This is a genomic window from Plasticicumulans lactativorans (genome assembly GCF_004341245.1).
In the GTDB taxonomy this organism is placed as follows: domain Bacteria; phylum Pseudomonadota; class Gammaproteobacteria; order Competibacterales; family Competibacteraceae; genus Plasticicumulans_A; species Plasticicumulans_A lactativorans.
The window spans coordinates 1-57671 of the sequence record NZ_SLWY01000013.1; the positions used below are offsets into that span (position 1 = coordinate 1).

Below are 57671 nucleotides of genomic sequence, written 5' to 3' on the forward strand. Positions count from 1 at the left end.
CAAATCCATCCGCTGTCTGCGATGACATGGCTATCAACCTCCGGCGGTTCTTTTGATAACCATAGTTTATTAAAAAGCTAAGCAGAGATCAGTAACGCGCACAACGCGTTTAACAATTTCTACAACGAACCAGCCCACGCCAGAGCCCTAGCCTCTTATATATCATCGGCAGGGCAAATTCCTGATGCCGTTCGCAAGTCATACGTAAAAACCATCGTAATGACCAAGATCGGTAATGGATACGGCATTTCAGGAATGGCTGAACCGTATTACGATTCGTTGATTGAGAAGTTTGGTGAAAGCGAAATCAAGGAATTTGTGCAGCTATTACTCGACAGAGAGTTCTCCTCTCGTGTTGCCTTGCGTTCATGTGCGCCAAATTTCAAGAATCTTGCGAACTATCTTTCCGGAAGAACAACAAATCAGATATCCCTGCAGGCTCTGCAAAAAATCGTTGGCTCAACTGATGCACAAATTCCAGGCCTCGGAAAAGACTCAGCGTACAAACGAGTCATTGATTCATATTGACAACGATATAACAATTCGTTCCAGCGGACCGTCAAAAGCTGCGCTTTTGCCGTCCGCTGAACTCAAACGTTAGCACTCAAAATCGAGCCTTGGGAAATGACCGGAATTATGGACAAAGTTATCGACAAGCTGTCAGCTTACAACATCTTTACGAACCTCTTTCCTGGGGTGGTGTACTGCTTTGTTGCTACCAAGCTTTTCGGCCTATCCCTGGTCCCAGAAGACCTGGTTGTTGCCGCTTTCCTTTACTACTTTTGTGGGATGGTGATCTCAAGGGTCAGTTCCGTTGTAGTCGAGCCGCTGATGTCAAAATCAGGATTTGTTACCTACGCGGACTACGGTGACTACGTCGCCGCGTCCAATACCGACAAGTTCATCGGGCAATTGTTGGAGACAAGCAACTCCTACAGAAGCGTTGTTGCTTTGGTGATATGTCTTCTCGGCACAGGTGCTTGGACAGAGGCGGTCACGCGATGGTCAGCATTCGGGGCTGTTAGCCACTACGTACTTTTGGCCGCACTTCTTGTTTTGTTTAGCTTTGCCTTTCGCAAACAGACTCAATACATCACGAAGAGAGTCGCTCTAAACAAGCAAGGCGGAGATGCTGAATCATGACCATTCAGTCTGTGAGAACCAGGTTTCGCGCCTATCAACTAGATGCCGCGGGTTCTTCTTTTTCTTACGCCAGCGGGAGTCGTTTCGTTCTGATCGAAGGCCGGTATTGCGATGGAAACGAAGACAGCATCAAGCAAGAGTTGAGGATTTGTGGGCTGGATCAGATTACGACCCTGCATATCACCTCTTGGGATCAAGACCACTGTTCGCCTAAACAGCTAGAAAAGATACTTGAGGAATTTAATCCGCAAAAAGTAGAGCATCCAGGCTATGCCCCGCACACGGACTGCGGCAAAGAAAGCTTGGGAATCATCGAAAGCTTCAAAAAGAACAGGGCTAGAGCAAAGATTGTAGCGGTAACTCCTGAGTACATTGAAAGTCTCGATGCGGCGTCTAACTACGGCTATAACAACATCATCTACTGGCCGAAGGAAATAGACTCCGATAACGCCAACAACAATTCGACGGTAAAACAATTTCGGAGCGGTAGCTTCAATGTGCTGAGCTTGGGCGACGTTGAATCGACGCAAATATCGTCATATCTGAGAAGGGCCCGCACGATCAACTCTGAAGTTGATGTGATGATCATGGCCCATCATGGTGCGGACAATGGCTTCACGACATCTGCTTTTCTGAAAGCAGTAAGACCTACGCTAGCAATAGCAACGTCAAATTACGGAAACCAATTCAATCACCCGAAGCCAGAAATGCGCGAGCTACTTGACAAGCATGATGTCAAGTTATTCACGACCAAGACTGGAGATGTGATCGTCAACTCGCTTGATAGGCACACGGGCCGGTTTGAGGTAGTGAATCTCAAGGCTGGTAGCACAGAGGTATCAAGTCACTACGTTGGGCATGCCCGTAAGAGCCGTTACTTGCAAAATAATGCGGATACGCTGAGGGATCGTAGAACAAAGCACAATAGAGGGCCGAGGCATTGAGTGCTAACAAATCGCTGCAGGTGACGTTTGATCCGCCGCCGATTTTTGCTACCGCAAAAACCGTCGTCGCCTCAAACGCACCTGAGCTCAAATGTTAGCCACCTGAGTAACTCGCATGTCTGAGCTCGACGAACTTCCCGCCGTCTTTGTTAGACACGCCGCAGCCATCCTAGGCGACACAAGCAAGGGCATTAGCGGCGGTGAGATAGTGCGCGTTTGTTCCGCCTATGCCATAGATGCGAATGTCGATATCCCATACGCGTCTTATCCCTTCACAGGCCGTATGGGCATCAACAAGCGCACCGCCCTCTACGAAAGCATAATGGCATTCCCGTCAAAGTGGCGGTACAAGATCATTCGGGAGTTATGCGATCACAAGGTAATTCAGCAGTTCAACGCTGCCGAGGCGAACAAACTCAAAGTGCAGTTGTTCACTCGCTATGGGCGCTTTAGTGGCGACGCATCGGCATCCGATATCAACCATGCCCTGATTGAAGAAACCCGTCACTGGCTAAGTGCATTCCCAAAGTCACTTGATCTATACAACGGCGCACAGCAGAAACGTGAGCACGGCGTCTTCGACAGAAACGTCCTAGACGATCTACGCCTCGCCCTGGAAACGTTGCTTCACGATCTCCTTGGAAACCATAAGTCCTTGGAAAACCAACTTCAGCCGTTGGGCGCGTTCATCAAGGACAAAGAGGGCTCGCCAGAATTGGCAAACATGTTTGTGAAGCTGATCGAGTATTACGCCAAGTACCAGAACACATACGTCAAACATGATGCCGCCGTTGTAGAGCAAGAGGTGGATTTCGTCTTCGAGATTACTTCCTGCTTTATGCGCCACCTCGTTCGTATCTTCGGGAACTCGTAGGTTGGGCTGAGCCTGCGAAGCCCAACGTTTTATTTACCGCTCACGTTCGCACTCGGCAAAACTGCCAGTGAAGCAACCGATGACGCCAACGGCATCAAAATAGCGCATCGGTTTACGATCTTCCGGCGTGGCCGCGGTAAACGTTGGGCTTCATTTCATTCAGCCCAACCTACAGTGGTTGCGCTCGTGATCGGCGTCGCGCCCGCGCTTGTTCTCACCAGCACCCCCTCGCCGCAACCTGCGCGGGCACTCCACGACGCCGAATGGCCCCCACCCCCGAACCCAAACCCTGATCTCGATCACGCTGCCCGGCCGGAGGCTGCCCAGGATTGGCGCAGGTCCATCGCAGCTTCGCTGCAATCAGGCATGCCCAACGACGTGAGGGTGTCTTCCCCGTACCTGTCTGCAAATGCGGTCCGCACCGCATACGCCGGGACTCCCCGGCGCAGCCTTGTCAAATCACTGATCAGATTCTAGTTTTTGGGTGCTTGAGCGGGCGTTGCAGGTGTGTTCGGGAGGGCCGACAGAGCGTCGGCTCGGGGTTTGGCGACGATCCCGTATCTTCCAGGCATGAATGCCGGATACGGAAAGGAGAGGCGCCATGGCAAAGGGTGGGATTCGCAAGCTGACCGATTTCTCCGTGCCGATCGCCGAGACGGCACGCGATGCCGCGTCCAAGGGGCTCCTGAGCCCCGACGCGGCGGAACGCTGGATCCTGGCGGACGAGTACGTCCAGCGGCACCGGGCCGACCTGACGAGGGTTCACCCGGGCAAGGCGATCGCCGTGGCCATGGACGAAGGCCAGGCCAGCGGCTTCGCCACCTACGCCGCCGACGCCGATGGCGAGGCGGTGGCGCAGGCCGTGCAGTTCAGCCCGGACAGCCCGTTCGTGCTGATTCCCGTCGGGCAGATCCCGATCGACTCCAACATCGCCCTGCAGGACGAGGAGGAACCGCAGTTGCCGGTCCTCGTGCTGCCGGTCACGCAGGACGATGCGAAGAAGCTGGTGGACAGCGACGGGAAGACCTATCTGGGCCGGTCAGGTAATCCCTTCACCACCGGTGCCTTCGTGACCAGCGACGGCAAGGCCCTGGAGAAAAAGGAATACCTGATCGACACGGGGGCCTCGCTGTCCGCGATCTCGGAGGAAAACCTGGAAAAGATGACCAAGGCGGGGGCCAAGCTGGAACCGGCCGGGGACATCGACGCGCAGACGGGCAAGGGCAAGGCGAAGATCAAGATGGTCAAGGGCGGCGCCATGGTGTTCAAGCGCACCACGGAGGACGGCAAGGGCACCGAATCGGTCACCTGCGACCTCGCGGTGATGGTGATCCCGAAGATCGACATCCTCGGCGTCGACCAGTTGAAGAAGACGGGCACCAAGCTCGACTTCGACCCCGCGAGCGGAACCGCTGAACTGAAGGCCCGGCCCACGCCCAAGGCGCCGGGGAAGTGAGGGCGGGCACGGGCAGGCGCCCGCCGGCTGCCAGGGAAAAGGCCGGGATGCCCGGCAGCCGGCCCGATGTACGAGCGGCGTAAGGGAAGGCCGTTTCCTGAAAACGCCGCTCGCCGGGCCGAACGAGGTGAAACCCGGCACGCATCACCCCCGCGCGGGACGCTCGTGAGCCGGTGCCTTTCGACAGGCGCTGCGTCGAAACGATGCGAAACGCCTCATCGCGCTGACGCTGCCATTGCCTGGCGCTGCAAGCCCTGTCCCGCGGGGAGGGGGCGGGGGCTCCATTACCCGGTTCATTACCCGGCGGCATCCTCGAAGGGCGTCGGCATCAGCGCCTGTTCGATCCTGGCGACCACGTCCTTCATCGCCGGCAGGTAGCGCTGGGCGGCCACCTCGACGGGCATCGCCTTGGCGATGTAGACGAGATTCAGGCAGGCGATGACGCTTTGCCCGCGCCGCACCGGCAGCGCGATTGCGCCGATCTTTTTCTCGGGCTCCCAATCGCCGTAATTGAAGCCGTAGCCGAGGTGGCGCACTTTCCGCAACAGGTTGTCGACGAGCGGGGCATCGCGCGCCATTCGCGCCTGTTCGTCGTCCCTGGTCGCCAGCAGGCGGAGTATCTGCTGCCGTTCCTGTTCCTCGCAGTTGGCGAGATAGGCGCGCCCGGTCGCCGTGAACAGCATTGGCAGGCGTCGACCCACCATCGAGCGATGGAAGGACAAACGGCTGAAGCGGTGCGTGGTTTCGCGAATCACCATCGCGTCGACATCCAGGGTGCAGAGGTCCGTCGGCCACACGACCTTTTGCAGCAAATCGCCGAGCAGGGGCGCCACCAGTTGCGAAATCCATTGCTCGTCCTTGAAGCCTTCGCTGAGTTCGCGGACTTTGATGCAGAGCCGGTAACTGTCATCGGAATCGCTGCGCCGCACGTAGCCTTCGCTCTGCAGTGATTCCAGCAGTCGGCGAATGGTGGTGCGATGCAGTCCCGTCTTCTCGCTGATGTAAGCGATCGAGGCGCCACCGCCGTCGCTGCGGTTGAGCGTTTGCAGAACATCCAGGCCGCGAATCAATCCCCGGACCATTTTGTATTCGGCGCCAGGTTCATTCTTCATTGCGCGTCCTCCGCCGCCGGGCACATCAACGCATCACTCGGTCAGAGCCTGCTTCAGATTCGTGTCATGTAAATAAATTTTAGTAAAAACAAAGGTGTGCACCAAGTGCACACCTCGAAGGGTTTCCTTTGCCGGTTCCATGGGTGGCTACCTAGTATAGCCGCACACCAAAACCAGTGGAGGAACGAACAATGGCGACAACGGTTTCAAACATGACCTCTTCCGATCACCACGCTGATGTCGTGATTCTCGGCGCCGGTCCCGTCGGGCTGACCATTGCCAATTATCTGGGGCAGTGCGGTGTCGACGTACTGGTGATCGAGAAACTGGATCAGTTGATCGATTACCCCCGTGCCATCGGCATCGACGACGAATCCCTGCGCGTGCTGCAGTCCGTCGGCCTCATCGACAAGGTGCTGCCCCATACCACGCCGAATCACTGGATGCGTTTCCTGACGCCGAAAGGCCGCTGCTTCGCGTCGATCGAGCCGAAGACCGATGAATTCGGCTGGGCGCGGCGCAATGCCTTCATTCAGCCGCAGGTCGACCGCGTGCTGTTCGAGGGGCTGCAGCGTTTCGACAACGTCCGCGTGCTGTTCTCCCGCGAAGTCACGGATTTCAGCCAGGAGCCGTCCGGCGTCGTGCTGCACATGAAAAAGGGCGATGCGCCGGTCGAAACCGTCCGCTCGCGTTACCTGGTGGCCTGCGACGGCGGCAACAGCTTCGTGCGCCGCACGCTGGACGTGCCGTTCGACGGCAAGACCGCGCCGAACCAGTGGATCGTCATCGACATCGCCAACGACCCGCTCGGCACGCCGAACATCTACATGTGCTGCGACCCGGTGCGCCCCTACGTTTCCGCGGCGCTGCCCCACGGCATCCGCCGTTTCGAGTTCATGGTGATGCCGGGCGAGACCGAGGCGGAACTGAGCAAGCCCGAGAACATGCGCAAGCTGCTCGCCAAGGTGCTGCCGAACCCCGATCGCGTCGAGCTGATCCGCCAGCGCGTCTACACCCACAACGCCCGCCTGGCCGGCCGCTTCCGCGTCGACAACATCCTGCTGGCCGGCGACGCCGCCCATATCATGCCGGTGTGGCAGGGGCAGGGTTACAACAGCGGCATCCGTGACGCCAACAACCTGGCCTGGAAGCTGGCGATGGTGGTCAAGGGCCTGGCGGATCCGTCGCTGCTGGATACCTACGAGCTGGAGCGCCGCGACCACGCCAGGGCGATGATCGACCTGTCGGTGACGGCCGGCCACGTGCTGGCGCCGCCGAAGCGCTGGATGGGCACGGTGCGCGACGGCATCTCCTGGCTGCTCAACTACGTGCCGCCGGTCAAGCGCTACTTCCTGGAGATGCGCTTCAAGCCGATGCCGCAGTACACCCGGGGCGCCCTGGTGGCGGCGGAGCCTGCGCTCAAGCGCTCGCCGGTGGGCCGGATGTTCATCCAGCCGAAGGTGCTGACCGAGGACGGCCGCAAGGTCCTGCTCGACGACGCCATCGGCAACCGCTTCGCCGTCATCGCCTGGGGCACCGATCCGACCTGGGGCCTGAGTGCCGAACAGGTGGCGACGTGGAAGGCGCTGGGTGCCTGCTTCATCCAGGCGCTGCCGTCGGTGCAGCTCGACGCCGGCACGGTCGCGCCGGACGGCGTGATCCGCATCGGCGATGCCGACGGCCGCCTGAAGGAGTGGTTCGGCAACCATCCGGCCTCGGTCGTCATCCTGCGTCCGGACCGCTTCGTCGCCGCCCTGGCGATCCCGCAGACCCTGGGTGCCGTCTGCGGCCAGCTCGGCAAGGTGCTCGGTGCGCGCGGGTCGGCGGCCGGCGGTCGCGTGTCCACCGTGGGCGAGGCGGCCTGAGATGAGCGCGCTGCTGCAGTGCCTTTCCCATACGCCGCTGGTCGGCGAGGTCGATCCCGAGCAGGCGGTGCTGTCCGCAGTGGACGGCGCCATCGCCGCGGCCCGGGCGCGCATCGAGCGCTTCGACCCGGAGCTGGTGATCCTGTTCGCGCCGGATCATTACAACGGCTTCTTCTACGACGTCATGCCGTCCTTCTGCATCGGCACCGCGGCCCATGCGATCGGCGACTTCGGCACCCAGGCCGGTGACCTGGACGTGCCGGAAGCACTGGCCGAGGCCTGTGCCGGGAGCGTGCTGGCGTCGGGCGTCGACGTGGCGGTGTCGTACGCGATGCAGGTCGATCACGGCTTCGCCCAGCCGCTCGAGTACCTGCTCGGCGGCATCGACCGCAAGCCGGTGATCCCGGTGTTCGTCAACGGCGTCGCCAGGCCGTTGCCGAGCTTCCAGCGGGCGCGCCTGCTCGGCGAGGCGGTCGGGCGCTTCGCCCGCGGCCTCGACCAGCGCGTGCTGCTGATCGGCTCCGGCGGCCTGTCGCACCAGCCGCCGGTGCCGGAACTGGCCACTGCCAACGCGCACATGGCCGACCGCCTCAAGGGCAGCGGCCGCCACCTGCCGCCGGACGAGCGTGCCGCCCGTACCCGCCGCGTCATCGACGCCGCCCGCGTCTTCGTCGAGGACCCGCACTCGCTGCACCCGCTCAACCCCGAGTGGGATCGCCGGTTCATGGCGACGCTGGCGGAAGGGCGCCTGCAGGACCTCGACGCCATCGGCAACGACGAACTGTCGGCACTGGCCGGCAAGTCGACCCACGAGGTCAAGACCTGGGTGGCGGCCTTCGCGGCGCTCTCGGCCTTCGGCCCCTATCGGGCGTGCGACGGCTTTTACCGGCCGATTCCGGAGTGGATCTGCGGCTTCGGCAGCCTCGCCGCCGAGCCGGCGACGGCCGCCTGAAACGATCACAAAACTCAATCTGCGCAGGAATCATTCCATGACCGCCCCGACCATTACCGAAGCCTCGACCAGCCAGTTCGCCCGCATCAACGCAGGCGAGCTCGACCTGCTGATTCACTACAACGACTGCGGCCAGGGCGATGAAACCGTCGTGATGCTGCACGGCTCCGGCCCCGGCGCCAGCGGCTGGGCCAACTTCAACCGCAACATCGAGCCGCTGGTCGCAGCGGGCTTCCGCGTCATCCTGATGGACTGCCCGGGCTGGAGCAAAAGCGATTCGATCGTCTGCGACGGCTCGCGCTCCGATCTCAATGCCATCGTGCTCAAGGGCCTGCTCGATGCGCTCGGTATCGAGAAGGCGCACATCCTCGGTAATTCGATGGGGGGCCACAGCGCCGTCGCCTTCGCGCTGCGCTATCCGCAGCGGGTCGGCAAGCTGGTGCTGATGGGCGGCGGTACCGGTGGCGCCAGCCTGTTCACGCCGATGCCGACCGAGGGCATCAAGCGCCTGCAGGGGCTCTACCGCGAGCCGACCATCGAGAACCTCAAGGCGATGATGGAGATCTTCGTCTTCGATACCGGCGACCTGACCGAAGAGCTGTTCCAGGCGCGCCTGGACAACATGCTGGCGCGTCGCGATCACCTGGAGAACTTCGTCAAAAGCCTCCAGGCGAACCCGAAGCAGTTCCCGGACTTCAGCCCGCGCCTGGGCGAAATCAATGCCGAGACGCTGGTGATCTGGGGGCGTCAGGACCGCTTCGTGCCGATGGATACCGGCCTGCGGCTGGTCGCGGGACTTCCGAACTCCGAGCTGCACGTCTTCAACCGCTGCGGTCACTGGGCGCAGTGGGAACACGCCGACAAGTTCAACCGCATGGTGCTGGATTTCCTCACGCACTGAGCCCGGCGAGGGGGCGTATCCCTCGCGCTCAACCAGAACGCCTGATCGCGCCATGCCCGGGCGGAGCGCCGGCTCCGCCTGCCCGGACGGCGCGTGCCCAAACCAAGAGTCGTTTCCCGACCGCAGGAGAGAGCACCTTGAACGCACACGAGAACCTTCAGACGATCGCCCTCAGGCTGCGCGAAGCCGCGGCGACCGGTGTCCCCATCGACCCCGTCCGCGAATGGCTGGCCGGCGCGGGTCCCGACGCCGCCTATGCGGTGCAGAAGCTCAACGTCGAGCACCGGCGCCACCAGGGCCACCGGGTGGTCGGTCGCAAGATCGGCCTGACCAGCACGGCGGTGCAGCGCCAGCTCGGCGTGGACCAGCCCGATTTCGGCACCCTGTTCGCCGACATGTGCTTCGGCGACGGCGAGGAGATTCCGGCCGGGCGGCTGATCCAGCCCAAGGTCGAGGCCGAGGTCGCCCTGGTGCTGGAGCGGGATCTCGACCGGCCCGATTGCACGCTGGCCGACGTGGTGCGCGCCACCGCCTACGCGCTGCCCGCACTGGAGATCGTCGACAGCCGGATCCGCGACTGGGACATCCGCTTCACCGACACCGTCGCCGACAACGCCTCCAGCGGGCTGTTCGTGCTGGGCGGGACGCCGCGGCGCCTTAACGGCCTGGACCTGAAGGACTGCGAGATGGGGCTGCAGCGCGCCGGCGAAACCGTCTCCAGCGGTCGCGGCCGCGCCTGCCTGGGGCACCCCCTGAACGCCGCGGTCTGGCTGGCCCGGCGCATGGCGAGCCTGGAGGACCCGCTGCGCGCCGGCGACGTGGTGCTCACCGGCGCACTCGGCCCGATGGTCGCCGTCCGCCCCGGCGACACCTTCGAGGCCCGCATCGCCGGCCTCGGCACCGTCGCGGCGGTGTTCGGCGCCGCCGCCTAGCGGGCGCCGTTTTCGATCCGACCCCATCCATCAGGCGCTCGAACGCCAATTGCAAATCAAAACCGGAGGAGACCGAAAATGGACGTCCGTGAGGCGATACATACCCAGCCGATGAAGGCATTCCAGATCGTTGCCATCGCGATCTGCCTGATCATCACGATGATCGACGGCTACGAAATCCTGGTGGTGGCCTTCGTCGCGCCCTACCTGTCGAAGGACTGGAACATCGGGCCCGTGGAGATCGGCTACCTGCTCAGCGCCGGCGTCTTCGGCATGGCGGCGGGGGCGATCTTCATCTCGCCGTTCGCCGACCGCATCGGGCGGCGCAAGCACATCCTGATCTGCCTGGTGCTGATCGTCGTCGGCATGTGCCTGGCCGGGATGGCGCAGAGCGTGCCGCAGATGATGGCGCTGCGGGCTTTCTCCGGGCTGTGGATGGGCGGGATCGTGGCGAGCCTGAACGTCATCGTCGCCGAACTCAGCTCCGACCAGCGGCGCGGCACCGTCATGGGCATCTACGGCATCGGCTTCCCGGCCGGGGTGGCGCTGGGCGGCGCCGTGACCGGGCTGCTGATCGCCGAATGGGGCTGGCGCGCGCCGTTCTTCTTCGGCGGCATCTGCACCGCGATCATGGCCGTGGTGGCGCTGGTCGCCCTGCCCGAGTCGATCGAGTACCTGGTCGAACGGCGGCCGCGCGGGGCGCTCGAGGCGTACAACCGCATCGCGGCGAAGCTTGGCTATGCGCCGGCAGCGGAGTTGCCGCAGCCGCGGAGCGCGGCCATCGCCAAGGCCGGCGCGCGGGCCATCTTCAGCGGTGCCCTGCTGCGGCGCACCGTGTTCCTGTGGATCGGTTTCGCCTTCCTGATCGTGTCGTTCTACTTCGCCAACACCTGGACGCCGAAGCTGATCGCCGACGCGACCGGTAATGCCGGGCTCGGTGTCCGGGCGGGGGTGCTGATCGCGGTCGGCGGCGTGCTCGGGGCGCTGGCCTTCGCGGCGCTGTGCCTGCGGTTCCGGCCGCGCCTGGTGACGGTGCTGTTGATGTTCTGCGGCGCGGTGTCGTTCACCCTGTTCGCCAACAACTTCGCGAATGCGGGGCTGGGGCTGGTACTGGCGGTGGCCGTGGGCATGTTCGCCAACGGCGGCCTCGCGGCCTTCTACGCGATCAGCCCGACGATCTACCCGGCCGCGGTGCGCGGCACCGGCGTCGGGCTGATGATCGGCTTCGGCAGGGCGGCCGCGATCATCGCGCCGATCTTCACCGGCTACCTGCTGAAGGCCGGCTGGGCGCCCGACACCGTCTACCAGTTCTTCGCCGGACTGCTGATCGTCGCCGGTATCGCGACCCTGCTGCTCGACGGGTCCTACCGCGGTTACAGCGAGGACCCGGAAGCGGCTGCAGACGGCCTGCCGTCCAGTGGAACGGCCGGAACGGCATGATGCGGCGACGGGACGCACCCGCCGAATCGCAGAACCGATGACGCTACAGGTCGGCGCGGTGAGGCCTGATGACCACCCCTTGCCTGCGATGCTCCGCTCATCGCAGGCAAAGCGGGTGAGGCGATGGGGGAGGCCGGATAGCGATCGAGAATCGCCCCCCATCGACCTGCTGCATCGGCCATTACGGCGCCCATGGCATGACCCTTGATCTTGGAGACCGAATCCCGTGGACCCGCGACTGCACAACCCTTTCAAAGAAGCCCTGCTGGCCGGGCAGACCCAGCTCGGGCTCTGGCTGTCCATGGCCAACCCCTACAGTGCCGAGATCGCCGCCACGGCCGGCTACGACTGGCTGCTGATCGACGGCGAGCACGCACCCAACGACGTCCCGACCATCCTCGCCCAGTTGCAGGCGGTCGCGGCCTACCCGTGCCATCCGGTGGTCCGGCCGGTGAACGACGACCCCGCGCTGATCAAGCAGTTGCTCGACATCGGCGCCCGGACCCTGCTGGTGCCGATGGTGGATACGGCGGAGCAGGCCCGCGACATCGTCCGTGCGATGCGCTATCCGCCCAACGGTATCCGCGGCGTCGGCGCCATGATCGCCCGGGCTTCGCGCTGGGGACAGATCCCGAACTACGAGCACGACGCCGAAGCCGGCCTCTGCCTGCTGGTGCAGGTCGAAACCCGCCGGGGACTGGAAAACCTGGACGAGATCACCCGGGTGGACGGTGTCGACGGGGTCTTCATCGGGGCCGCCGATCTGTCGGCTTCCCTGGGGTACCCGGGGAATGCGGGGCATCCCGAGGTGCGCGACGCCGTGAGCCGCGCCATCAGGCGCATTCGCGAACTCGGCAAGGCGGCCGGCATGCTGGCGACGCATGAGTCCTTCGCCCGCCCCTACATGGACTGCGGCGCCAACTTCGCCGCCGTGGCCGTGGACACCGTGCTGCTCTGCCGGGCCATGGCGGACAACCTGGCCTTGTACCGGGGCGGCCCCGAGGCGCTCCCGCCGAGCGGCGCCTACTGACGAACCCCTCGTTCGTGGACGGGCAGGCGGTGGCCGCCCAAGCGCCTCCGCCGCCGGTCCGCCATCCCTGCCGGGCATCCCGGCCATGCGGTGTCACGGCCTGTTCGACGGCCCCGGTGCGCCCCGCGCATCGGGGCCGCTGCGTCAATGCACGGCCTCCACGGGCTGCGTGAAGACGTAGCCGGCGCCGCGTTCGGTGCGGATGAGCGGCACGGGGGCCGGGCCGAAGACGAGTTTCCTGCGCAGGCGCCCGACCTGGGTGTCGATCGAGCGGTCGTAGACCTCGTCGTCGTGCAGGCGCGACATCTGCAGCAACTGGTCGCGTGACAGCACGCGCTGCGGGGCGGCGAGGAAGGCGACCAGCAGGTTGAACTGGCTGTTGGTCAGCTCGACGGTCTCGCCGCCGGGGTTCTTCAGCCGGCGCAGGCGGGCGTTGAGTTCCCAGCCGCAGAAGCGGTAGGCGCGAATCTTCGCCAGGCCCTCGGCCACCGTCGCGTGCGTGCGCGAGCGGCGCAGCAGCGCCCGGATGCGCGCCAGCAGTTCGCGCGGCGAGAAGGGCTTGGTCAGGTAGTCGTCGGCGCCGAGTTCGAGGCCCATCACGCGGTCGGCCTCGTCCTTGCGCGCGGTCAGGATGATGATCGGCAGGTCGGAATCCTCGCGCAGCCGGCGCGCGATCTGCAGGCCGTCCTCGCCGGGCAGGCGCAGGTCGAGGACGAGCAGGTCGATCGTCTCGCGCGACAGCACCTGGGCGATCTCGCGCCCCGTCGCGAGGGCGGTCACCTGCAACTCGTTGTCGCTGAGGTAGTCGGCGACCATCTGGCGGATCGAGGGGTCGTCGTCGACGACGAGGATGTGTGCCGTCGACGCCACCGGCATCGGCAGGCTGTGGCTCGTTTCCATGAGGAGGCTCCGGGAAGGCGTTTCGTCGAGCGACGCTAGCACGCGCCGGTGTCGGGTGAATGTCGCAGCCGACGCCCGGCGTGTGTCGATTGCCACATGCGCGCGGTCGGCCGCCGCGGCCGGAATCACCGCCAGGGGGCGATCGGCGCGGGCCGCCTGTCGCCCGGGGCGTGCGGCCGAGGCGGGCGGGGCCCTATCCTCGCCCGGGAGGGCGGCGCGGTCGTCGCATCGGCCCCACACGGGAGGTACGCGAGGTGCTGCCAAGACCCTTCACGCGCGTGATGCCGCCGGCGGTGCCCGCCGGTGCGCCGGGCCGCGCATCGTGAACACGCCGGACCCCTCCCCGGAGGCCGGCGTTCCCGGCGTCGCGGACCCGGCGGGTGATGGCTGGCGGGTGCTGCGGCGCGACGGCGACGGCGTGCTGTCGCGCCGCCACGCCGGGCGCGCGCTGCTGTGGCTCGCACCGGCCGGAGACCCGCCGTCCGCCGAGAGCCTCGCGCGGCTCGCGCGCGAGTACGCGCTGCGCGACCTGCTGGCGCCGGAGTGGGCGGCGTGCCCGCTGTGGCTCGCGCCGGACGACCGGCCGCGCGGACTGCTGCTCGCCGACCCCGGCGGCGAGCCGCTCGCGGGGCTCGTCGGGCAACCCTGGACGATCGGGGCCTTCCTGCGCGTCGCCGTCGGCCTGGCGGGGGCGCTCGCCCGCGTGCACGAGCGCGGGCTCGTCCACCTCGACGTGCGCCCGGCCAACGTGCTCGTCGACGTGGGCACCGGGGCCGCCTGGCTCACCGGCTTCGGCCTCGCGCTCCGCCTGCCGCGCGCGCCCGACGCGCCGCCGCCCGCCGCCCTGGCGGGCAGCTTCGCCTACATGGCGCCGGAGCAGACCGGGCGCCTCAACCGCCTGCCCGATGCGCGCAGCGATCTGTACGCGCTCGGCGTGACGCTCTACCAACTGCTCACCGGCGTGCTGCCGTTCACCGCCGCCGACCCGATCGAGTGGGTCCACTGCCACCTCGCGCAGCAGCCGCTGCTGCCCGACGAGCGCACCGCCGGGGTGCCGGCGCCGCTCGCGGCGATCGTCATGAAGCTGCTCGCCAAGGATGCGGAGCGGCGCTACCGCAGCGCCGCGGGGGTCGAGGCCGATCTCAGGACCTGCCAGGCGGGCTGGGAGGCGCAGCGGCGGATCGGCGCCTTCGAGCTCGCCCGGCACGACCGGCCGGAGCGCCTGGCGATCCCCGACCGGCTGTACGGGCGCGACGAGGTGCTGGGCGAGCTGGTCGCGGCGTTCGGGCGCGTCGCCGCCGCGGGCCGGCCGGAACTCGTGCTGCTGTCGGGGTATTCGGGCATCGGCAAGTCGTGCCTGATCGAGGCGCTGCACCGGGCGCTCGCCGCGCGCGCGCAGGTCGCGGGCGGCAAGTTCGACCAGTTCAGGCGCGACATTCCCTACGCGACGCCGGCGCAGGCCTTCCAGGCGCTGGTGCGCACGCTGCTCGGCTACCCCGAGGCGGAGCTCGCCCGCTGGCGCGAGGCCATCGCGCAGGCACTGGGCGCGCACGGCCGGCTGCTGACGGAGCTGGTGCCGGAGCTCGAACTGATCATCGGCGCGCAGCCGCCGGTGCCCGAGCTGCCGGCGCACGAGGCGCAGCACCGCCTGCACATGGTCGTCACCCGCTTCCTCGGCGTGTTCACGCGCCCCGGGCGCCCGCTGGTGCTGTTCCTCGACGACCTGCAGTGGCTCGACCGCGCGACCCTCGACCTGCTCGAGCACCTCGCCGGCGAGCCGGCCGCCGGGCACCTGCTGCTGCTCGCCGCGTACCGCGACAACGAGGTGGGGCCGGCGCATCCGCTGCGGGCGACGCTCGGCCGGCTGCGCGACGGCGGCGCGCCGGTGCGCGAGATCGCGCTGACGCCGCTCGGCACCGCCGAGCTCGCCGCGCTCGCGGCCGATGCGCTGCGCGCCGACGTCCGCCAGGTCGGCGCGCTGGCGCGCCTGCTGCGCGAGCGCACCGGCGGCAACCCCTTCTTCACGACGCAGTTCCTCACCGCGCTGGCCGACGAGCGCCTGCTCACCTTCGACCCGGCGACGGCGGCGTGGCGCTGGGACCTGCGGCGCATCCGCGCCAAGGGCTGCACCGACAACGTCATCGAACTGGTGGTCGGGCGCCTCAAGGGGCTGCCGGCGGCGACGCAGGCGCTGCTGCAGCGCTTCGCCTGCCTGGGCGGGCGGGTGCGGGTGGCGACACTCGCCGTCGCGCACGACGCCACCGAGGCCGGGGTCCACGCCGCGCTGTGGCCGGCGGTGCGCGCCGGGCTCGTCCACCGCGAGGACGGCGGCGGCTACGGCTTCGTCCACGACCGCGTCCAGGAGGCGGCCTACGCGCTGATCCCGGCGGCGCAGCGCCCGGCCGAGCACCTGCGCATCGGCCGCCGGCTGCTCGCGCGCACCGCGCCCGAGGCCGTCGACGACGCGGTGTTCGAGATCGTCAACCAGTTCGGCCGCGGCGCCGGGTTGATCCGCAGGCGCGCCGAGCGCCTCGCGGTCGCCGGGCTCGACCTCGCCGCGGGGCGGCGCGCACGCGCGGCGACGGCCTACGCCTCGGCGCTGAACTACCTCGCCGCCGGCCGGGCGCTGCTCGACGAGGCAAGCTGGCGCGATCACTACCCGCTGGCGTTCGCGCTCGAATTCCTGCTCGCCGAGTGCGAGTACCTGACCGGCGCGCTGGCCGCCGCCGAGGCGCGCCTGGCGTGGCTCGCGCCGCGCGCCGCGGACGCGGTCGACCGCGCCGCGGTGGCCTGCCTGCAGACCAGCGTGTACACCAGCCTGCGGCGCAGCGACCGCGCGGTGGAGGTCTGCCTCGCCTACCTGCGCGGCCTCGGCATCGACTGGTCGCCGCACCCGACGCCGGCCGAGGCCGCCGCCGAGTTCGCGCTGCTGTGGCGCCAGCTCGGCGAGCGTGCGATCGAGGACCTGATCGACCTGCCACCGCTCGCCGACCCGGTGTGGCGGGCGACGCTCGACGTGCTGACGACGATGCAGCCGCCGGCGCTGTTCACCGACGAGCACCTGCACAGCCTGGTGGTCGGCCGCATGGCGAACCTGAGCCTGCAGCACGGCAACAGCGACGGCTCGACCTACGCCTACGCGGTGCTCGGCGTGGTGCTCGGGGCGACCTTCGGCGACTACGCGGCGGCGCTGCGCTTCGGCCGGCTCGGCTTCGAGCTGGTCGAGCAGCGCGGGCTGACGCGCTTTCGCGCGCGCACCTACCTGTCCTTCGGCGCGCACGTGAGCGCGTGGGCGCGGCCGCTGCGCGACTGCCTGGCGCTGGTGCGGCGGGCCTCGGCCGCCGCGCTGGAGAGCGGTGATCTCAGCTACGCCGCGTACAGCTGCGAGACGCTGATCACCTTCCTGCTCGCCGCCGGGGAGCCGCTGGACGCGGTCGAGCGCGAGGCGGAAGCGGGGCTCGCGTTCGCGCGCCGCATCCACTTCGGCCTGGTCGCCGACATCCTCACCGGGCAGCTCGGGCTGATCCGCACGCTGCGCGGCCGCACCGCACGCTTCGGCCGCTTCGACGACGAGGGCTTCGACGCCGCCGCCTTCGAGCGGCACCTGGAGGACGACCCGCAGCTCGCGTTCGCCACCTGCTGGTACTGGATCCGCGCGCTGCAGGCGCGCGTCCTCGCCGCCGACGTCGACGGCGCGCTGGCGGCGGCCGCGCGCGCCGGGCGCCTGCTGTGGACCTCGCCCGGGCACTTCGAGGTTGCCGAATACCACTTCTACGCCGCGCTGGCGCACGCCGCGGCCGCCGACGCCGCGCGCGACGGGCACCGCGACCGGCTCGCCGCGCACCTCGGGCAGATCGAGCGCTGGGCGCAGAGCTGCCCGGAGACCTTCGCCACGCGCGCCGCGCTGGTCGGCGCCGAGCTCGCCCGGCTCGACGGCCGCGACGCCGAGGCCGGGCGCCTCTACGAGGCGGCGCTGCGCGAGGCGCGCACGCACGGGCTGGTGCACAACGAGGCGCTGGCGGCCGAACGGGCCGCGCGCTTCCACGCCGCGCGGGGCCTCGACGTCGCCGCCGAGGCCTACGCGCGCATCGCCCGCGAGGCCTACCGGCGCTGGGGGGCCGAGGGCAGGGTCGCGCAGCTCGAACACGCCCGCCCGCACCCGGGCGACGCGGACGGGTTCGTGCCGCTGCACCCCGGCGCGCCGCCCGACCCGATCGACCTCGCCGGCGTGGTGCGCCTGTCGCAGGCGGTGTCCGGGGAGATCGACCTCGACGGCCTGCTCCGGACGCTGATGACGGTCGTGCTCGAACACGCCGGGGCGCAGCGCGGGCTGCTGATCTTCGTCGACGAGGCCGAGCCGCGCATCGAGGCCGCGGGGGTGGCCGCGCGCGGCGGCATCACGGTCGACCTGCGGCCGGCGCGCGTGACCGCCGACGCCCTGCCGGAGGCGATCCTCCACTACGTGTGCCGCACGCACGAGGCCGTGCTGCTCGACGACGCCGCCGCGGCCCACCCGTTCCCGCACGATCCCTACCTCGCGCGCAGCGCCGCACGCTCGGTGCTGTGCCTGCCGCTGGTCAGGCAGGTCCGGCTGCTCGCCGTGCTGTACCTCGAAAACGCCCTGGCGCCGCACGTGTTCACGCCGGCGCGGACCGGGGCGCTGAAGCTGCTGGCCTCGCAGGCGGCGATCTCGCTGGAGAACGCGCGCCTGTACGCCGCGCTGAAGCGCAGCCAGACCTACCTGGAGCAGGCCCAGCGGCTGAGCCGCACCGGCAGCTTCGGCTGGCACGTCGCCAGCGGGCGGCTGGTGTGGTCGGAGGAGACCTTCCGCCTCGTCGGCTACCGGCCGGACGTCACGCCGACGCTGGAGCGGGTGTTCGAGCACGGCCACCCGGATGACCTGCCCGCGATGCGGCGGACGCTCGACGGCGCGGTGGCGGCGGCGGCGGATCTCGACTTCGAACACCGCCTGCGGCTGCCGGACGGCGCGGTCAAGCACGTCCACGTCGTCGCGCGGGCGCTGCAAGACGCCGCCGGCGAGCTCGAGTACGTCGGCGCGGTGATGGACGTGAGCGCCGCGAAGCAGGCGCGGCGCGACCTGGAGGACGCCGTCCGCGCCCTGCAGGGCCTGAAGGACGAGTTCCAGCTCGCGATCGACACCATCCCCGGCCTGGTGTGGAGTTCGCGGGCGGACGGCCACGTCGACTTCCTCAACCAGCGCTGGCGCGACTACACCGGCCTCACGCTGGCGCAGGCGAGCGGCTGGGGCTGGCGGGCGGCGATCCACCCGGACGACCTGCCGCGCCTGGAGCGCGACTGGCGCTCGCGGCTGGCCTCGGCGCAGCCGGGCGAGGTGGAGGCGCGGCTGCGCCGCCACGACGGCGCCTACCGCTGGTTCCTGCTGCGCGCCGTGCCGCTCTGCGACGCCGCCGGCACGGTCCTCAAGTGGTACGGGACCACCACCGACATCGAGGACCGCAAGTGGGCCGAGGCGCTGCTCGCCGGCGAGAAGCGCCTGCTCGAACGGATCGCCCGCGGCGATGCGCTGCCGGTGGTGCTCGACGCGCTGAGCCGGCTGGTCGAGGAGATCGCCACCGGGGCGCTGTGCTCGATCCTGCTGGTGGACCCCGACGGGCGCCGCCTGCGCCACGGCGCGGCACCGAGCCTGCCGTGCCGCTACACGCAGGCGATCGACGAACTGGCCGACATCGCCGAGGGGATCGGCCCGTGCGCGTCGGCGGCCTACCGCAGGCAGCCGGTGATCGCCGCCGATTTCACCACCGACACGCGCTGGCCGGAGGCTTACCGCGCGCAGGCGCTGGCGTACGGCCTGCGCGCGTGCTGGTCGACGCCGATGCTGTCGCGCGACGGCCAGGTGCTCGGGACCTTCGCGCTCTACTTCCGCGAGCCGGGCAGCCCGGGTGCGGCGCAGCGCGGGGTGATCGAGCAGTTCACGCACCTCGCCGGCATCGCCGTCGAGCGCGCACAGGCCGAAGACGCGCTCAGGCACTCCGAGGAGCGCTACGCGCTGGCGATGGCGGCGACCGGCGAGGGCTACTGGGACTGGATCATCCCGAGCGACCGCTTCTTCGCCTCGCCGCGCCTGCTGGAGATGTACGGCTTCGCGCCCGGCACGGTGTTCGCCGGCCGCGCGGCGTTCCTCGCCCGCTTTCCCTTCCACCCCGAGGACCGGCCGCGCTGGGAGGCGGCGATCGCCCGGCACTTCGCCGGCGAGAGCGAGCGCTTCGACCTGGAGATGCGCCTGCTCCCCCACGGGCGCCTGCGCTGGGTCCACCTCACCGGGATGTGCGTGCGTGACGCCACCGGCACGCCGGTGCGCTGGACCGGGGCGGTGTCGGACATCACCGAGCGCAAGCTCGCCGAGCTCGCGCTGCGGCGCTCGGAGGAGCGCTACGCGCTCGCGGTGGAGGCGGCCGGCGACGGCCACACCGACTGGATCGTCGCCAGCGGCGAGTTCTACGCCTCGCCGCGCTTCCTCGACCTCTGCGGGCTGCCCGCCGACACCGTGTTCGCGAGCCCCGCGGACTTCGCCGCGCGCCTGCCGCTGAAGGGCGACGACCGCGACAAGGTCGCGCGGGCGCTGGCGGCGCATTTCGCCGGTGCGATCGTGCGCCTCGACCTGGAGATGCGCCTGCGGGTGCGCGGCGAGACGCGCTGGGTGCACGTCACCGGGCTGTGCTCGCGCGACGCCGCGGGCGCGCTGGTGCGCTGCAACGGCGCGTGGACCGACGTCACCGAGCGCAAGCGCGCCGAGCAGCTCGAACGCCAGCTGCGCCAGTCGCAGCGGCTGGAGGCGATGGGCACGCTCGCCGGCGGCATCGCCCACGACTTCAACAACATCCTCGGCGCCATCCTCGGCTTCGGCGAGATGGCGCAGCGCGACGCGCCGCGCGGCAGCCGCCTGCGGCGCGACATCGACGGCATCGTCACCGCGGGCGAGCGCGGCCGTGCGCTGGTCGACCGCATCCTCGCCTTCAGCCGCAGCGGCACCGGCGAGCGCGTGCCGGTGCACGTCGAGCAGGTGGTGCACGAGGCGCTCGAGCTGCTGGCGGCGAAGCTGCCGCCGCAGGTGACGATCGACGCGCGCCTGCGGGCCGGGCGCGCCGCGCTGCTCGGCGACGCGACCCAGGTGCACCAGGTGCTGAGCAACCTGGTCACCAACGCGGTCCACGCGATGGCCGCGGGCGGCGTGCTGCGGGTGGCGCTCGACACCGTGCGCCTCGACACCGCGCACATCGCGACCACCGCGACCGTGTCGGCGGGCGAGTACGTGGTGCTGGAGGTGGCCGACGGCGGCAGCGGCATCCCGCGCGACATCCTCGAGCAGATCTTCGACCCCTTCTTCACCACCCGGGAGGTCGGCGTCGGCACCGGGCTCGGGCTGTCGCTGGTGCACGGCATCGTCACCGACCTCGGCGGCGCGGTCGACGTGGCGAGCACGCCGGGCGTCGGCAGCACCTTCACCGTGTACCTGCCGCGTGCGGGCGACGCCGACGAACCCGGCGAGGACACCGCCCCCGCGCTGCCGCGGGGGCGCGGCGAGCGGGTGCTGGTCGTCGACGACGAGGACGCGCTGGTCAGGCTCGCCACCGAGACGCTCGCCGGACTCGGCTACGTGCCGGTCGGCTTCACCTCGAGCGTCGCGGCGCTGGCGGCGTTCCGCGCGCATCCCGGGCGCTTCGACGCGGTGATCACCGACGAGCGCATGCCGGGGCTGTCCGGCGTGCAGCTGATCCACGAGATCCGCGGCATCCGCGCCGCGGTGCCGGTGCTGCTGGTGAGCGGCTACCTCGGCGCGGCGCTCGTGCAGCGCGCCCGCGACGCCGGCGCCGACGCGGTGCTGAACAAGCCGCTGTCGGCGCGCGAACTGGCGACCGGGCTCGCCTGCGTGTTGCAGCGGTCCTGAGCTTCGCGACAGCCGACACACGCCGGGCGCGGCGCGACAAACGCCGGACGCGCACACCGCGCAGCCTGTGAGCATCGACGCCGACCCCCGCCCGCGACGGCCTTCCCGGTCCGGGGCGCGCCGATGGCGAAGCGGTTCCCGCGGCCTCGTGCCAGCCCCCCGGCACGCCCGCCGCCCGGACCCGATCCCCCTGCGATCCCCCCGGCGGCGCGCGCCGCCGGACGACGGCATGTCATGCGAGGACTTCCGATGAGCACGATCACGACGAAGGACGGCACGCAGATCTACTTCAAGGACTGGGGCTCGGGGCAGCCGGTGGTGTTCAGCCACGGCTGGCCCCTCACCGCCGATGCCTGGGAGGACCAGATGGTGTTCCTCGCCGCCCGCGGCTACCGCTGCATCGCCCATGACCGCCGCGGCCACGGGCGCTCCAGCCAGCCGTGGGACGGCAACGACATGGACACCTACGCCGACGACCTCGCCACGCTGGTCGAGAGCCTGAACCTGAAGAACGTCATCCACGTCGGCCACTCCACCGGCGGCGGCGAGGTGGCCCGCTACATCGGCCGCCACGGCACCCGGCGCGTGGCCATGGCGGTGCTGATCGGCGCCGTGCCGCCGCTGATGCTGCGCACCGACGCCAACCCCGAGGGGCTGCCGCTGGAGGTGTTCGACGGCATCCGCGCCAGCGTGCTGGGCGACCGCTCGCAGTTCTTCATGGACCTGCCGACGCCGTTCTACGGCGGCAACCGGCCCGGCGCGACGCTCTCCGAGGGGCTGCGCTACAGCTTCTGGCGCCAGGGCATGCAGGCCGGCTTCAAGAGCGCGCTGGACTGCATCAGGGCGTTCTCGGAAACCGACTTCACCGAGGACCTCAAGCGCATCGACGTGCCCACGCTGCTGCTGCACGGCGACGACGACCAGATCGTCCCGATCGGCGCCTCGGCCTACCAGGCCGCCAGGCTGGTGCGCAACGCCGAACTGAAGGTCTACCCCGGCGGCTCGCACGGTCTCTGCTCGACGCAGAAGGACGAGGTCAACGCCGACCTGCTCGCCTTCTTCCAGCGCTGAAACGACGAGGGACTGATGCCATGAAGACCGCAGAATCCGCCACCGGCGCGCTCCACGCGCCGAACCGCTTCGTCGACGTCGGCAACCGCCGGCTCGCCTATCGCTCGATCGGGGCCGGCAAGCCCATCGTGCTGTGCAACCGCTTCCGCGGCAACCTCGACGCCTGGGATCCGGCCTTCCTCGACGCGCTGGCGGCGAATGACTTCCGGGTGATCACCTTCGACTACCGCGGGCTCGGCCTGTCCACCGGGGAGAAGACCTACGACCCCTTCGCCCTGGCCGAGGACGCCCGGGACCTGATCGACGCACTCGACCTGCAGGGCGCGGTGATCGGCGGCTGGTCGGTCGGCGGGATGGCCGCGCAGGTGGTGGTGGCGCTGTACCCGCAGAAGGTCAGCCACGCGGTGCTGATCGGCACCACGCCGCCGGGCCCGAACGTCAAGCCGGCGGAGCAGCTCTTCTACGACACCGCCGCGATCCCGGATTACGGCTTCGAGCACGAAGTGATCCTGTTCTTCGAGCCGCGCTCGGCGCGCAGCCGCGAGGCGGCGCGCCGCTCGGCCGAGCGCATCGCGCAGCGCACCGAGGCGCGCAGCGTGCCGGTTCCGGCCGACTGGGCGGCATCCATCCTCGGCACCCGGCCGAAGAGCCCGCTGTTCCCGGCCGATGCGCTGCTCGAAGCGCTCAAGGTCACCGACATCCCGCTCCTGCACGTGGGCGGCGACCACGACATCATCTTCCCGGTCGAGAACTGGTACGCGCTGAACCAGCAACTGCCGACGCTGCAGCTCCTCACCTTCCCGCGGGCCGGGCACGGGCCGCAGCACGAGCACCCCGAAGCCTGCGCCGCGCACATCGCGACCTTCGTGCGCACGACCGCGTGATCGAGGGGAGACCTGCCATGTTCGGATTGACACCGCTCGGTCTGCTGCACACCGCGATCAGCCTGATCGCGGTCGTCGCCGGGCTGATCCTCCTCGTGCGCGACCACGGCATCTCGCCGCGCCGCCCCCTCGGCCGGCTCTACGTCGTCACCACGGTCATCACCTGCGTCACCGGCTTCGGCATCTTCCAGCACGGCGGCTTCGGCAAGCCGCACGCGCTGGGGATCCTGACGCTGGTGGTGCTGGCGGTCGCGGCCCTGGCGGAACGCGGCCGCGGCTTCGGGCGCGCTTCGCCCTACGTCGAGACCGTCGCCTACTCGGCGACGCTCTTCTTCCACCTGATCCCCGGCTTCACCGAAACCCTCACCCGCCTGCCGCCGGCGGCACCGGTGTTCGCCAGCCCCGAGGCCCCGGGCCTGCAGGCACTCGCCGCCGTGCTGCTCGTGCTGTTCACGGTCGGCGCCTACGCGCAGGTCCGCCGCCTGCGCGCGGCCGCGGGCACGCCGCCGCTACGCCGGTGACGCCGCCGCGGAGGTCGGCACCCTGCGATGGGCGAGGGCGGGGAGGAGGGGGGGCCTGCAGGCGTTTCCCGGTCGGGAAAGAACCTGAAGGACGGTGAACCCGGGATTGGTACTGACTGCCTTGCTGGTTGTAGCGATGACGGGATGAGCGCGTGTGTACGTAGTTTGCACACGTAAGCGAGGAACTGCATGTCACCTTGTCGAGTGGCTTGGTGGCCGCTACTTTTCCGAGAGTCTGCTGCAACCACTGAAGTGTTTATGCGATCGATAGATTATTTATACTATAATGTGATTTGATAGTCGAATATAATGAACCTTTATTACATACACTTAAAGATCCTCGTCACTCCATTGACCAGCTTTTTTACATTAGCAAAGGAACTGGCAACAGAGCATGGGAGCATACGCTAAGAGTTGATCACAAATAAAAGGGGGACACGGTAGCGCTTGAGCAGATCACGGACAAAACGGAGGCTCACGGCAAAGCGTCTGGCCAGCGCCCGTTTCGAACCCTCTTGGTGCAGATACGCCGTCAGCACTTTGCGTCGCAGGTCGTTGGAATACGTGGACATAATAGTGACCACCTCCATGAAGGCTTGTCGAATCAGGTGATAATAGTCCGCTGTGGCGAAATCAATCGATCAGTGCTGTAAGTTCCGAGCCTCACCAGGCCGCGCGACCGTTTCGCAGTCAAGTTATGACACACGCTTCCATTATCCTTCGGAAGTGGGGCCCCGACCAGCTTGAGGCTGTACTGCGGTAGCATCACCTAGGTAGGGGGAGCTAGGTGGCAATCGCACATTTGTGCGGACCGCACCGACCTAGCGAAAATGAGGCTGAGAAAGTAATGAGAGGAGAACCATGCCCATCGCAATCACTGAGGCAACCATCCACCAACTTATCAAAAAGGAAAAGACACAGGGGGACGAGAGCGTCGCGGTGAAACCGCGAACAACGGTGTTGCCAAACGATGAAGTTCTACAGCAGCTTTGCACGGATCTGATTAACATGTATGGTCAGGTCGCCAACAGCAACGGCACGCTGGGCATTGACCCCAATGATCACAAATGGCCATTGGCGCTGAGTGAATATGTCGAGGGTAATCTTGCCTTCATGCCGTTCACCGACGCATCCGTTGAATGCATTGCCACTGAAATGCGTACTGCGTTTCTGTCCAATGGAGGATACGCGCTGTTTCTTCGCTATCAAGTGGATGTGCAAGACTTCCTGCTAGTCGCCATGCTCAAGCTCAAGGAGGGAGCTGGAGTTGACGCAGAGACACTTGATCTCAAGGCCACCTTGAACATTGATCTCGCGCATCTGAACGAGGCCGCGCGGGTAAATTTGACCCGGTGGCGGGCAAACGAGCAGCCGCATCTTACGTTCATCAAGGGGCGCGCAAAATCCGCACCGGTGAGCGACTACTTTCGTGATGCGCTGGCTTGCACAAACTTCACCGACTCCAAGCACCACACGGAAAAGGTGATTCAAGCAGCGAAGGACTTTATTGAGGCACAGGAGTGGGCGACGTCTGCTGAGAAGAAGCAGGCGCATCAAGACATGCGAGCGCGCCTCGTTGCATGTTTCGAGCAATCCAAGATCGACGTGCCGCTCTCCACCGTTGCGGCTGCAATTCATCCAGATGCACCGGACGATTTCCTGACCTTTGTTCGGGAAAAGGTCGGCCCCGATTCGTACAACCTTAATGATCGCTTCGCTCCGCATCGGAAGTCCTATATCGGGTTGAAGCGAATCACTGGGAAAATGGGTTCCGTCTCGGTGGCCTTCGACGTAGCCGATGTGCTGGCGGAACGGGTTAAGTACGACCCTGACATTAACGCTCTGATCTTGACCTCTCCTAGTGATGAATTGAAGAGTATCATCGAAGAAAATGCACCAGATCCCGACGCTGCCGCATGATTGGGCGCTCTGGCTTTTCGAGAAGCTGGAGCGGTCTGAAAATGCGGGGAATCACTGGCAGGGCGTGCTGCCGAACGACCTTAACTTTGACGAGGTCGTCGGCGCACTTCCTGAGAGACTGAAAGGTCATTGTGACGCCGATCGTCGGACGATCGAGTTCAACCCTGTAGCGGTAGGCGTTTTTGAATCCATGGCCGAATTAGTCAATGGTGCGAGGCGCAGGAGCGCGCCGCAACTTTTCACCGTCCGTGATCTAAACTATACTCATGGTCGTAGTGCTTCAGTTCCTGAAGTCATCGCACAGTACCTTGGCGCAGTACGGCTGTGGCAACTTTTCAATCGTTCTGCGGACCATGTAGCCAACAAGGAACATTCACTCTACTTCATCAAAACCTTCGAATCAAAGGTAGAATTGCGGTGCGAGTATTCAGCGAACGACCTGTGTTCGCTGAATGGTCTTGATGAATTTGCGCAGAATTATTTCGAATCCGATCACCATCGAGATCAGAAGCGCACCATCATTCGCAACGCCCTGCTCGAGATATTCAAGGGTCAACTGGTAGTCCGTTTTTCAGATGTGCTGCAGAAATTCAAGGACTTTGCCGAGAGAGTCCGTAGCGCGTACACCTTGTACACCACCGACTTCTCTTTTGAGAAACTTCGATCGGAGGTCGACAAGCAGAACCTCGAGGACATGCTCAGACTCAACAAAACATTCTCAGATATTCAGAACCAATTGCTCGCGATCCCTGCAGCCATGCTGCTCGTTGGCGCAAATGTGAAAGTGGACAATCTCGCAGCGAACATTGCTACGGTCGTGGGCGTTTCGATCTTTGTCTGGATCATGTGGAAGCTAATTCGCAATCAAGTCAGTTCGGTCACCGCGATTGACAAGGAGATTCATCTTCGACAGGGAAAAATTGAAGAGCAACCCGTCGATATTTCGGAAAAGCTTTTGCCGCGATTCTCTGAGCTAAGTGAGAGAGTGAAGCACCAGAAGGCTGTGCTGAGTGGAATCCGTGGGGCAGTGGTGCTTGTTTTGATTATCACGATTCTGATCGTTATTAATGCGCAATGGCCGGCATTTCTCATTCGCTTAATTGAGCAGATATTCATGGTCGCGGGCACTGCAGGAAATTGGCTGCATGATGCTTTGGCCTGTATGGAGCACAGTGGGATATGACCCTACCTTCACGCGTGAAGAGATTCACCAGATGCTGTACCTCAGCGAACGTCGGCTACGCCCTTCGGCCCCTGCCGCGAAGGCCCATCCCGGTCATGCGATCAGCCAGCACACCGAACAGCGTGAAGACCCTTTCGATCGGCGCCACATCCGCCAGGATTCGACCTTTGCCAGTCGCAAGGATCTGGTGCTGGCGGTGGAGGAGGCGCTGCACGACACACTGGGGCAGCAGGAACTCGCAACGCTCAATGCCCACAACGTCCACACCTGTTCGATCGTCGTACAACTGACGGCAACGTTCGGCAAGATAAAAGCGAATGTCGTCCGGAACCCGATGGCCAAAATTGGCAACAACTGGGTTCCCACTCAAGGTCCGCAGCACTACCTGACGCACGTGCTCGTCAGTGCGGTCTTCGTTCTCGTCGACAAATTGGCTCCGCCTGAATCCTGGGCGCCCTTGCATATCCAGACGGCGTATCCGAAGGACGTGGTCCATTGAAACACCCGCAACCGGCGGGCGCTCCGCACCTGGGAGAGGCTGGAGCCGGACGTCGCGTTCTCACAGCACGTCTTCGCCCGAGCGGCCGCGCTACTCGGGGAAGTCGACGATCCACAGGTCGAGCGGAAGCACTTGTTCGCGCTGCGCGGCGCCCGCCACCGGCTCGGTCGCGATCGGCTGCTGGTCGACGATGGCCTGGTCGAAGGCCTCCGTCGAGGTGCCGCGACGGGTCGCCGAGAAGCTGCGCAGCCGGTACGGCAGGCCGTTCGAGGCCAGCGGCGAGGGGCCGTCGGTGATCTGGAAATGCAGGTGCGGCTCGGAGGAGTTGCCCGAGCTGCCGACGTGGCCGAGGAGCTGCCCGCGGTGCACGCGCTGGCCCTGGCTCACCTGCACCGAGCGGGGCTTGAGGTGCGCGTAGAGCGCGTAGCGGCCGTCGCCCAGGTCCAGCACGACGTGGTTGCCGTCCGCCTGTTCGAGTGGGAGGCCCGGCGGAAGCTGGCCGGGCGGCGAGTCGTCCAGGCCGTCCACCGCGGCTGCCACGCTCGCATCGGCCACCGCGTACACGGGCTTGCCGTAGATGACGTAGCTTCCGGTGGCCTTGGGGTCGCCGACGAAGATGCGCCCCTGCTCGTCGAGCTGCTCCCAGTCGATCGCGAAGCGCTGCGCGGTGACGAAGCGGCCGTTCATCGGCAGCGTCGCGCGCACGTGGCGCACCGCGTCGCAGCAGCCGTCGCCGGCGATGTAGCGCGGTCCGCGCAGCGGCGCATCGAACACCAGCGCGGTCTGCGGCGCCACCCGGACGCAGCCCGCCGTTTCGGCCAGCGCTGCCGCGCCGACGGTGCCCGCCAGCGCGTGCGCGAGCCGTCCCGGCAGCGCATCGGCGCGGTCGAACATGAGGTGCAGGTAGACGATGCCCGCCTGCGCCGCGCCCAGCGTGCCGGCCGCGGCGTTCCGCTCGCGCACCACCAGCCGCCGGCCGAGCTCCGCCGCGTCGAGGGTGGCGACGACGGCACGGGTGTCGGCGTCGAACACGTCCAGCCGGCTGAGGGTGGCGCGGTCGCCGGTGGCGTTCACCAGATCCAGTTCGTAGACCACGTGCAGCCGGCCATCGGAGCCGGCCACCGGGACCGGCGCGTCCGCCACGCGGGCGGTGAGCGGGGTGTAGCGGGCCGTGTCGCCGGTCGCGTCGCAGGCCGCGTCCGCGCCGGAGCGATCGGCCGCAGCGCTGCCGGCGCAGGTGGCGAGGCCGATCAGCAGGGCGCACAGGGATGGCAGGGTCTTCATGGTGCTCGTCTCGTTTCTGGTCGGCCGTGGCGGTTGCGGCGTCTCCTGCCGTTCGCCCGCGCGACGCGCGGCGCGGGGCCGGAAGGCACAAGGGCAGAGCGTAGTCGCCGGTGGCGCGGGTCGTGGCCGTGGCGTGGGCGTGAGCCGCGCCGCCAGCCGCAACCGGGCGGCGGCGGGCACGGGCGGACGTCGCGTGGCACGCCCGCTGCGCGCGCCGGGCCGCCCACGCGCGGCGCCTAGAACAGCAGGCCGAACAGCCGCTTCAGCAGTTCTTCCAGCGGCATCATCGTCAGGGCGAGCGGCACGATCGGCGCGAGGATGGCGGCCGCCAGCCGCGCCAGGGCATCGGTGGTGATGGGCACGACGCGCATGCCCTGCACGATCTCGTAGCTGTTACCCAGATCGGCGAGCGACTGGATGTCGGCGCTGCCCAGCAGGGGCTCGTCGCCGGGGGCGCCACCGCGCAGCCATTTGGCGTCGAACGCGCGCGCGTAGTGCCCGGCCAGCGTGCCGTACTCGCGCAGGCCCTCGCGCTTGGCCTGTGCGAGCTGCGGGGCGAACACCAGCAGCGGGCCGAACACCAGGCACAGCAGGAAGATCACCATCACCGCGATTTCGACCTTGAAGTCGGGCAGGGTGGCGCCGAGGAAGAAGATCCGGTTGGCGAGCTGGCCGGCGAGCATGACGCCGTGGGCCGCGACGAGCACCGCGAAGGCGTAGACCGTGTTCGACAGGAAGCCCAGCCCGCCGAGGCGGTCCGGGTGCACCGGCAGCAGGCTCAGGCGGATGCGCGACACCTGCCAGAGCAAGCGTGCCCAGATGAACAGGCGGAAATACCAGCGGATCAGCAGGAACTGGAAGATCGGCAGGCTCACGTAGCCGTACCAGACCCCCGCGAGCGAGAGCGTCGACCCCGTGGGCGAGGGCGTCGCGTACCAGGTTGCGGCGTGCAGCGCGGTGTACTGGCGCCAGACGACCAGGACGCCGAACCCGTACACCAGCACGATCAGCAGCAGCTCGGCGAACACCGAGTTGCGCAGCCGGAACGCCGAGCGGAGCGCCGCGTCGAAGCGTGGCAGCTCGGCTTCGGGAATCAGGCGCCGCTCCAGGAAGGCTCCGGCGATCGGGCGCAGGCGCTGGTGCACGACGAGTTCGGCGACGATCAGCAGCGGCACCGCCACCAGGAAGCGCACGTGGACTTCGATGTCGAGCACGAACGGCACCGCGACGGGCTGACCCGACAGGTACCGTTCCAGCGTCGACAGCAGCAGCAGCGGCAGCCACGCGAACAGCGAGATGAACACCACGCGCTGGCGCACCATCATCAGCGCGTCGTCGGACAGGTGCGCCCGGCGCAGCAACTGGAACAGCGGGCCGCCGAGGATCAGCGAAAAATCCTGCGCATCCCGGACGATGTCGTCCCCGGAAGGGGGCGTGCGGGAGGTCGTGCCCCCTGCCGCGTGTCGGCTGCTGCCCATGCTTCACCTGCTGCGTCGGCGCGGTGGCCATCCCCGTCGCGCCCTCGCCGTGACCGGGGTGGGTTTGGAAACATGATAGGTAGCGACGGCCGCGCGGGCGGGGCGAACGCGCGCGGGCCGGCTGATGGCCGTCAATGCGTCCGGGGTTCGTCGGCCCGGCGCACGGTGCGGCGCGGGCACCTGCACGGCTTGCCGTCCGCAACGGCGGCGGCGATGCTGCGGCCTGCCGCGCCACCGCAGCGGGCATCGGCCGCGGGTGCTGCATGGCGCTCTGCGGGCTGCGCGCGTCTGCAGCCTTCACCTCACGCTTCGGGCCACCCATCGATGCCGGATACCGCCGTTCTCCTGATGGATCTGCAGGTGGATTTCCTCGACACGGCACAGGGCCGCATGCCGGTCGATGCGCCGGGGGCGGCGCGCGTGATCGTGGCGGCGAACGCGGTGCTCGCCGGTCGCGCGTTACCCGGCGCGCTGCCGGTGGCCATCGTCAACGCGTTTCCGCGGTCGCAGCGCGTGCGCAACCGCTTCCGCAACCATGCGGCCGTCGCCGGCAGCGCGGGCGCCGCGATCGATCCGCGCATCCAGCTGCCGCGCGGGCTGGCGGTCTTTTCGAAGGCGCAGGGCGATGCGTTCTCGAACCCCGAGCTGCACGCGTTCCTGCAGTCGGAATCGGTCACGCGGGTCTGCATCGTCGGCGTGTTCGCCGAGGGCTGCGTGCGGGCCACGGCCCTCGGCGCCCGGGCGCTCGGCTATGCCGTGTCGGTTCCGCTGGAGGCCATCGCGACCGATGCCCGCTGGAAGCTCTGGCTCGCGCAGCGGTCATTGCGTGCGCATGGCGTGCGGGTCGTGGAGCACCTGGCCGAGGCGGGCGGCGCGGCGTAATCCGCCGGGCGGAAGCCGCCCGTCCAGCCCCGGCACGTGTGCGTCAGGGCCGCGCCTCGAACACCAGGTTGAACGGCGTGTGCGTCGCGCGGCGGAAGCGCTGGAAGCCGGCGCCGGTGACGACGGCACGCATGCGCGCCTCGCCGGCCTGCGCGCCGAGGGCCAGGCCGACTTCCTGCGCGAGCGAGCAGGGCGTGCAGATCATCGTCGAGCCGGCGTAGTAGGCGCGGCCCACCGGGTTGAGGTTTTCCTCGACGCGGTCACCGGCGTAGGGCTCGACGATCATCCAGGCGCCGTCCGGCGCCAGCGTGCCCAGCACGTGGCGCGAGGCGCCCACCGGGTCGCCCATGTCGTGCAGGGCGTCGAAGATCGTCACCAGGTCGTAGTCGCGGCCGGGGTAGTCCTTGGCGCTGGCGACTTCGAAACGGCAGCGGTCTGCGACCCCCGCCTGCCGCGCGCGTTCCGTCGCCGCGGCGACCGACTCGGCGTGGTAGTCGAAGCCGATGAACTCCGACGCCGGGTAGGCCTGCGCCATCAGGATCGTCGAGGCGCCGTGGCCGCAGCCGATGTCGGCCACGCGGGCGCCGGCGTGCAGCCGGGCCTCCACGCCGTCGAGCGCCGGGATCCACTGGCTCGTGAGGCTGTCGATGTACGACGAGCGGAAGAAGCGTTCCACGCCGTGGAACAGTTCGTGGTCGTGCTCGTGCCAGCCGATGCCTTCGCCGGTGCGGAAGGCGTTTTCCAGGCGCTGCCCGATGCGCCCGGCCGCCAGCGCGGTCTGGAAGGCGCCGACGATGAAGGCCGGGCTGTCCTCGTCGGCGAACACCAGCGCCTGCTCCGGCGTCAGCGCGTAACGGCCGCTGTCCGCCAGGTAGTGCACGTAGCCGGAGGCCGCCTGCGCATTGAGCCATTCGCGCACGTAGCGCTCGTGGGTGTCGGTGTGCGTCGCGAGTTCGGCCGAGGTCAGCGGGCCGTGCTGCGCCAGCGCGCGGTACAGCCCCAGCCGGTCGCCCAGCAGCACGAGCGGGGCGATCGAGACCGCGCCGAAGTCGACGATGGTGCGGCCGAGCAACTGGTTGAGCTTGTTCTCGTCGATGGTGTTCATGGAGAGGCTCCGGTGAGGGTTGCGGGAGCCCCCATTCTGTTCAGGCGCGTGCCCCCGCACTTTGCCGGCCGGCCGCCGTATTTGCTCCGGCGGCCGGTTCGTCACCGCGGCCTGATCGACAGGCCGAAACGCTTGACCGGGCGGCCGGCCGGCAAAATCCTTGTCGGCATGGATGCCCTCTCCGAACTGCTGCGGACCGTGCGGCTCAGCGGCGCGATGTTCTTCAACGCCCGGTGCTCGGCGCCGTGGTGCGTGCGCTCGCCGCCGGCGCATCGCCTGGGTCACTACGTGGCGCCGAACGCCAGCCACGTCATCGAGTTCCATTTCATCGCGCAGGGGCGCGGCTACGTGCGCGTGGGCGGCGAGACCACGCCGCTGGTGGCCGGGGACATCGCCATGCTGCCGCACGGTGATGCGCACTACATGGGCAACGGCCTGGGCGGCGAGACGATCGACGGCGAAAGCTCGATGGCCGCGCTGCTCAGCGGCGACGTGAAGCTGTCGCACATCGGCAGCGGCGACGGGGAGGAAACGCGGCTGATCTGCGGCTACCTCGCGTGCGAGGGGCGCCTGATCCAGCCGCTGATCGCCGGCCTGCCGCGCGTGGTGCGGGTGAACGTGCGCCAGGACCCGTACGGGCGCGTGCTGGAGGAGATGATCCGCCACGCCGTCGGGCAGCTCGCCGAAGGCCGGCCGGGCAGCCAGACCGTCGGCGCGCGACTCGCCGAAGTGCTGTTCGTGGAAAGCCTGCGCCGCTACCTGCTGCAACTGCCGCCCGGCAACGCCGGCTGGCTCGCGGGCGCGGCGGACCCCGCCATCGGCCGCGCGCTCACCGCCCTGCACCGGCGCCCCGCGCACCCCTGGACGCTCGACGCACTCGCCAGGGAAGCCGGCCTGTCCCGCTCCAGCCTCGCCGAACGCTTCGCACGCCATTTCGGGCAGGGCCCGATGGGCTACCTCGCCGACTGGCGCCTGGAACTCGCCGCCGACGCGCTGCGCACCACGAGCCGCAGCGTGCTGCAGATCGCCGCCGAGGTCGGCTACGACTCCGAAGCCGCCTTCAACCGCGCCTTCAAACGCCGCTTCGCCCTCCCGCCCGCGCGCTATCGGCGCAGTTCGCGCGAGGGGGTGGTATCCGTCAGTGAAGCTCCGGCTGATGCTTGAGGCGCAAATTTATTCTGTAGTGTTTTAGAACGTGTTCACGATCTTCTGAGGAGGAGGACCAGGAACGCACAGATGGAGGAACTGCAGGCTGGCGTTGTATTTGATACACGGGTGTCAGACGACAAAATGCCCACACTGCGCCACACAGTAGCGTGAACGAACCTTTTCAGAAGCCGACATGGAACTAACCGCCGTACTGACGCCCGCTGAAGAAGGCGGTTACATCGCGCTCAACCCGGAAACGGGAACGACCACACAGGGTGAAACGGTGGAGGAGGCCGTCGCCAACCTGCGGGAAGCCACGGCGCTCTACATTGCCGAGTTTCCGCTTTCCGTTCACGGTCATCCTGTGGTGACGATCTTTTCGATTTATGAGGATGCCTAAAATGCACTGAAAGTCGGCGCATTGGCTGGCTTTCTGCTGCAGGCCGCAGTTTCTACTGACGATGGTGTTGCGGCATAAACCGAGCATCCGATGTGCTTCGGCTCACGCCCGGGCGGAGGATTCGTAGCGCTCGACCAGGACGGTGGTCATCACCTGGGCCAGTTCGGCGATCGGGCCTGCGGTTTCCCAGGAGTAGAGGGAAACGACCATGGCCGGTCCGGGTCCGTAAGCCGCCGGGCGGACCTTGAAATTCCCGGTGATGCCCGTCGGCACCAGGGAGATGCCCATGCCGGCCTCCACCGCGGTGAGCACGCTCGTCAGGCTGGTGGCGGTGAAGGCGATGTACCAGTGCCGGCGCTCGCGTTCGATGCGCTCGAACATGTCTTCGCGATAGAGCCCGCCCGGCGGGAAGGCGACCAGCGGGATCGGGTCCGGCCATTGCACCGGGGCGTCGAGGCTTTCGAACCATCCGATGGCTTCGGGGAAGGACGCCCGGTGGTCGGCGCTCGCGGTCGGCTCCTTGACGACCACGATGTCGAATTCACCGGCGCGGAAGCGCCTGGTGAGATCGCGGCTGAGGCCCGTCGTCACGTCGAGGCGCACTTCGCGATGCTGTTCGGAGAAGCGCGCGAACGTCCTGGCCATCCTCGCGGTGACGATGTCATCCGCTACGCCGATGCGGATGGAGCTCGTGCCGGCGGGGTCGGAGAGCAGGGTCTGTGCTTCCTGCTGGAGTGCCAGGATGCGGCGTGCATAGCCCAGCAGCCGTTCGCCGGACGCCGTGGGCTGCACCGGGCGGGCGGCCCGGTCGATGAGCTCCCGCCCCACCGCCTGTTCGAGCCGGCCGAGCTGCTGGCTGATGGTCGATTGCGTCATGTGCAGGCGCTCCGCCGCCAGCGTGAAGCTGCCGGCATCGGCAATGGTGACGAAAGCGCGGAGGAGGCGGGGATCCAGCATGGTGCCATCAAGATCGTGAATGGGATTGGCTTATACATGCCGACTGGTAATGGCGCAATGCGCATCCATTGCCGGTTGGGACCCTGGAATACCGCTTTCACGGCGATCGGGCCGTCGCGCGGTGATATGGCGCGACCCGGTTCGACATTGCGAAATCCCCTCGATCGGGTCCCGCCAATGCGTGATTTGACGGTCGCCGTTCGTAATGCGCGGGTTTTGTGCGGCAGGCGCGTGCCCGCAGCGTTGGTGTTAAAAAATCAGCATCTGAAAGCTTAATCGGATTTATCCAAACATTTAATTTCTGAATGGCTTGGCCTTCGGCTAAAGTTCTTCCCGCTCCCGCGGGGCACCTGAAACGGGCATTCGACGAAACCTGCGCAATCGCTGCGATCAGGCCGGACGCGCGCCGCCTGAAGGCGGCCTCGTGGTATCGCCGAAAGCCGATCGAACTCGACGCTTGAGAGGTGAACCGTGCGGAAGGCTTTTTCCGTCATTGCCGGCATCCTGCTGGTGGCCGCTGTCCCGCCCGGGCTTGCGGCGGGACCGTCCGTGAACGAAAGCGGGCTGCATGCCGCGGCCGCCCGTAACGACGCCGCCGCCATTCGCGATCTCCTGTCGGCGGGGGCCGACATCGATGCCCGGGACGGGCGGGGGCGCACGGCGCTGCTGGTCGCGACCCACGGCAACCGGATCGATGCGGCACAGGCCCTGATCGAGGCGGGCGCCGACGTCAATGCCCGGGACGACATCCACGACAGCCCGTACCTCTATGCGGGCGCGCGCGGTCACCTCGAAATCCTCACGATGACGCTCGCCCATGGCGCCGATCTCAAGAGCATCAACCGCTTCGGCGGAACGGCGTTGATCCCCGCGTCGGAACGCGGTCACGTCGAAACCGTGCGCACGCTGATCGAGGCGGGCGTGGACGTCGATCACGTCAACGACCTTGGTTGGACGGCACTCCTCGAGGCCATCATCCTCGGGGATGGTGGTTCCCGGCACCAGCGGATCGTCGATCTGCTGCTGGCGGCGAAGGCGAACGTCGATCTGGCGGATCGCGAAGGCGTCACGCCACTTCAGCATGCGCGCAACCGCGGCTACGAGGCGATCGAAAAGCGCCTCGTCGCGGCCGGCGCCCGCTAGCGCCATGGCACGTACGGGACATGGCGCGGCGGCGAGCCCGCTGCTGCTGGCGGTCGTCGTGATCGTCGGCCTCAACCTGCGGCCGTTCCTGACCGGGGTCGGCCCGCTGGCCGCCAGCGTGAGCGCGGAAACCGGGCTCGGCCTGCAGGGCATGGCGCTGCTGACGCTGGTGCCGATGCTGCTGATGGGCTGCGGCGCCTTCGCGGGCCCGTCGCTGCAGCGGGGCATCGGCGCGCGGCGCGCGGTCGTCGGCGCGCTGGCGGTGCTCGCGCTCGGCTCCTCGCTGCGCCTGTTCGCGTCGGCCGGGTGGATGCTGGTGGGTACGGCGGTGCTGCTCGGCCTCGGGGTCGCGATCGTGCAGGCCGTGTTCCCCGGCATCATCAAGCGCCAGTTCCCGCAGCACGTGGCACTGGTGATGGGGCTCTATTCGTCGATGCTGATGGGCGGCGGCGCGGTGGGTGCGCAGCTCGCGCCGCTCGTTGCCAACGCGTCGGGAAGCTGGCGCATCGGCCTGGCGTGGCTGGCGCTGCCGGCGCTCGTCGCGGCCCTGATGGCCGCGTGCTGCCTGCCTCGGGATGAGGTCCGCGCCGGCGGCAGGGGACCGACCCTCGCGTTCCTGAAGCGCCCGCGCACCTGGCTGCTGATGGCGTGCTTCGGCCTCGTCAACGGCGGCTACTCGTCGGCGGTGGCGTGGCTGTCGCCGTCCTACCAGGCGCACGGGTGGACGAGCGCCGCCAGCGGCGGCCTGCTGGCGGTGATGGCGATGAGCCAGGCGCTGTCGGCCTTGCTGCTGCCGGTGCTGGCGAACAAGGGGACGGATCGACGCCCCTGGCTGTGGCTCACGCTGGCGATGCAGGCGAGCGGCTTTTCCGGGCTCGCCTTCTGGCCGGACGCGGCGCCGCTCCTGTGGGCCGTCGTGGTCGGCGCCGGGCTCGGCGGCTGCTTCGCGCTGTCGATGGTCGTCGCGCTCGACCACCTGCCCGATCCCGCGCAGGCCGGCGCGCTGTCGGCGCTGATGCAGGGCGGGGGCTTCCTGATCGCGGCCATTCCGCCGTGGATCGTGGCGCTGCTCCACGACCGCACCGGTGGCTTCGTCGCGGGCTGGATGCTGCACCTGTGCTGCATCACCGTGGTGGCGGTGCTGATGGTCCGCCTGGCGCCGGCCGGTTATGCGCGCGCGATGGGCGTGGGCGGGGCGGACGCCGCTCATGGGCCCGCCGCCGCGACGCCCTCGCCCCTGCCGGCACTCTGCGATCGGGCCTGAGCGGGCGGCACGGCGGGTGCCGCGGGGGTTGGCGGCGGCATCCCCCTCAGGCGTCCGTGCGCCGCCCGCGGTCCCGTCGGGTCAGCCTCTCCGGAGCCCGCCGCTGCCGCGCCCGCCGGGCGTTGGCGTGAGCGCGTTCCCGTCGCTTCCGTCCCCGGGAACGCCTGCACCCACCCGTGCGGCTCGCCCGGTCCCGGCTCAGCCGCTGTTCCTGAGCCCCGCCGCGATGCCGTTGATCGAGATGTGGATGCCGCGGCGGATGCGTTCGTCCTGGTGGCCTTCGCGGTAGCGGTGGAGCATTTCCACCTGCACGTGGTTGAGCGGGTCGAGGTAGGGGAAGCGGTTGCGGATGGAGCGCTTCAGCAGCGGGTTGGCGTCCAGCAGTTCGGCCTGGCCGGTGATCCGCAGCAGCGCGGCGACGGTGGCGCCGTGCTCGGCGCGGATGCGCCCGAAGATGGCCTCGCGCAGCGCGGCGTCCTTCACCAGCGCGGCGTAGCGGCTGGCGATGGCGATGTCGCTCTTGGCCAGCACCATGTCCATGTTCGAAAGCTGCGTGGCGAAGAACGGCCACTCGCGGTGCATCTGCTGCAGCAGCGCCATGCCGGCCTCCTCGCCGCGCTCGGCGAGGAAGGCCGCGACCGCGGCGCCGAAGCCGAACCAGCCGGGCAGCATCAGCCGGCACTGCGCCCACGAGAACACCCAGGGGATCGCGCGCAGGTCCTCGATGGCGGTGCTCTTCTTGCGCGAGGCCGGGCGCGAGCCGATGTTGAGCTGGGCGATCTCGGCGATCACCGTGGATTCCCAGAAGTACTGCTCGAAGCCCGGGGTTTCGTAGACCAGCGCGCGGTAGGCGCGGAAGGCGTGGTCCGACAGCGCCTGCATCGCGTCGATGAACGCCGCCCGCGGTGCCGCGGCCTCGCCGGCGAGCAGCGTCGCCTCCAGCGTGGCCGCCACCAGCACCTCGAGGTTGCGCCGGCCGACCTCCGGGTTGGCGTACTTGGCGGCGATCACCTCACCCTGTTCGGTCAGGCGGATCTGCCCCTGCACCGCGCCGCCCGGCTGGGCGAGGATCGCCTGGTAGCTCGGCCCGCCGCCGCGGCCGACGCTGCCGCCGCGGCCGTGGAACAGCCGCAGCCTGAGGCCGTGGGCGCGGAACACGCGGACCAGCTCGATCTCGGCCTTGTAGAGTTCCCAGCCCGAGGTGAGGAAGCCGCCGTCCTTGTTGGAGTCGGAGTAGCCGAGCATCACCTCCTGGGTGTGGCGGCGCGAGGCCAGCAGCCGCGCGTAGGGCTCGAGCGAGAACAGCCGCTCCATCGTCGCCGGCGCCGCCTGCAGGTCGCCGATGGTCTCGAACAGCGGGACGATGTGGGCATCGAGCGCCTGCTCCAGCGGCCGCAGGATGCCGGCCTCCTTCAGCAGCACCGCGAGTTCCAGCATGTCCGAGACGCCGTCGGTCTTGGAGATGATGAAGTGCGGCAGCGCGGCGCTGCCGAAGCGGCGGTGGGCGCGGCGGGCGGCGTGGAAGATCGCGAGCTCGCCGGCGGTCTCGTCGGAGTACGGCACGAACGGCGAGGCGAGCGGGCGCGCGGTCGACAGCTCCTCCAGGAGCAGCGCGATGCGCCCCTCCTCGTCGAGCGCGGTGTAGGCGGTGCCGGGGCGGGCGGCTTCGAGCAGCTCCGCCACCACGCGCTCGAACACGTCGGAGTTCTGGCGCAGGTCGATCGGCGCGAGGTGGAAGCCGAAGGTCTTCACCGCGCGGCGCAGCCGCCGCAGCCGGCCGCGGGCCAGCGCCGCCGAGCCGTTGGTCAGCAGCGAGCGGTGGATCACCTCGAGGTCGTCCGCCAGCGCCTCGGCGTCGGGGTAGGGCGCGGCCGCCTGCAGGCCGGCGCCGACCGGGTCGCGGCCGAGCAGCGCGCGGTAGGTGGCGGCGAGGCGCGCATGCACGCCGGACAGCGCCTGCCGGTAGGGCTCGTCGCTGCGGTGGGGGGAGACATCTTGCGCCTGCACCGCCAGCGCGAGCAGCGCCTCGGAGGCCGACACGTGCATCTGCGACAGCGACAGCTGCGAGGCCAGCGTGTGCACCTCGGCGAGGTAGAACTCCAGCGCCACGGTGGCCTGGCGCGCCAGGGCCTCCTCCAGCACCTCGGCGGTGACGAAGGGGTTGCCGTCACGGTCGCCGCCGATCCAGCTGCCCACCTTCAGGAAGCTCGGCAGCTCCAGCGCGCCCCAGGCACCGTCCTGCGCGGCGAGGCTGTCCTCGATGTTGGCGTAGAGGTGCGGCAGCTCGCGCAGGAAGGTGTAGTCGAAGTACGACAGGCCGTTGTTGACCTCGTCGAGCACCGAGAGCTTGGTGATGCGCAGCATCCGCGTCTGCCACAGCGTCAGCACCGCGCGGCGCAGCGCCTCCTCGTTGGCCGCGGCCTCCTCGGGGGTGAGCGCCATGCGGTCGCGCTGGTCGAGCAGCTGCGCGATCACCAGCTGGCAGTTGAGGATGCTCTTGCGGTGCACCTCGGTGGGGTGGGCGGTGAGCACCGGCGAGATCAGCGCGTCCTCGAAGAAGGCGGCGAGATCGCCCGCCTGCAGCCCGGCGGCGAGGACCGCCTGCAGCGCGTGGGCGAGGCTGCCTTCCTTGGGGCTGGAGCCGGCCAGCAGGTGGGCGCGCGAGCGGCGGATGTGGTGCTGGTCCTCGGCGATGTTGGCGAGGATCGAGAAGTAGCTGAAGGCCCGCGCGACGGCGTTGGTCTGGTCGCGCGACAGGGCGTCGAGGGTGGCTTCGAGCTCGCGGCGGGCGGCGAGGTCGTCGTCGCGGCGAAAGCGCACCGAGTGCTGGCGGATGCGCTCCACCACCTCGAAGGTGGCGTCGCCCAACTGGTCACGCACGGTGTCGCCGAGCATCCGGCCGAGCAGGCGGATGTCTTCGCGAAGAGGCAGGTCTTTGTCGGTCACGCCCGGGTCTCCAGGAAAGGGGCGCCGGCCCGTGCCGGCGGTGGCGGTATGTAAACCGGTAGCCCAAGGTAGTGGAAGGGGCGGGCGCATGCCGCTAGCGGCGGCAGGTTTCGTGCGGGCGGACCGCGTCCTCGGTCCGGGCCTCGTCGCGGGCGGCGATGCGCATGCCGAGGCGCAGCGCCGCGGCGACGTTGCGCGCGGCGCTGCGCAGGTTGACGGCGGCATCGCGCAGCGCCTCGTCGACCGTGCAGGGGCGGCGCACCGCGGCGAACACCGCGTCGATGCCGTGCGCGTGGACCGCGGCCGAGTCGAGCGTCAGCGCACCCGACAGGCCGATCACCGGCACGCCGCAGCGGGCCGCGACGCGCGCCACGCCGACCGGCGCCTTGCCGTAGAGGGTCTGGCCGTCGGTGCGGCCTTCGCCGGTGATCACCAGGTCGGCGCCGGCGACGAGGCGCTCCAGCTCGATCGCGTCGGTCACCACCTCGCAGCCCGGGCGCAGGCGGGCGTCGAGCACCGCGAGCAGCGCCGCGCCGAGCCCGCCGGCGGCACCGGTACCGGGGATATCGGCGATGTCCTTGCCGAGGTCGCGGCGGATGAGCTCGGCGAAGCGCCGCAGGCAGCGGTCGAGTTCCTCGACCATCGCCGGCGTCGCGCCCTTCTGCGGGCCGAACACGGCCGAGGCGCCGGTCGGCCCGACCAGCGGGTTGGTGACGTCGCAGGCGACGTCGATGCGGCACGCGGCGAGGCGCGGGTCGAGCCCGGTCACGTCGATGCGGGCGAGGCGCGCGAGCGCCGCGCCGCCGGGGCCGAGGTCGCACCCGTCGGCATCGAGCAGGCGCACGCCGAGCGCCTGCAGCAGGCCGGCGCCGCCGTCGTTGGTGGCGCTGCCGCCGAGGCCGATGACGAAGCGCCGGGCACCGGCATCGAGCGCGTCGCGGATCAACTGGCCGGTGCCGAACGTCGTCGTGACGCGCGGGTCGCGCGCTGCCACGGGGACGCGTTCGAGCCCGCTCGCGGCGGCCATCTCGATGACGGCGAGGCCCGTGCTCTCGGTCAGCCCGTAGGCGGCCTCGATCGCGGCCCCGGTCGGGCCGGTCACCGTGAGCGTCCGGCGCGTGCCGCCGGTCGCGTCGATCAGCGCCTGGACCGTGCCTTCGCCGCCGTCGGCGACGGGTACCTTGAGGTAATGGGCGTCGGGGAACACCTCCCTGAAGCCTGCTTCGATCGCGCGGGCGACGTCGAGCGCGCTGAGGCTTTCCTTGAATGAATCCGGTGCGATGACGATGTTCATGTGCGTCCTGTTCCAAATAAGCGGTCGGGGGAGGGCGGCCGGGGGGATCCGGCCGCCCTGCTGCGCTGCGTTCAGGCCGCGTGCCTGGCGTGTGCGTCACCGGCGGCCGGCATGTCGGCATCGTCCTCCTCGTAGAGCGCATGCAGGTCTTCCGGGTCGGACCTGCCGTCGAGCACCGCGGCGAGTCGCGCCTGGTCCGTCGCGCCCACCCAGCGGGCGATCGCCAGCGTGCCGACGGCGTTGCCGATGGTGTTGGTGATGGCGCGGGCCTCGGACATGAAGCGGTCGACGCCGAGCAGCAGCACCATGCCGGCCACCGGGATGGTGCCGAGCGAGGCCAGGGTCGCGGCGAGAGTGATGAAGCCCGACCCGGTCACGCCGGCGGAGCCCTTCGAGGTCAGCAGCAGCACGCCGAGGACCACCGCCTGGTCGGTAAGGGTCAGCGGGGTGTTGGTCGCCTGGGCGATGAAGATCGCCGCCATCGTGTAGTAGATGCACTGGCCGTCGGGGTTGAAGGTCAGGCCCGAGGGGATGACCAGGCCGACCACCGGCTTGGAGACGCCGGCGTTCTCGAGCTTGCGCATCAGTTGCGGCACCACCGACTCCGACGAACTGGTGGCGAGCACGGTGAAGAGCTCGTCCTTGATGTAGACGAGGAACTTCCACAGGCTGAAGCCCGCGAGCCGCGAAATGGCGCCGAGCACGATCACCACGAACAGGAAGCAGGTGATGTACATCGTGCCCATCAGCTTCGCCAGCGACGCGATCGAGCCGAAGCCGTACTTGCCGACGGTGAAGGCCATCGCGCCGAAGGCCGCGATCGGGGCGAGGCGCATGACCATGCCGACCACCGCGAAGATGCCGTGCACGAAGGAGTCGAGGAAGTCGACGACCGGCCTGGCACGCGGGCCGATGTGCGACAGCGCGACGCCGAAGAAGGTGGCGAACACCAGGATCTGCAGGATGTCGTTCTTCGCCAGGGCGTCGACCACGCTGGCCGGGATCAGGTTGAGCATGAAGTCGACGAAGCCGGTCGGCTTGGCGGCGGTCGCCGTGTAGCTGGCGATCGCGTTGGTGTCGAGGTGGGTCGGGTCGATGTTCATGCCGTGGCCGGGCTGGATGACGTTGACGACGATCAGGCCGAGGACCAGCGCGAAGGTGGACAGGACCTCGAAGTAGAGCAGGGCGCGGATGCCGACGCGGCCCAGCTCCTTCATGTTTTCCATCCGCGCGATGCCGAGCACGACGGTGGCGAAGATCACCGGCGCGAACACCATCTTGATCAGCTTGATGAAGGCGTCGCCGAGCGGCTTGAGGTCGGCCGCGAGCGTGGGCTGGAGGGCGCCCAGGAGGATGCCGGCGGCGACGCCGATCAGGACCTGGACGTAGAGCTTGCCTAAGTAACGACGCAGCATGGATGTCTCCTCAACTCGGTTGGTCAGGGACGAGCGCACCCCCGCGGCTCTCGTCGGCGCGTTTGGTGGGGGTGGCAGCGACGGACGCCGGACGCGTCCGTCGGGGAGGGCGTCCGGCGCCGCGGGGGCGGCGCCGGAGGGGGCGTCAGGCGGCGGCCCGCTCGCGGTCCGCGGCGATGAAGTCGCAGACCGCGCGGGTGACCTCGGCCGTGGTGGCGCTGCCGCCGAGATCGCGGGTGTGCAGCGCCGGGTCGGCGGTGACGCGCTCGATGGCCCGCATCACGCGCGCGGCGGCGGCGGCCTCGCCGAGGTGTTCGAGCAGCATCATGACCGACCAGAAGGTGCCGACCGGGTTGGCCAGGCCCTGGCCCATGATGTCGAAGGCCGAGCCGTGGATCGGCTCGAACATCGACGGATAGCGGCGTTCCGGATCGATGTTGCCGGTGGGGGCGATGCCGAGGCTGCCCGCCAGCGCGGCGGCGAGGTCACTGAGGATGTCGGCGTGGAGGTTGGTGGCGACGATGGTGTCGAGCGTGGCCGGCTTGTTGACCATGCGCGCGGTCATCGCGTCGACCAGTTCCTTGTCCCAGGTGACGTCGGGGAAGTCGCGCGCCACCTCGGCGGCGATCTGGTCCCACATCACCATCGCGTGGCGCTGGGCGTTGCTCTTCGTCACCACCGTCAGCAGCTTGCGCGGCCGACTCTGGGCCAGCTTGAAGGCGAAGCGCAGGATGCGCTCGGCGCCGACACGGGTCATCATCGACACGTCGGTCGCGGCCTCGATCGGGTGGCCCTGGTGCACGCGGCCGCCGACGCCCGAGTACTCGCCCTCGGAGTTCTCGCGGACGATGACCCAGTTCAGGTCCGCGGACCCGCAGCGTTTCAGCGGGGCGTCGATGCCGGGCAGGATGCGGGTCGGGCGCACGTTGGCGTACTGGTCGAAGCCCTGGCAGATCTTCAGCCGCAGCCCCCACAGCGTGATGTGGTCGGGGATGTCCGGGTCGCCGGCCGAGCCGAACAGGATCGCATCCTTGTCGCGCAGCGCGTTCAGGCCGTCGTCGGGCATCATCACGCCGTGCTCGCGGTAGTAATCGCCGCTCCAGTCGAAGTTCTCGAACTCGAAGCGGAACGTATTGCCCGCCGAGGCAAGCGCCTCGAGCACTTTCTGACCGGCAGGAACGACTTCCTTGCCGATGCCGTCGCCGGGGATCGTCGCGATGCGATAGGTCTTCATGATCTGTCTCCTCTCTACAGGGGGTGGCGTGTGGGGACCCGCTGTGCGGTGCGTTCGGGGCAGGTCCTGGGGCGCCAACTTACGGGGCCGACCCCCCTGCGGCGCGGGCCCGGCGTCAAACCGTCGTTAACCTGAAGTTAAAGATGAGGGCGGCATGAGCGCCGGAATCCAGCCCGCCGAGCTCGGCTTCTTCGTCGCGATCGCCGCGGGCAGCAGCTTGAGCGCGGCGGCGCGCGAGCTCGGCATCACCACGCCGGCGGTGAGCAAGCGGCTTGCCCAGATCGAGACGCGCCTCGGCGTGCCGCTGCTCAACCGCACCACCCGGCGCCTGAGCCTGACGCCCGAGGGCGAGGTGTTCCTGGAACACGCCCGCCGCATCCTCGGCGAGCTCGACGACCTGAATCAGCTGCTGAGCACGGCGAAGGGCGCGCCCAAGGGGCTCCTGCGCGTCAACGCGACGCTGGGCTTCGGCCGCCTGCACGTGGCGCCGGTGATCTCCCGCTACGTCGCCCAGTACCCGGAAGTGGACGTGCAGTTGCAGTTGTCGGTCAGCCCGCCGCCGGTGACCGAGGACCTGTTCGACGTGTGCGTGCGCTTCGGCGAGCCGGCGGAGGGGCGGGTCATCGCGCGGCGCCTGGCGCCGAACCGCCGGCTGCTGTGCGCCGCGCCGCGCTACCTCGCGGCACGCGGCGCACCGGCGGCGCCGGACGACCTGCGGCGCCACAACTGCATCGCGATCCGCCAGGGCGACGACGCCTACGGCACCTGGCGGCTGACGGCGGAGCGCGGCGCTGCCGGCGAGGAGGAGGTGGTGAAGGTGCGCGGCAACCTGACGACCAACGACGGCGAGATCGCCGTCACCTGGGCGCTCGACGGCCACGGCATTCTGCTGCGCGCCGAGTGGGACATCGCCCGCTACCTGAAGAGCGGCCGCCTGGTGCGCGTGCTGCCCCAGTACCGTTCGCCGGACGCCGACATCTACGCGGTGTATCCGCAGCGCCACCAGTTGTCGGTGCGCGTGCGCACCTTCGTCGACTTCCTCGGCCAGGCCTTCCAGAGCTTCGCGTCCGGCATCGACTGACGCCGCCGTGGCCCGGCGCGCGCCTTCGCGGGGTTACGGCGCGCGGTCTTCCCAGTCGACCCAGTCCACGGCATGGGCCGCGCAGTAGGCGCCCACCGCCTCGCCGATGGTGGCGAAGAAGGGCCGCTCGCCGAAGCGTGCGAACAGCCCGAAGCGCTTCAGCTTGTCCTTGACCGGGTCCTTCATCTCGGCGAAGTGCAGTGCGATGCCGGCGGCCTGCAGCGCGTCGTCGAGTTCGCAGACCACGTCGGCGGCGGTGACGTCGATGCTGGTGACCGGCTCGGCGGTGACCACGACCCAGCGCACCGGCGGTGGCGAGTTCGCCACCGCGTCCAGCACGCGCGCGTGGAACAGTTCGGCGTTGGCGAAGAACAGCGGCGCATCCCAGCGGAACAGCACCAGCCCCGAGACCCGCCGCGCGCCCGGGTAGCGGCTGATGTCGTGGTAGCCCTTGACGCGATCGACGCGCCCGAGCACCGCCGAGTGCGGGCGCCAGCCGTCCCACAGGAACTCGATCACCGCGATGACCACGGCGAGCGCGATGCCGGGAATCGCGCCGAACGCGACCACGCCGGCGAAGCAGGCCATCGACAGCCAGAACTCCCAGCGCTGGATGCGGTGGATGCGGCGCAGGTCCGCCACCTCGATCAGGCCGATCGCCGAGGCGATGACCACGGCCGCGAGCGCGGTCTGCGGCAGGTGTTCGAGCAGCGTGGGCGCGAACACCAGGAGCAGCGCGATGGCGAGCGCGCCGACGACCCCGGTCAGCTGGCTGCGGGCGCCCGCCGCCTCGGCCACCGGGGTGCGCGACGAACTGCTGCTGATCGGGAAGCCCTGGAAGAACGCCGCCGCGAGGTTGGCGGCGCCGAGGCCGACCATCTCCTGGTTCGGGTCGACCGGCGTGCGCAGCCGCGCCGCGTAGGTCCGCGACAGCACGCTGGTGTCGGCGAACGACACCAGCGCGACCGCCACGCCGCCACTGACGATCGGCACCAGGTCATCGAAGCGCACCCACGGCAGGCTCGGCGCCGGCAGGCCCTGCGGCAGGGCGCCGAGCACCGCCACCCCGGCGCGGCCGGCGAGCCCGAAGAGCTCGACCGCGAGCGTGGCGGCGACCACCGCGATCAGGATGCCCGGCACGCGCGGCCAGCGCTTCAGCAGCAGGATCAGCGCGAGCGTGCCGGCGCCGATCGCGAACGCGGTGGGGTTGACGGCTCCGGCGAGCACCTGCTCGACCGTGCCCCACGCCAGGCGCAGCGGCCCGTCGGCGGCGACCGAGAAGCCGAGGAGCTTCGGGATCTGGCTCAGCAGCACCGTCAGCGCGATGCCGTTCATGTAGCCGTAGCGGATCGGCTTCGACAGCAGTTCGGTGATGAAGCCGAGGCGCGCGAGGCCCGCGGCGATGCACACCAGGCCGGAGACCGCGGCCATCAGCCCGGCCAGCGCCACCGCGCGCTGCGGGTCGCCCGCCGACAGCGGCAGCACCACGGTGAGGATCACCGCGGCGAGCGCCGAGTCCGGCCCCAGCACGAGGATGCGGCTCGGGCCGAACAGCGCGTAGGCGAGCAGCGGCACGATGGTCGCGTAGAGGCCGTTGATGCCCGGCAGGCCCGAGGCCTCGGCGTAGGCGATGCCGACCGGCACGAGCATCGTCGTCATCACCAGCCCGGCGACGAGGTCGTGCCGCAGCCACGCCGCCGGGTAGCTCCGCAGCGTGGCGAGGCCGGGCAGCCAGCGCATCCAGCCGCCGTGATCCATCGCGCGTGCGGGGCGGACGACGCGGCCGGGTTCGGGGGCGGATGCAGTCATGGAGGTGCGAACCGAAAGCGTCAGGGTGGGGGCGTGCCTGCGAAACGCGACATGGCATCGGCGTCGCAGGCGGCGTGGAGCCGCTCGTTCATGCCTGGGAGGACGGGTCGGCGGACCGGCGCTCGCGCAGGTACTCGTCGAGGCTCTTCGCGAGCGACACGAAATCCGACGGGATCATCAGCACCGTGGTGCTGTTATTTTCCGCGCCGACCTCGGTCAGCATCTGCATCCGCCGCAACTCGACCGCCACCGGGTTGTTCGCCATCTGCTGGGCCGCGTCCGCGAGCTTTCTGGAGGCTTCCAGTTCCGCGTCCGCCTTGATGATGCGGGCGCGCTTCTCGCGAATCGCCTGTGCCTGCATCGCCATCACCTCCTGCATGGCTTCGGGCAGTTCCACGTCCTTCATCTCGAAACGCTCGATCTCGACCCCCCACGCGCCCGTCGCGCCGGCGATGTTCTGGCGCAGCAGGCCGTTGATCTTGTCGCGTTCCTGCAGGACCTCGTCGAGATCGTGCTGGCCGATGGAGTTGCGCAGGCTGGTCAGCGCCAGCTGGTAGACGGCCGCGGGCATGTCGGCGACGGCAATGACCGATTTGGCGGCATCGGTGATCCGGTACCACAGCACGGCGTTGAGCTTTACCGTGACGCTGTCGCGCGTGATGGTTTCCTGCTGCTCGGCGGAAACCGTCTGCGTGCGGATGTCGATCGTCACCGCGCGGTCGATCCCCAGCGGAATGATCCAGTACAGGCCCGGTCCGCGCAGGCCGACATAGCGGCCGAGGCGAAATACGACGCCGCGCTGGTACTCCTGGGCGATGCGCAGCCCCGATAGCAGGACTGCGACGACGACGATGGCGGCGATGATGTCCTGCGGCGCCAGGGCTTGCAGTGCCATGGGCGGCGGCGCTCAGGGCTTCCAGATGCTCAGCGCGCGCAGCGTCGCGTCGCGGCGCTCCGCCAGGCCGAGCTTGGCCGGGCCGTTGATCTTTTCCGTGATGCCTTCGACGTCGCCGGCGTCGGCGAGCGGCGAGCAGCCGCGGGCGTCCCAGAAGGCGAAGGCGACAGCGGCGGCGGAGCGGGGGTCGCGGGCGAGCTCCGGGTTGCCTTCGAGATCGAGGCGCACGATCTTGCCGATGTCGCGGTAGTTCGAGCGGCCGGTGAGCTGCTTGTAGCCCGAGCCCCGGTAGCGCCAGCCGTCCCCGCTCGCCTCGTCGCCGTTGCCGAGGCGGTTGGCGTAGACGCGGTTGGCGATCGCCTCCTCGCCGCGCTGGATCAGCGCCTTGGCATCCGCGAGCCCCTTCACCGCCGAGAAGATCGCATCGAGGCGTGCCGGGTCCTTGTAGCGCAGGCTCTCCACCATGCTGGTGAAGCCTCCGGTCTCGACGAAGATCTGCCCGAGGAAGTGGCAGAGGCGGCGCGCCGAGTTCACCGAACTCGTCTGCCGCGCCTCCTCCAGCGCGCTGGCGTGGACGTCCGGGTCCTTGATCTTCGGGGCGAACTTGCGAAGCGTCTCGGCAGTAATCACGGTGTGGTCCTTCTGGAAAACTGTGGCGATCGGGGCGAGGCCGGCAGCGGGCGGGGTGCTCCCGGCATGTCCGCCACCGGCGTGCGGCGTCAGCGGATCGACGTAAAGGTAGCCCCGGCGCGCCGCGAAATCCGCCGCGACCGCGCGCCGGTGGGTGCGCCGCCCAGGTGCGCCGTGCCGTCACGGCACCTTCCGGCAGCGCATTTCCAGAGCTTCGACGCCCCAGGCGATCGACGCTTCGCCCTGGTGCTCCGCCGCCAACCTGCAGATTGACGCCGGCGCGCAGGTGATCACGCGCTCCATCCCGGGTTCGATCCTGAACCGGGCCCATTCGAACGTCGATTCCGCCCGCGTTCGATCGGTCACCGGCGGTCAGGCATGTCCGGCCGTGACGGGGCCGGGTGATTCATTTGTCTCGCGGCTGATTTTTCCCGCGCCGCGTCACGAAGATGAAGGCGCATGAAATCGGCCGCCTCCTCGCGTTGGTCGTTCAGCAGCAGTTCGATCAATGTCAGGTGTTCCCTGCATCGACGGGCGGAAGCCGCCCGGTCGACCGACTTCTGGTATTCCATCAGGCGGCGAAGGCGGTTCAGGCGTCGCAACGCATCCAGAATGAAGGCATTGCCGGAAAAGCCCGCGATGGTTTCATGCAGACGGCTGTTCGAGTCGAATATCTGCGCGGGCGAGACCCGCTCCAGGTGGCCGTCGAGCAGTGCCATCTGCTCCTGCCGGCAGCGCAGCAATTCCTTTTTGTCCACCTTGAACATGGGTTCGAGGATGGCGGCGGGTTCGAGCAGGATGCGGAACCGGTATCCTTGATCGTAGGCCTCTGCAGAGGTGAGCGTCGGCAGAAATGCCCAGCCGTGGCCGAGCAGCCTTTCAACCCAGCCCTCCTGCGTCATGCGCCGCAGGATGTTGTTCAACTGGGTTCGGGTCAGCCCGTACCGGCGCATGATCTCGTTCTCGGTAAAGCGCTCGGGCAGTGCGCCGGACAATCGGTCCTGGGCGATCCGGAGATAACCCGCTTCCTCCGGGTTTTCCTCCGGCAGTTGCATCAATTCCTGGCCCGCCGCCGAACCAACCACATAGCCGCCGCCATCCACCTTCTCGACGAAGGATTCGTCAGCCAGTTTCCTGAGCGCTTCCCGGATGGGGGTGCGGGACACCCGGAAGAGTTCGGCCAGAGTCCGCTCCGGCAGGCGCGTACCCGGCGCGAAGCGTTCAACGGCGATGTGTTCCTTGATGGCGGCGATCAGTTGATCGGCTGTTTGGCTGGTCATGGCAACCCTCACGGCAGGTCAAGGCTTTCGCGCTGCACGCCACATTTGTGCAGGGCGTCAATCGGAATAATTTTATCTCAAATGACCAAGAAGGCTACCCACCGAGCGAAGAGATGTGGAGCGCCCCGCGCGTCGAGGAGCCGCCGGCAGCCAAGGGTGAGTGCGCCTTGAAGGGGCGGTTCAGACCCGATACGCAGGGCGATCCAGGCTTCTTAAGCCCGCGAGGCCGTGGCAGCCCGGGATGGGCGCCCGCAAAGCGGGGAGAGCCGACAGGGTCGCCAGCGAGTGCCCAGTGGGCCGCACCATGCTTGACGAATGGTTTTTTGTTTTTATAAAATACCAAACAGGTTGGCGGTACAGGGTCGGTCCAACGGTGTCGCCGGCTGGCTTTGGGGGGACATCGCCGCGGAAATGCGGCGCGCCACGTACTCATCCCCAGTCCCATAACCCGATCACTTGACAAAGGTTCTGCCCATGTTTGCTTCGACAAATCCAACGACCGGGGAAACGATTGCCCGGTTCGACGAGCACACCGACGAGTACGTTGACGCTGCGTTGCAGAGCGCAGCCGATGCACAGCAGGCGTGGGCGCGTCGTCCGCTCGCAGAGCGCGCGGCTCTGCTAGGCGAAATTGCGACGGTGTTCCGGAACAGGAAGGATGAATTTGCTCGTCTCATCAGCATGGAGATGGGCAAACCGATCCGCGAGGCCGTCGCCGAGATCGAGAAGTGCGCCTGGACGCTGGATTTCTATGCGGAAGTCGCCCCTCGTCATCTCGCCGATATGCCCGTCGCAAGCAACGCGACCGAGAGCAAGGTCGTTTTCGATCCGCTGGGTGTGGTGTTGGCGATCATGCCCTGGAACTACCCCTTCTGGCAGTTCGTCCGCTTCGCCGCCCCCGCATTGGCCGCTGGTAACGGCACGATTCTGAAGCACGCCAATAACGTGCCGCAGTGCGCCCTCGCGCTTGAGCAGGCGTTCCTTCAGGCTGGCACGCCGGATGGTCTGGTTCGGTCTCTCCTTGTCGACTCCAGCCGGGTTCACCGTCTGATCGATGATCCGCGGATCGCAGCCCTCACGCTGACCGGTTCCACTGCGGTGGGCAAAATCGTTGCCTCCCAGGCCGGACGGGCCATGAAGAAGCAGGTGCTGGAACTGGGTGGTTCGGACCCCTTCATCGTGCTGGCCGATGCCGATATCGAACTCGCTGCCAAGACTGCCGCGAAGGCCCGGTTCTCCAACGCCGGCCAAAGCTGCATTTGCTCCAAGCGTTTTCTGGTTGAAGAGTCCGTTGCTGATCGATTCGTTGAACGCTTCTGCAAGCACGTCAAAGAGATTCGAGTCGGTGATCCGTTCGAGGCAGGGGTCACGATGGGGCCGATGGCACGTGAAAATCTTCGCGACGAACTGCACTGTCAGGTTGAGCGCTCCTTGGCGGCTGGTGCAAAGCTCCTGATGGGTGGCAAACCACTCGAAGGTGGTGGCGCCTTCTATGCACCCACAGTGATTGATCACGTCACGCCGGACATGGCGATCGGTTGCGAGGAGACCTTTGGTCCGGTGGCGGCAGTCATCCGCGTTCCCGATGCGGAAGAAGCCGTGCGCCTGGCGAATGCGACTGAATTCGGGCTGGGTGCCTCACTGTGGACCTCAGACCTTGATCTGGCAGGCCTGCTGGTTCGGCGAATTGAAGCCGGTGCCGTGTTCGTCAATGGGCTGGTTGCTTCCGATGCACGCCTGCCCTTTGGCGGCATCAAGCAGTCTGGCTATGGGCGCGAACTAGGTGAGTTCGGCATCCGCGAATTCACCAACATCAAGACGGTGTGGATCGGGCCGGCCCGTTGAGCAGCGAGGAGAAAGCACATGTCAGCAATCAAGACCCCATCGGCAGCGGTCCTTCTCCGTCCGGAGGAACTGGAGCGCTACGAACGAGGCGGCGGGGCACGTACCACGCCCCTGGTATCGCCGCCGATTGGCGCCAGGAGCTTCATCACCGGCATCACCGAATTTGATCCGGGTGTGGCAATCCCTTTCCACAGCCATAACTGCGAGGAAAGCGTGGTATTGCTCGAAGGTACCGCCGTCATGGATATCGATGGCCAGGAGCACCCCCTGAAGCCGCTCGACACGACATTCATTCCAGCGAACGTGGTTCACCGCTTTCGCAATGTGTCGAATGACTCGAAGATGAAGATCCTGTGGATCTACGCTTCCCCCGACGCCACCCGGACGCTGCAGGCGACCGGTGAAACACGCCCGGTATCCGCTGAGCACGAACAGAACCGCTGACTTTTTTCCTTCACGCTACCATTGGAGTTCAAGACATGCGCATCCTCGTGCTGCCGGGCGACGGCATCGGCCCGGAAATCGTTTCCTCCGCCCTCGACGTGCTGCAGGCGGCGAACGGGCGCTTCCCGCTCGGCCTGGCATTCGACTTCGACGACGTCGGCTTCGTCAGCCTTGAAAAATACGGGACCACGCTGCGCGACGAGCTGCTGGAGAAGGCGCGTGGCTATGACGGCCTGATGCTCGGGACGATTTCCCATGCCGACTACCCGAAGCCCGAAAAAGGTGGCCGCAACGTCTCCGCCGGCTTCCGCGTCGGCCTCGACCTCTACGCCAACGTCCGCCCCGCACGCACGCGCGACGCCATTCCGTCGAACCTCAAGCCGGGCAGGACGATGGACCTGGTGATCGTGCGCGAGGCCACCGAAGGCTTCTACGCCGATCGCAACATGTTCCGTGGCTGGGGCGAGATGATGCCGAGCCCGGACATGGCCCTTGCGGTGCGCAAGATCACCCGGCATTGCAGCGAGCGCATCGCGCGCAGTGCCTTCGAGCTGGCGATGAAGCGCCGCCGGAAGGTCACCGCCATCCACAAGGCGAACAGCTTCCACATGACCGACGGCCTGTTCCTCGAGGCGGTGCGCAGTGTCGCCCGGGACTTCCCGCTGGTCGCGCTGGACGATCTGCTGGTCGATGCCGCGACCGCGCACCTGGTGCGCAATCCGGAGCGCTTCGACGTGCTGGTCGCCACCAACTTCTACGGCGACATCCTCAGCGACCTGGCGAGCGAGCTGTCGGGTAGCCTCGGCCTCGCCGGTTCGGTGATGGCCAATAACGGTCTCTGCTGCGCCCAGGCGCAGCACGGTTCGGCACCGGACATCCAGGGCCGGGACCGGGCCAACCCGACGTCGATGATCCTCTCCGCGGCGATGCTCCTGCGCTGGATCGGCGAACAGCGGGGCAACCGGGCGTTCGAGAACGCGGGCAAGGCGATCGAGGCGGCCGTCGATGCCGTCCTGTCGAACCCGGCCACCCGTACCCCCGACCTGGGGGGAACCCTGGGGACCCGGGCGTTCGGCCTGGCCGTCGCCGGGCAGTTGCAGCGGGGCTGACGGGGCCCGGGCGGCCCCGTGGACTGTGCGGTGGGGCCGCACGCGCGTGATGTCCGGGGCGTTCCGCCATCCGTGGCGCTGCCCCGCCTGCGCCGCGCCTTCCCTGGCAGGCGCCGCAGGCGGCCGGGTCAGTCCTCGGTGCCGGTCACCAGCCGCGTGCCGCGGCGGAAGGTCAGGTAGGCCCACAGCCACTGCAGCGCCACGCCGACGCGGTTGCGGGCGCTGCTGAGGAAGGCGACGTGGACCAGACCCCACAGCCACCAGGCGAGCGCGCCGGACAGGCGCAGCTTGCCGAAGTCGGCGAGCGCGGACTGGCGGCCGACGGTGGCGAGGCTGCCGAGGTGGCGGTAGCGGAACGGCGCCGGGGCGGGGCGGCCTTCGAGGCGCGCGCGGATCACCGCGGCGGCGTAGGCGCCGCCCTGCTTGGCGGCCGGCGCGAGGCCGGGCACCGGCCGGCCGTCCCAGGCGTCGGCGGCGGCGGTGTCGCCGATCGCGAACACCTCGGGCAGGCCCGGCACCGAGAGGTCGGGGCCGACCTTGAGCCGGCCGGCGCGGTCGGCCTCGGCGCCGAGCCACTGCGCGGCCTTCGAGGCCATCACGCCGGCGGCCCAGAACACCGTGCGCGACCACAGCCGGTGGCCACCGACCAGCACGCCGTCGGCATCGACCTGCTCGACGCGCGAGTCGGTCAGCACCTCGACGCCGAGGGCTTCGAGATCGCGCCGCGCCACCGTCGACAGCGCCGGCGGGAAGGTCGGCAGCACCCGCGGCTCGGCCTGGATCAGCACCACGCGCGCGGCGCCGGGGTCGATGTGGCGGAACTCCTCGGCGAGGCCGTGGCGGGCCAGCTCGGCGATCGCGCCGGCGAGTTCGACGCCGGTCGGGCCGCCGCCGATGACGACGAAGGTCAGCAGGCGGGTGCGCTCGACCGGGTCGGCGCAGGTCTCGGCGTGCTCGAAGGCGAGCAGGATGCGGCGGCGGATCGCGGTGGCGTCGTCGATCTTCTTCAGCCCCGGCGCGTAGGGCTCCCAGTCGTCGCGGCCGAAGTAGCTGTGGCGCGCGCCGGTGGCGAGGATCAACTGGTCGTAGCGCAGCCGCGCGCCGTCGACGATCACCTCGCGCCGCTCGCGGTCGACGCCGCTGACCTGGCCGAGCAGCACGCGGGCGTTGTCCTGGTCGCGCAGCAGCTCGCGGATCGGCGTGGCGATGTCGGCGGGGTTCAGCGCGGCGGTGGCGACCTGGTACAGCAGCGGCTGGAACAGGTGGTAGTTGCGCCGGTCGATCACCGTCACCCGGCAGGGGGCGTCGGCGAGCGCGCGCGCCGCGGCGAGGCCGCCGAAGCCGGCGCCGACGATGACCACCTGCGGCAGGGTCTCGAGTTCCGCCTCGGGCACGCGGCGCAGCGCCGGGAAGCGCCGGGCGAGCAGGGCGGCGAGCAGCGCATCGGCCGACAGCACGCCGGCGCCGCGCACCGCGAGCAGCGCGGCGGGGGCGGCGAGCCAGACGAGGCCCGGCAGGTACACGGTCGCGGCGGCGGCGAGCAGCGCGAGCGGACGGGTGGCGAGGCCGACGACCAGCAGCACCGCCAGCGCGGCGTGCGGCGCCGAGCCGGGATGGGTGGCGAACAGCGCCCAGGCGAGCGCGGCGCGCGCGGCGAGCCACCACAGCGGGCCGAGGGTGCGGGTGAGCGCCTGCCCCAGCGCAAGCAGCGGGCGCACCAGCGGCAGCGCGGTGCTGCCGAGGCCGCGGGCGAGCAGGTGGTCGAGCGCGAGCGGGCCGGCGCCGCGGATCGCGTAGCCGGCGAACAGCAGCGCCCACACCAGGTGCTCGGGCAGCGCGCGGTACTCGAACTCGATCACCAGCGTCAGCGCGAGCAGCGGCAGCGCGGCGAGGCGCGTCAGCAGGCCGGCGGCGAGCAGCACCGGGAACACCGTCTCGACGATCACGCCGAGCAGCGCGGCGGTGGCCGGCGCGAGCCAGCTCACCGGGTACTCGTGGGTGGCGAGCGCGAGCGCGGTGTTCCAGTCGGCGAGCTTGAGCAGGCCGGAGACGAAGAAGGCCTGCGCGAGCCACAGGCGCACGGCGAGGTCGAGCCACGGCCAGACGAGGCTTTCGCCGGCGCGCAGCCCGCTCGCGGCGCGATGCAGGCCGCGGGCGTAGCGGCGCTCGCGCAGGCTGCGCAGCGCGCCGGGGTCGATGGCGAGGGGAGCGGACATGGTGGCGGCCCTCACAGGAAGACGTCGGCGATCGACACCGACGAGCGTTCGCCGAGGTCGTCGAAGTGCTGCGCGAGCCAGGCGTCGGCGCGCTCGCGGCCGAGCGCGCGCAACTCCTGCAGGAAGCCCCAGTCGGCGTTGAGCTTGCTCGACACGCTGAGCTTCGCCATGCGCTCCTCGGCGTCGATGCTGTGGATGCGCATGCGCTTGTACTGCGCGGGGTCGAGCGCGCCCTGGTCGATCAGTTTGGTGACGAAGTCGATCGCGCGCATCTCGCGCATCAGCGAGGAGTTGAAGGACAGCGTGTTGACGCGGTCGAGGATCTCGCGCGCGGTGGTCGGTACCTTGGGGATCTCGATCGGGTTGATGCGGATGATCAGCACGTCGCGGCTGTCGGCGTTGTAGATCAGCGGGTAGATCGGCGGGTTGCCCATGTAGCCGCCGTCCCAGTAGTGCTCGCCGTCGATCTCCACGGCCTGGAACAGGAACGGCAGGCAGGCCGAGGCGAGCACCGTGTCGGCGGTGATCTCGGCGGTCTCGAACACGCGGATGCGCCCGCGGCGCACGTTGGTGGCGCACAGGAACAGCTTGACGTCGGTGCTGGCGCGCAGCCGCTCGAAGTCCACCACGTCGATGAGCACGTCGCGCAGCGGGTTGACGTTCATCGGGTTGAGTTCATACGGCGAGAAGAAGCGCGTCATCGTGTCGAACATGAACCACAGCGGCGACCAGTCGAGGTTGCCGGTGCCGAGCATGCGGTCCATCCACGACGGCTGCAGCGGGCCGAGGCGCGCGGCGTCGGCGATCCTGCGCCAGAAGCGGTCGAGGGCGGCGCGCGCACCGGCGGGCCCGCCGCTGGCGAGGCCCGAGGCCAGCACCGCGGCGTTCATCGCCCCGGCGCTGGTGCCGCTGATGGCGTCGACGGCGATGCGCCCGTCCTCCAGCAGCCGGTCGAGCACGCCCCAGGTGAAGGCGCCGTGCGCGCCGCCGCCCTGCAGCGCGATGTTGATGCGTCGAAGTCCGAAATCGGGGTTGGCGGTCATGGCCGGACCCTCCTGCAAGGTGGTGGCGAGAGCGGCGGGTGCGGCCGCCGGCCGCACCCGCGCCGGCTCAGCGCGGGGCCGAGGTGTGCGCGTGCGCCGTGCCGCTGCGCGGCGCGCGTTCATCGAACAGGTAGTCGTGCAGCACGCGGCCGTAGGGCAGCGTCAGGTCGGCCACCAGGTGGGTCGCGCCGACGATGCGCCGCACCGGGAAGTCGGCGACCGGGGCGTTGACGTGCGGCACCAGGTGCAGGCGCGCGTCGCCGGCCCAGATGCCCTTCACGGCGATGTCAGTGAGGTTGTAGCCGACCAGTTGCGCGATCGCCGGGCGGCCGTCGACGCCGGGGATCAGCTTGAGGTTGACCTGCGTGCGCGACAGCGTCTGCCGCGCGCGCTCGGCGTCGCAGGTGTGGTGCTTGTAGTGCATCGTGCCCATCGCCACGAGCTCGCCGGCGTAGTGCAGCGTGCCGGTGAGGGTGTCGGTGCGCACCTCCAGGCGCGGCTTGGCGTGCTTCTTCGGGAAGCCCCATATCTCGCGCCCGGCGGCGATCGGCGGGTCGTCGTCGAGGTACATCTGCAGCGTGAAGTTGCAGCGCTCGCCGGCGAAGCGGCAGGGGATCACCAGCCCCGACTCGGTGTAGTCGCCGAAGCCCTGGCTGTCGGGCATGCGGATCCACTCGTAGTGGACCACCGCCTCCTCGACCGCTTCGAGCGGTTCGGGCAGCGCGGCGCGGATCGCCGCGGGGTCGGTCTCGTAGGTGACGATGAAGTATTCGCGGTCGACGAAGCGGTACGGCCCGCGCGGGTAGCTGGGGCTCGCGGGCGGCATCGCGGCGGCGTCGAGGATGGCGTTGCGGTTCATGGCGGTGACTCCGAAGGCGCAGGGCGGGCGGGGGTTCAGCGCGCGGTCCAGGCGCCGTCGACGGCGATCGCCTGGCCGGTGAGCTGCGCGGCGGCCGGGGAGGCCAGGAAGGCGACCAGCTCGCCGAGCTGCTCGGGGGTCACGAACTGCTTCGACGGCTGCTTCTCCTCCAGCAGTTCGCCGCTCGCCTGCGCGTAGGGGATGCCCTCCATCGCGGCGCGCTCGGCGATCTGCTTCTCGACCAGCGGGGTCAGCACCCAGCCGGGGCAGACGGTGTTGCAGGTGACGCCGCTGCCCGCGGTCTCCAGCGCGACGACCTTGCCGAGCCCGACCAGGCCGTGCTTGGCGGCGACGT

General features: G+C 68.5%; 46 protein-coding genes (1 of these 46 running past the window's edge). 27 read left to right on the forward strand and 19 right to left on the reverse strand.

Annotated elements, in window-relative coordinates; translation table 11 throughout:
- Positions 1-219: 219 nt before the first annotated feature.
- The 5 genes from EV699_RS12260 (at position 220) to EV699_RS12280 (ending at position 4417) form a co-directional block, all read left to right on the forward strand.
- Complete coding sequence (locus tag EV699_RS12260; RefSeq protein ID WP_132543106.1) at positions 220-528, forward strand: hypothetical protein; 309 nt, start codon at positions 220-222, stop codon at positions 526-528.
- A gap of 108 nt (positions 529-636) precedes the next feature.
- On the forward strand, positions 637-1143 hold the full coding sequence (locus EV699_RS12265) for a hypothetical protein (protein ID WP_132543108.1): 507 nt from the start codon (positions 637-639) through the stop codon (positions 1141-1143).
- Complete coding sequence (locus tag EV699_RS12270) at positions 1140-2087, forward strand: ComEC/Rec2 family competence protein (protein WP_132543110.1); 948 nt, start codon at positions 1140-1142, stop codon at positions 2085-2087. The genes EV699_RS12265 and EV699_RS12270 overlap by 4 nt, the downstream gene beginning before the upstream one ends.
- Before the next feature lie 115 nt (positions 2088-2202).
- Positions 2203-2961, forward strand: coding sequence for a hypothetical protein (locus EV699_RS12275; protein ID WP_132543112.1), 759 nt, complete (start codon positions 2203-2205; stop codon positions 2959-2961).
- A gap of 601 nt (positions 2962-3562) precedes the next feature.
- On the forward strand, positions 3563-4417 hold the full coding sequence (locus tag EV699_RS12280) for a hypothetical protein (RefSeq protein WP_132543114.1): 855 nt from the start codon (positions 3563-3565) through the stop codon (positions 4415-4417).
- A gap of 296 nt (positions 4418-4713) precedes the next feature.
- On the opposite strand, the gene EV699_RS12285 is transcribed toward EV699_RS12280, so the two are convergent.
- The gene (locus EV699_RS12285; RefSeq protein WP_132543116.1) at positions 4714-5529 is read right to left on the reverse strand and encodes a DNA-binding transcriptional regulator; all 816 of its coding nucleotides are present in this window, start codon (positions 5527-5529) and stop codon (positions 4714-4716) included.
- Positions 5530-5741: 212 nt separating this feature from the next.
- Between EV699_RS12285 and EV699_RS12290 the strand changes: the two genes are divergently transcribed.
- The 6 genes from EV699_RS12290 to hpaI all read left to right on the forward strand — a co-directional run bounded on the left by EV699_RS12290 (position 5742) and on the right by hpaI (position 12649).
- The gene (locus EV699_RS12290) at positions 5742-7394 is read left to right on the forward strand and encodes a bifunctional 3-(3-hydroxy-phenyl)propionate/3-hydroxycinnamic acid hydroxylase (protein WP_243662653.1); all 1653 of its coding nucleotides are present in this window, start codon (positions 5742-5744) and stop codon (positions 7392-7394) included.
- 1 nt (position 7395) lies between these two features.
- Positions 7396-8346, forward strand: coding sequence for a 3-carboxyethylcatechol 2,3-dioxygenase (locus tag EV699_RS12295; protein ID WP_132543121.1), 951 nt, complete (start codon positions 7396-7398; stop codon positions 8344-8346).
- A 37-nt stretch (positions 8347-8383) separates the two neighbouring features.
- Positions 8384-9247: an alpha/beta fold hydrolase gene (locus tag EV699_RS12300; RefSeq protein ID WP_132543123.1), complete on the forward strand. Its 864-nt coding sequence runs from the start codon at positions 8384-8386 to the stop codon at positions 9245-9247.
- A 137-nt stretch (positions 9248-9384) separates the two neighbouring features.
- The gene (gene mhpD, locus EV699_RS12305; protein WP_132543125.1) at positions 9385-10179 is read left to right on the forward strand and encodes a 2-keto-4-pentenoate hydratase; all 795 of its coding nucleotides are present in this window, start codon (positions 9385-9387) and stop codon (positions 10177-10179) included.
- A 78-nt stretch (positions 10180-10257) separates the two neighbouring features.
- A complete protein-coding gene (locus tag EV699_RS12310; protein ID WP_132543127.1) occupies positions 10258-11619 on the forward strand; it encodes an MFS transporter in 1362 nt (453 codons plus the stop codon).
- 226 nt (positions 11620-11845) lie between these two features.
- On the forward strand, positions 11846-12649 hold the full coding sequence (gene hpaI, locus EV699_RS12315) for a 4-hydroxy-2-oxoheptanedioate aldolase (protein ID WP_132543129.1): 804 nt from the start codon (positions 11846-11848) through the stop codon (positions 12647-12649).
- A gap of 144 nt (positions 12650-12793) precedes the next feature.
- On the opposite strand, the gene EV699_RS12320 is transcribed toward hpaI, so the two are convergent.
- Entirely contained in the window at positions 12794-13549 is a 756-nt protein-coding gene (locus EV699_RS12320; protein WP_243662654.1) for a response regulator, read from the reverse strand.
- A 322-nt stretch (positions 13550-13871) separates the two neighbouring features.
- On the opposite strand from EV699_RS12320, the gene EV699_RS12325 reads away from it, so the two are divergent.
- From EV699_RS12325 to EV699_RS12355, 7 genes are all read left to right on the forward strand, one after another.
- On the forward strand, positions 13872-21476 hold the full coding sequence (locus tag EV699_RS12325; RefSeq protein ID WP_165904120.1) for a PAS domain-containing protein: 7605 nt from the start codon (positions 13872-13874) through the stop codon (positions 21474-21476).
- Between the two features lie 249 nt (positions 21477-21725).
- The gene (locus EV699_RS12330; protein ID WP_132543133.1) at positions 21726-22547 is read left to right on the forward strand and encodes an alpha/beta fold hydrolase; all 822 of its coding nucleotides are present in this window, start codon (positions 21726-21728) and stop codon (positions 22545-22547) included.
- A 20-nt stretch (positions 22548-22567) separates the two neighbouring features.
- Positions 22568-23431 carry an alpha/beta fold hydrolase gene (locus tag EV699_RS12335; protein WP_132543135.1) on the forward strand — a complete coding sequence of 288 codons (864 nt, stop codon included), beginning with the start codon at positions 22568-22570 and terminating at the stop codon, positions 23429-23431.
- Positions 23432-23448: 17 nt separating this feature from the next.
- A complete protein-coding gene (locus tag EV699_RS12340; RefSeq protein WP_132543137.1) occupies positions 23449-23952 on the forward strand; it encodes a hypothetical protein in 504 nt (167 codons plus the stop codon).
- 861 nt (positions 23953-24813) lie between these two features.
- Positions 24814-25872 (forward strand): nucleoid-associated protein, encoded by a 1059-nt coding sequence (locus EV699_RS12345; RefSeq protein ID WP_132543139.1) that lies wholly within the window; start codon positions 24814-24816, stop codon positions 25870-25872.
- A complete protein-coding gene (locus EV699_RS12350) occupies positions 25844-27055 on the forward strand; it encodes a hypothetical protein (RefSeq protein ID WP_132543141.1) in 1212 nt (403 codons plus the stop codon). The genes EV699_RS12345 and EV699_RS12350 overlap by 29 nt, the downstream gene beginning before the upstream one ends.
- 31 nt (positions 27056-27086) lie before the next feature.
- Positions 27087-27554 (forward strand): hypothetical protein, encoded by a 468-nt coding sequence (locus EV699_RS12355; protein WP_132543143.1) that lies wholly within the window; start codon positions 27087-27089, stop codon positions 27552-27554.
- A gap of 90 nt (positions 27555-27644) precedes the next feature.
- Here the strand turns inward: EV699_RS12355 and EV699_RS12360 are convergent, their stop codons facing one another.
- Both EV699_RS12360 and EV699_RS12365 read right to left on the reverse strand, forming a co-directional pair.
- Positions 27645-28838 carry a M23 family metallopeptidase gene (locus EV699_RS12360; protein ID WP_132543145.1) on the reverse strand — a complete coding sequence of 398 codons (1194 nt, stop codon included), beginning with the start codon at positions 28836-28838 and terminating at the stop codon, positions 27645-27647.
- A gap of 236 nt (positions 28839-29074) precedes the next feature.
- Positions 29075-30316: a hypothetical protein gene (locus EV699_RS12365; protein ID WP_132543147.1), complete on the reverse strand. Its 1242-nt coding sequence runs from the start codon at positions 30314-30316 to the stop codon at positions 29075-29077.
- 324 nt (positions 30317-30640) lie between these two features.
- On the opposite strand from EV699_RS12365, the gene EV699_RS12370 reads away from it, so the two are divergent.
- Positions 30641-31198, forward strand: coding sequence for a cysteine hydrolase family protein (locus EV699_RS12370; RefSeq protein WP_279389408.1), 558 nt, complete (start codon positions 30641-30643; stop codon positions 31196-31198).
- 43 nt (positions 31199-31241) lie between these two features.
- Here the strand turns inward: EV699_RS12370 and EV699_RS12375 are convergent, their stop codons facing one another.
- Entirely contained in the window at positions 31242-32303 is a 1062-nt protein-coding gene (locus EV699_RS12375) for a class I SAM-dependent methyltransferase (RefSeq protein WP_132543151.1), read from the reverse strand.
- A 168-nt stretch (positions 32304-32471) separates the two neighbouring features.
- On the opposite strand from EV699_RS12375, the gene EV699_RS12380 reads away from it, so the two are divergent.
- Together EV699_RS12380 and EV699_RS12385 are read left to right on the forward strand one after the other, a co-directional pair.
- Positions 32472-33467 (forward strand): AraC family transcriptional regulator, encoded by a 996-nt coding sequence (locus EV699_RS12380; protein WP_132543153.1) that lies wholly within the window; start codon positions 32472-32474, stop codon positions 33465-33467.
- Between the two features lie 178 nt (positions 33468-33645).
- Complete coding sequence (locus EV699_RS12385; RefSeq protein WP_132543155.1) at positions 33646-33852, forward strand: type II toxin-antitoxin system HicB family antitoxin; 207 nt, start codon at positions 33646-33648, stop codon at positions 33850-33852.
- A gap of 102 nt (positions 33853-33954) precedes the next feature.
- Here the strand turns inward: EV699_RS12385 and EV699_RS12390 are convergent, their stop codons facing one another.
- Entirely contained in the window at positions 33955-34809 is an 855-nt protein-coding gene (locus EV699_RS12390; RefSeq protein ID WP_132543157.1) for a LysR family transcriptional regulator, read from the reverse strand.
- 507 nt (positions 34810-35316) lie between these two features.
- Here EV699_RS12390 and EV699_RS12395 point away from each other — a divergent pair.
- Both EV699_RS12395 and EV699_RS12400 read left to right on the forward strand, forming a co-directional pair.
- Positions 35317-35952 (forward strand): ankyrin repeat domain-containing protein, encoded by a 636-nt coding sequence (locus EV699_RS12395; RefSeq protein WP_424450034.1) that lies wholly within the window; start codon positions 35317-35319, stop codon positions 35950-35952.
- A gap of 4 nt (positions 35953-35956) precedes the next feature.
- Positions 35957-37216 carry a cyanate transporter gene (locus EV699_RS12400; RefSeq protein ID WP_132543159.1) on the forward strand — a complete coding sequence of 420 codons (1260 nt, stop codon included), beginning with the start codon at positions 35957-35959 and terminating at the stop codon, positions 37214-37216.
- A 198-nt stretch (positions 37217-37414) separates the two neighbouring features.
- Here the strand turns inward: EV699_RS12400 and ppc are convergent, their stop codons facing one another.
- The 4 genes from ppc to EV699_RS12420 form a co-directional block, all read right to left on the reverse strand.
- Positions 37415-40252, reverse strand: a complete 2838-nt coding sequence (gene ppc / locus EV699_RS12405; RefSeq protein ID WP_132543161.1) for a phosphoenolpyruvate carboxylase — start codon at positions 40250-40252, stop codon at positions 37415-37417.
- A gap of 4 nt (positions 40253-40256) precedes the next feature.
- A complete protein-coding gene (locus EV699_RS12410) occupies positions 40257-41456 on the reverse strand; it encodes a glycerate kinase (RefSeq protein ID WP_132543163.1) in 1200 nt (399 codons plus the stop codon).
- Between the two features lie 71 nt (positions 41457-41527).
- Complete coding sequence (locus EV699_RS12415) at positions 41528-42871, reverse strand: dicarboxylate/amino acid:cation symporter (RefSeq protein WP_132543165.1); 1344 nt, start codon at positions 42869-42871, stop codon at positions 41528-41530.
- 145 nt (positions 42872-43016) lie between these two features.
- On the reverse strand, positions 43017-44105 hold the full coding sequence (locus EV699_RS12420; protein ID WP_132543167.1) for a tartrate dehydrogenase: 1089 nt from the start codon (positions 44103-44105) through the stop codon (positions 43017-43019).
- A gap of 154 nt (positions 44106-44259) precedes the next feature.
- On the opposite strand from EV699_RS12420, the gene EV699_RS12425 reads away from it, so the two are divergent.
- The gene (locus EV699_RS12425; RefSeq protein WP_132543169.1) at positions 44260-45186 is read left to right on the forward strand and encodes a LysR substrate-binding domain-containing protein; all 927 of its coding nucleotides are present in this window, start codon (positions 44260-44262) and stop codon (positions 45184-45186) included.
- 33 nt (positions 45187-45219) lie between these two features.
- On the opposite strand, the gene EV699_RS12430 is transcribed toward EV699_RS12425, so the two are convergent.
- The 5 genes from EV699_RS12430 to EV699_RS12445 form a co-directional block, all read right to left on the reverse strand.
- On the reverse strand, positions 45220-46995 hold the full coding sequence (locus tag EV699_RS12430; RefSeq protein ID WP_132543171.1) for a SulP family inorganic anion transporter: 1776 nt from the start codon (positions 46993-46995) through the stop codon (positions 45220-45222).
- Between the two features lie 88 nt (positions 46996-47083).
- Complete coding sequence (locus EV699_RS12435; protein ID WP_132543377.1) at positions 47084-47884, reverse strand: SPFH domain-containing protein; 801 nt, start codon at positions 47882-47884, stop codon at positions 47084-47086.
- A gap of 18 nt (positions 47885-47902) precedes the next feature.
- Positions 47903-48520: a glycoside hydrolase family 19 protein gene (locus EV699_RS12440; RefSeq protein ID WP_132543173.1), complete on the reverse strand. Its 618-nt coding sequence runs from the start codon at positions 48518-48520 to the stop codon at positions 47903-47905.
- Between the two features lie 180 nt (positions 48521-48700).
- On the reverse strand, positions 48701-48823 hold the full coding sequence (locus tag EV699_RS20440; RefSeq protein WP_279389410.1) for a hypothetical protein: 123 nt from the start codon (positions 48821-48823) through the stop codon (positions 48701-48703).
- 59 nt (positions 48824-48882) lie between these two features.
- Positions 48883-49800 (reverse strand): GntR family transcriptional regulator, encoded by a 918-nt coding sequence (locus tag EV699_RS12445; RefSeq protein WP_132543175.1) that lies wholly within the window; start codon positions 49798-49800, stop codon positions 48883-48885.
- A 474-nt stretch (positions 49801-50274) separates the two neighbouring features.
- Between EV699_RS12445 and EV699_RS12450 the strand changes: the two genes are divergently transcribed.
- From EV699_RS12450 to EV699_RS12460, 3 genes are read left to right on the forward strand one after another with little or no spacing between them, the layout of a single operon-like run.
- Positions 50275-51645 carry an NAD-dependent succinate-semialdehyde dehydrogenase gene (locus EV699_RS12450; protein ID WP_132543177.1) on the forward strand — a complete coding sequence of 457 codons (1371 nt, stop codon included), beginning with the start codon at positions 50275-50277 and terminating at the stop codon, positions 51643-51645.
- A gap of 18 nt (positions 51646-51663) precedes the next feature.
- Positions 51664-52089, forward strand: coding sequence for a cupin domain-containing protein (locus tag EV699_RS12455; protein ID WP_132543179.1), 426 nt, complete (start codon positions 51664-51666; stop codon positions 52087-52089).
- Between the two features lie 35 nt (positions 52090-52124).
- Entirely contained in the window at positions 52125-53198 is a 1074-nt protein-coding gene (locus EV699_RS12460) for an isocitrate/isopropylmalate dehydrogenase family protein (protein WP_132543181.1), read from the forward strand.
- A 128-nt stretch (positions 53199-53326) separates the two neighbouring features.
- Here EV699_RS12460 and EV699_RS12465 read toward each other — a convergent pair whose 3' ends face one another.
- The 4 genes from EV699_RS12465 to EV699_RS12480 all read right to left on the reverse strand — a co-directional run.
- Positions 53327-55414 carry an FAD-dependent oxidoreductase gene (locus EV699_RS12465; protein WP_132543183.1) on the reverse strand — a complete coding sequence of 696 codons (2088 nt, stop codon included), beginning with the start codon at positions 55412-55414 and terminating at the stop codon, positions 53327-53329.
- A gap of 11 nt (positions 55415-55425) precedes the next feature.
- Entirely contained in the window at positions 55426-56457 is a 1032-nt protein-coding gene (locus EV699_RS12470) for a patatin-like phospholipase family protein (RefSeq protein ID WP_132543185.1), read from the reverse strand.
- A gap of 67 nt (positions 56458-56524) precedes the next feature.
- Positions 56525-57316 carry an acetoacetate decarboxylase gene (locus EV699_RS12475; RefSeq protein WP_132543187.1) on the reverse strand — a complete coding sequence of 264 codons (792 nt, stop codon included), beginning with the start codon at positions 57314-57316 and terminating at the stop codon, positions 56525-56527.
- A gap of 35 nt (positions 57317-57351) precedes the next feature.
- Positions 57352-57671 carry the 3' portion of a 3-hydroxybutyrate dehydrogenase gene (locus EV699_RS12480; protein ID WP_132543189.1) on the reverse strand. The gene runs 463 nt beyond the window's last position, so the window shows 320 of its 783 coding nt (coding positions 464-783); its start codon lies beyond the right edge, outside the window; its stop codon occupies positions 57352-57354.

Bases quoted from the DNA above. Each gene is read 5' to 3' on its own strand.
- EV699_RS12450 (WP_132543177.1), top strand. From the start codon at position 50,275: ATGTTTGCTTCGACAAATCCAACGACCGGGGAAACGATTGCCCGGTTC.
- EV699_RS12310 (WP_132543127.1), top strand. From the start codon at position 10,258: ATGGACGTCCGTGAGGCGATACATACCCAGCCGATGAAGGCATTCCAG.
- EV699_RS12455 (WP_132543179.1), top strand. From the start codon at position 51,664: ATGTCAGCAATCAAGACCCCATCGGCAGCGGTCCTTCTCCGTCCGGAG.
- EV699_RS12265 (WP_132543108.1), top strand. From the start codon at position 637: ATGGACAAAGTTATCGACAAGCTGTCAGCTTACAACATCTTTACGAAC.
- EV699_RS12365 (WP_132543147.1), bottom strand. From the start codon at position 30,316: ATGGGCAGCAGCCGACACGCGGCAGGGGGCACGACCTCCCGCACGCCC.
- EV699_RS12360 (WP_132543145.1), bottom strand. From the start codon at position 28,838: ATGAAGACCCTGCCATCCCTGTGCGCCCTGCTGATCGGCCTCGCCACC.
- EV699_RS12370 (WP_279389408.1), top strand. From the start codon at position 30,641: ATGCCGGATACCGCCGTTCTCCTGATGGATCTGCAGGTGGATTTCCTC.
- EV699_RS12465 (WP_132543183.1), bottom strand. From the start codon at position 55,414: ATGTCCGCTCCCCTCGCCATCGACCCCGGCGCGCTGCGCAGCCTGCGC.
- EV699_RS12430 (WP_132543171.1), bottom strand. From the start codon at position 46,995: ATGACTGCATCCGCCCCCGAACCCGGCCGCGTCGTCCGCCCCGCACGC.
- EV699_RS12270 (WP_132543110.1), top strand. From the start codon at position 1,140: ATGACCATTCAGTCTGTGAGAACCAGGTTTCGCGCCTATCAACTAGAT.
- EV699_RS20440 (WP_279389410.1), bottom strand. From the start codon at position 48,823: ATGGAGCGCGTGATCACCTGCGCGCCGGCGTCAATCTGCAGGTTGGCG.
- EV699_RS12300 (WP_132543123.1), top strand. From the start codon at position 8,384: ATGACCGCCCCGACCATTACCGAAGCCTCGACCAGCCAGTTCGCCCGC.
- EV699_RS12290 (WP_243662653.1), top strand. From the start codon at position 5,742: ATGACCTCTTCCGATCACCACGCTGATGTCGTGATTCTCGGCGCCGGT.
- EV699_RS12380 (WP_132543153.1), top strand. From the start codon at position 32,472: ATGGATGCCCTCTCCGAACTGCTGCGGACCGTGCGGCTCAGCGGCGCG.
- EV699_RS12355 (WP_132543143.1), top strand. From the start codon at position 27,087: ATGCTGTACCTCAGCGAACGTCGGCTACGCCCTTCGGCCCCTGCCGCG.
- EV699_RS12295 (WP_132543121.1), top strand. From the start codon at position 7,396: ATGAGCGCGCTGCTGCAGTGCCTTTCCCATACGCCGCTGGTCGGCGAG.
- EV699_RS12420 (WP_132543167.1), bottom strand. From the start codon at position 44,105: ATGAAGACCTATCGCATCGCGACGATCCCCGGCGACGGCATCGGCAAG.
- EV699_RS12260 (WP_132543106.1), top strand. From the start codon at position 220: ATGACCAAGATCGGTAATGGATACGGCATTTCAGGAATGGCTGAACCG.
- EV699_RS12280 (WP_132543114.1), top strand. From the start codon at position 3,563: ATGGCAAAGGGTGGGATTCGCAAGCTGACCGATTTCTCCGTGCCGATC.
- EV699_RS12345 (WP_132543139.1), top strand. From the start codon at position 24,814: ATGCCCATCGCAATCACTGAGGCAACCATCCACCAACTTATCAAAAAG.
- EV699_RS12285 (WP_132543116.1), bottom strand. From the start codon at position 5,529: ATGAAGAATGAACCTGGCGCCGAATACAAAATGGTCCGGGGATTGATT.
- EV699_RS12400 (WP_132543159.1), top strand. From the start codon at position 35,957: ATGGCACGTACGGGACATGGCGCGGCGGCGAGCCCGCTGCTGCTGGCG.
- EV699_RS12410 (WP_132543163.1), bottom strand. From the start codon at position 41,456: ATGAACATCGTCATCGCACCGGATTCATTCAAGGAAAGCCTCAGCGCG.
- EV699_RS12425 (WP_132543169.1), top strand. From the start codon at position 44,260: ATGAGCGCCGGAATCCAGCCCGCCGAGCTCGGCTTCTTCGTCGCGATC.
- EV699_RS12460 (WP_132543181.1), top strand. From the start codon at position 52,125: ATGCGCATCCTCGTGCTGCCGGGCGACGGCATCGGCCCGGAAATCGTT.
- EV699_RS12375 (WP_132543151.1), bottom strand. From the start codon at position 32,303: ATGAACACCATCGACGAGAACAAGCTCAACCAGTTGCTCGGCCGCACC.
- EV699_RS12470 (WP_132543185.1), bottom strand. From the start codon at position 56,457: ATGACCGCCAACCCCGATTTCGGACTTCGACGCATCAACATCGCGCTG.
- EV699_RS12385 (WP_132543155.1), top strand. From the start codon at position 33,646: ATGGAACTAACCGCCGTACTGACGCCCGCTGAAGAAGGCGGTTACATC.
- EV699_RS12350 (WP_132543141.1), top strand. From the start codon at position 25,844: ATGCACCAGATCCCGACGCTGCCGCATGATTGGGCGCTCTGGCTTTTC.
- EV699_RS12475 (WP_132543187.1), bottom strand. From the start codon at position 57,316: ATGAACCGCAACGCCATCCTCGACGCCGCCGCGATGCCGCCCGCGAGC.
- EV699_RS12320 (WP_243662654.1), bottom strand. From the start codon at position 13,549: ATGGAAACGAGCCACAGCCTGCCGATGCCGGTGGCGTCGACGGCACAC.
- EV699_RS12335 (WP_132543135.1), top strand. From the start codon at position 22,568: ATGAAGACCGCAGAATCCGCCACCGGCGCGCTCCACGCGCCGAACCGC.
- EV699_RS12275 (WP_132543112.1), top strand. From the start codon at position 2,203: ATGTCTGAGCTCGACGAACTTCCCGCCGTCTTTGTTAGACACGCCGCA.
- EV699_RS12330 (WP_132543133.1), top strand. From the start codon at position 21,726: ATGAGCACGATCACGACGAAGGACGGCACGCAGATCTACTTCAAGGAC.
- EV699_RS12390 (WP_132543157.1), bottom strand. From the start codon at position 34,809: ATGCTGGATCCCCGCCTCCTCCGCGCTTTCGTCACCATTGCCGATGCC.
- EV699_RS12340 (WP_132543137.1), top strand. From the start codon at position 23,449: ATGTTCGGATTGACACCGCTCGGTCTGCTGCACACCGCGATCAGCCTG.
- EV699_RS12445 (WP_132543175.1), bottom strand. From the start codon at position 49,800: ATGACCAGCCAAACAGCCGATCAACTGATCGCCGCCATCAAGGAACAC.
- EV699_RS12415 (WP_132543165.1), bottom strand. From the start codon at position 42,871: ATGCTGCGTCGTTACTTAGGCAAGCTCTACGTCCAGGTCCTGATCGGC.
- ppc (WP_132543161.1), bottom strand. From the start codon at position 40,252: ATGCGCCCGCCCCTTCCACTACCTTGGGCTACCGGTTTACATACCGCC.